Below are 57671 nucleotides of genomic sequence, written 5' to 3' on the forward strand. Positions count from 1 at the left end.
TTCAGCGCCGATGGTACTAGAGGGGAGACCCTCTGGGAGAGTAGGTCGTCGCCGGAGCTCCAATTAAAAAGCCTGGTTTGTAAGCCAGGCTTTTTGTCTTTTGGGGTTGCAAAAAAGATATTGACAAAACTTCAATCACCTGATAAAATATCCTTTAAATTCACCGTAAACCCGGCGGCAGGCTTCTTCTGAGGGAAGCAGCTTCTGTTGTCGGGCATTGTTGTAATTATGAGTGATTGTTAAATAATAAACGATTTTTTTCAATGTACGATAATGGTGTTTGGGTAAACGGAAGCCTTATTATTGGCAGACATAATATGTAATTTTATAGCTATAGCATTATTGGTTAAAATCCGATGACGGAGATACAAGACCTGTTGCAGCCGTCTTCAGAGAACCGGTGGACGGTGTGAACCGGTAGGCGGATAGGTTGTATGCTCGCTCCCGAGGAGAAAGCCTGAAAGGGGTTGCTATATAAGGGTGTGCCTTGTAAAGTAGCCTTCAGTAGGGCTTTACGGGTGGTCCCGTTACAGGCCAGGGTTTGTTAGAACCTGGTGAGGCTTTGTACCGTGAGGTACAAGCAAAGTAGGGTGGTACCACGAAAGAGAACCTTTCGTCCCTTCAGGGCGAAAGGTTTTTTTGTTATACATTATCTGCAAACACGCTAAAATAAAGCCCTTAGATTTTTCGAGAGCATACTATCAAGGGAAGGAGGTATAAAGTTGAAACACATACTCGGGGTATTGGTAGCCAATCAGCCGGGTGTTCTATCAAAGGTGGCAGGGCTTTTCAGCCGCAGGGGATTCAACATCGAAAGTTTAGCGGTAGGCGTAACTGAGGATCCCAGCATCTCGAGAATGACCATAGTGGTGGATGGGGATGAAAAGGTGATTGAGCAGGTAGCAAAGCAGCTCAACAAGTTGATCGATGTCATAAAGGTGGCTGACATAGCAGAAGATTCGGTAACCAGGGAGCTTGCTTTGATAAAGGTGCAGGCAAACTCTGGAACCAGAAACGAAATAATTCAGATAGTCAACGTATTCAGGGCTCAAGTGGTGGATATAAGCAAGGATTCCATGATCATCGAGATAACCGGAGACGAGAAAAAGGTCAATGCCCTACAGGAGATGCTCAAGGATTTCGGTATAAAAGAGATGGTTCGTACTGGCATCATAGCCGTTGACAGGGGGAACAAACTTATCAAAGACGAAAATTTATAGTTTAAAATTAAAATTTACGACGTGAAGGGGGAATTAAGCGATGGCAAAGCTATATTATGATCAGGATGCCAATTTGGAATTGTTAAGCGGTAAAAAGGTAGCTGTAATAGGGTACGGTAGCCAGGGTCATGCCCATGCACTCAACCTTAAGGACAGCGGAGTGGATGTGGTAGTAGGCCTATACAAAGGCAGTAAATCATGGAAGCTGGCTGAAGAGGCAGGGCTTAAGGTCATGGAAGCCGCTGAAGCTGCAAAGCAGGCTGATATAATCATGATTTTGATACCCGATGAGAAGCAGCCAAAGCTGTACAAGGAGAGCATAGAGCCTAACCTTGAAGAGGGCAACATGCTCATGTTTGCCCACGGATTTAATATCCATTTTGGCCAGATCACCCCTCCAGAGTATGTTGATGTAGCCATGGTGGCACCCAAAGGGCCGGGGCACACCGTGCGCAGTCAGTATCAGGAAGGCAAAGGGGTACCTTGTTTAGTGGCGGTCCACCAGGATTATACCGGACGTGCTAAAGATTTAGCTTTGGCTTATGCCAAAGGGATAGGCGGCACACGTGCTGGCGTGCTGGAGACCACCTTTAAGGAAGAGACCGAGACCGACCTGTTTGGAGAACAGGTTGTACTGTGTGGTGGCCTTTCGGAACTCATCAAGGCAGGGTTTGAAACATTAGTGGAAGCAGGATACCAGCCAGAGTGCGCATATTTTGAGTGCTTGCATGAGCTAAAGCTCATAGTGGATCTGATCAATCAGGGTGGGCTGAGCTACATGAGGTATTCCATAAGCGACACAGCCGAGTTTGGGGATTACACAACCGGCAAGAGGATTATAACCGAGGAGACGCGCAAAGAGATGAAGAAGATTTTGGCTGAAATACAGGACGGTACTTTTGCCAAAAAGTGGATACTTGAAAATCAGGCCAACCGTCCACACTTTAACGCCATGCGAAAGAGGGAACAGGAACATCCAATAGAGAAGGTGGGTAAGGAGCTCAGGAAGATGATGCCGTGGATTAAGAATAAATGATAAAGGGGGATGCATGTGCCCAAAAAGGTATATATATTTGACACAACCCTTAGGGATGGAGAACAGTCGCCGGGTGTGAGTTTGAATGTTCAGGAGAAGTTGGAGATAGCTAAGCAGCTTGAACGGCTTGGAGTGGATGCAATAGAAGCGGGATTCCCTGTTGCCTCAAAAGGCGATTTTGAGGCGGTAAAGGCTATAGCGCAAAATGTCAGGAGGCCGGTCATAGTAGCGTTGGCCCGTGCAGTGAAACAAGACATAGACAGGGCATGGGAAGCCATCAAATACGCTGCAAGGCCACGCATTCATACTTTTATTGCCACCTCAGACATTCACATGAAGTATAAGCTGAAAATGGAACCCGAGGAAGTCTTGAAAAGGGCTGTAGAGATGGTGTCCTATGCAAAATCCCTTTGCGAAGATGTCGAGTTTTCACCTGAGGATGGGACCAGGACGCGGCCGGAGTTTCTCTTTAAGGTGCTTGAAGCCGTAATTGATGCCGGTGCTACCGTTATCAACATACCAGATACGGTGGGTTACGCTATGCCAGAGGAGTTTGGTGCGCTCATAAGGAGCATCAGGGAAAACGTTCGAAACATCGATAAAGTCGTATTGAGTGTACACTGCCACAATGACCTGGGGCTGGCAGTGGCCAATTCCCTCGCAGCCATCCGAAATGGTGCCCAGCAGGTGGAGTGTACTATCAATGGATTAGGTGAAAGAGCCGGCAATGCCGCACTTGAGGAAATTGTCATGGCTATTAAAACGAGAAGTGATTACTTTGACCATTATACCGATATAGTGACCGAGCAGATATACCGTACCAGTACTTTAGTAAGCCATTTGACGGGTGTGCATGTTCAGCCAAATAAGGCTATTGTGGGAGCCAATGCTTTTGCACACGAGTCAGGGATTCACCAGCATGGCGTGCTTAGCCACCGTCAAACCTATGAGATTATGACGCCAGAATCAATTGGCTTAAAGCAGAGCCAAATGGTGTTGGGCAAGCACTCGGGACGCCATGCCTTTGAAGAAAGGCTAAAGGAGCTGGGCTTTACCAATCTTACGCCTGATGAGATAAACGCCGCTTTTGAGAAGTTTAAGGACCTGGCAGATAAGAAGAAATACGTGATGGATAAGGATATAGAAGCCCTTGTGAATGAAAAGGTATTAAAGGTGCCCGAGATCTATGAATTGGAGTACTTCCACATATCCAGTGGTAATAATTTAATAGCTACTTCTACTGTAAAAATTAGGCGGGATAATGAAGTTTTTGAGGAGGCGGCGTGTGGAGATGGGCCAGTGGATGCCACATTTAAAGCTATTGATCGAGCTATTGGTATAGAGGTCACGTTAAAGGATTATTACCTTAGAGCGGTGACCAGCGGCAAGGATGCTTTGGGAGAAGTTACTGTTAAGATAGGCAAGAACGGAAAGGTATATATTGGCCGAGGGCTTAGCACCGATATTATAGAAGCTAGCGCTAAAGCATATATAAATGCTATAAACAAGATGATTATGGAACAGAACAACAAAAATGAGCATAACGGCGAGGAAAGAAGTTGCTAAACTGACATTTTACGGTGTATTAACGCTTGCGGACATCAGCCGTTTAATGCAGTATGCAAAGCTGATGGATGAAGCAAGTGAAATATAAAATTATTGTTGCAATAAAGTTCAATTGTTAGTACAATAAAAGTCACAAAAATTTAGGGATAAAGGAGTTGATGGAGAGATGGGAATTATGTAAATGGGAAAAAGAAGATCTTTATCTATGATTCTACTTTGAGAGATGGAGCTCAGGCTGAAGGGATTTCTTTTACTGTAGGTGACAAGCTAAAGATTGTGAAAAAACTGGATGAATTTGGTGTGGATTATATTGAAGCAGGAAATCCTGGCTCTAACCCCAAGGACGTTGAATTTTTTGAAAAAGTTAAAGAACTTAAACTTTCTAATGCCAAGTTGGTGGCGTTTGGCAGTACGCGAAGGGCTGGCATAAAGCCAGAGGAGGATGCAAATCTAGCTGCTCTTTTGCGAAGTGGCACTTCTGTGGTGGCTATTTTCGGTAAAAGCTGGGATTTTCATGTCACCGATGTCATTAGAACCACTCTAGATGAAAATCTGAACATGATATATGACTCCATTGCCTACATGAAGCAAAACGGCAAAGAGGTCGTATTTGACGCCGAGCACTTCTTTGATGGTTATAAAGCCAATCCGGAGTATGCCTTAAAGACTCTTGAGGTGGCTGCACAGGCCGGAGCTGACTGGCTTGTGTTGTGCGATACCAATGGTGGGTCGTTCCCTTCTGAAATCGCAGATATTACGAAAACAGTAATAGAGAGGTTTTCATCAGTGCCCATAGGCATACACTGCCACAATGACGGTGGAATGGCAGTTGCCAATTCAATTATGGCAGTAGAACAGGGCGTTGTTCAGGTACAGGGTACTTTTAATGGTTACGGTGAGAGATGTGGAAATGCCAATCTGTGTACAATTATTCCCAATTTGCAGCTCAAGCGAAATTTTTATTGTGTTCCGCCGCACAGCATAGCTCAGCTTACTAGTGTATCGCGCTATATAAGCGAGCTTGCCAACATGGCGCCCAATGAGCGTGACCCCTATGTAGGTAACTGTGCTTTCGCACATAAGGGTGGCATGCATGTGGATGCCATTCTCAAAAATCCTGCTTCTTTTGAACATGTTCCGCCTGAATCAGTGGGGAATGAGAGGCGTATACTGATGTCCGAAGTTGCAGGGCGCAGTACAATACTGGGCAAAATTCAAAAGGTAGCACCATGGGTTACAAAGACATCGCCTGAAGTACAGCAGATAATAGATGAGCTCAAGCGCCTAGAACATGAAGGTTACCAGTTTGAGGGGGCTGAAAGTTCATTTGAGCTATTGGTGAGGAGAGCGCTGGGTAAGGACCATAAATTCTTTGAAGTAAAAGATTTCCGAGTGCTGTGTGAGGAGCCGTGGCAAGGGGATTACAGCGCTTCGGCCATTATCAAGGTAAAAGTGGATGGGGTTGAAGAGGTAACGGCCGCTGAAGGCGATGGCCCTGTAAATGCTTTGGATAAAGCTCTGCGTAAGGCTTTGGAGGTTTTTTATCCTCAGCTTAAAAAGATGCGCCTCACCGATTACAAGGTTAGAGTGCTTGACACCTCAAAGGCCACTGCGGCCAAGGTAAGGGTTCATATAGAATCTACCGATGGAGAAAGGGTGTGGGGTACTGTAGGAGTATCCACTAACATCATTGAAGCCAGCTGGAATGCTTTGGTTGATTCTATCGAATATTTCCTGTATAATGAGATGGGAATGTAGAAAGGGGCTGGAATACATGGGAATGACCATGACTCAGAAGATACTGGCTGCACATACAGGGCTGGATAAAGTTGAACCAGGGCAGCTTATAATGGCCAACGTGGACTTGGTTCTGGGAAACGATATTACCGCTCCTGTAGCCATTCGCGAGTTTAAACGAATGGGTGCCACGAGGGTTTTTGATAGAAAAAAGGTAGCGTTGGTACCAGACCACTTCACTCCCAACAAGGACATCAAGTCGGCTGAGCAGTGCAAGATTATCCGCGAGTTTGCGCATGAAATGGAAATAGAGAACTATTTTGAAGTGGGCCAGATGGGCGTAGAGCATGCGCTGATACCGGAAAAGGGATTGGTAGTACCGGGGGATGTGGTGATTGGTGCCGATTCGCATACATGCACTTACGGAGCTTTAGGCGCATTTTCTACCGGCGTTGGCAGTACCGATATGGCAGCCGCCATGGCCACCGGCCAGGCATGGTTTAAAGTGCCCCAAGCCATCAAGTTTGTGCTTAAAGGCCGTTTAAACAAGTGGGTGAGCGGGAAAGACGTCATACTTCACATCATAGGCATGATCGGTGTGGATGGTGCCCTTTATCAATCCATGGAGTTTACCGGTGAGGGTGTAGCTAACTTATCGATGGATGACCGCTTTACTATTGCCAATATGGCCATAGAGGCTGGTGCCAAGAACGGCATCTTTGAGGTGGATGACAAGACGCTGGAATATGTAAAGGCGCATTCCACCAAGGAATTTAAAATATACAAGGCCGATGAGGATGCCAAGTATTCAAGGGTGTTTGAGATAGACTTGTCTTCTATCCCGCTTACTGTGGCCTTCCCTCATTTGCCATCCAATGTAAAGACGTTCGATGAGATAGGAGACATACCGATAGACCAAGTTGTGATTGGGTCATGTACAAATGGGCGACTGAGTGACCTCAGGGTGGCGGCTCAAATACTGAAAGGCCACAAGGTACATCCCCGTGTACGTGCAATCATCATCCCTGCAACCCAGAGGATATACCTTGAAGCCATGAGAGAAGGGCTTCTAGAGATCTTCATAGAGGCGGGGGCAGTAGTGAGCACTCCTACCTGCGGTCCTTGTTTGGGTGGACACATGGGCATACTGGCAAGGGGAGAGAGGGCAGTGGCCACCACCAACAGGAATTTCGTGGGACGGATGGGGCATGTGGAGAGCGAGGTTTACCTTGCCAGCCCGGCTGTGGCTGCGGCTTCAGCCATTACAGGGAAGATTTCTTCGCCCGAGGAGGTAGTGAGATGATACGGGGAAAAGCGATTAAATATGGAAACAATGTAGATACCGATGTGATCATTCCTGCACGATATTTAAATACGGCTGACCCAAAGGAGCTGGCAGCACATTGCATGGAAGATTTAGATCCTGAATTCAAGAACAAGGTACAGCCGGGGGACATAATAGTTGCCGGTACTAATTTCGGATGCGGTTCTTCCAGGGAACATGCCCCTATTGCAATAAAGGCTTCAGGTATAAGCTGCATTATAGCCGAGACCTTTGCGCGCATATTTTATCGCAACGCCATAAACATAGGATTGCCCATAATGGAATGCCCTGAGGCTGCTAGGGATATAAAGGATGGTGACCAGGTGGCTGTGGACCTGACAACCGGTGAAATTACCAACTTGAGTACTGGGCGAACCTACAAAGCTGCGCCTTTTCCGCAGTTCATGCAGGAGATCATAAAGGCAGGAGGGCTGGTTGAATACGTCAAGGAAAGGATGGGGGCACAGAGATGAAGATTGCGGTGATACCAGGTGATGGCATCGGGCCTGAAGTGGTCGAGCAGGCAATTGTAGTGCTTGAGGCTGTGGCACAAAAGTTTGGACACCGGTTTGAGTTCCAGGAGGTGCTCATGGGGGGAGCGGCGCTGGATACGGTAGGCGTGCCGCTTCCTGATGAAACGCTGGAGGTATGCTTAAAAAGCGATGCCGTGCTACTGGGGGCGGTGGGTGGCCCCAAATGGGATGACCTACCCGGACATTTAAGGCCGGAGGCAGGGCTTTTGGGTATACGTAAAGGGCTTAACCTGTTTGCAAACTTAAGGCCTGCAAAGGTATTTCCCCAGCTCAAATCGGCTTCTACATTGAAAGAAGAAGTGCTAGGAGAAGGCCTTGATATACTTGTGGTGCGTGAATTGACAGGCGATCTATATTTTGGCGAAAAGGGGAGGGCAAAGGTGCCAGATGGTGAAAAGGCGTGGGATACCGCTGTCTATTCTACGCTTGAGGTTGAGCGGGTGGCCCATGTGGCGTTTAGGATTGCCAGGGGTCGGCGCCGCAAGGTCACCTCGGTAGATAAGGCCAACGTCCTGGAGAGCTCCAGGCTGTGGCGTGAGGTGGTATCGCGGGTGGGACAGCAGTATCCAGATGTGGAGCTGAACCACATGTATGTTGACAATGCCGCTATGCAGCTTATAAGAAACCCCGGCCAGTTTGACGTGATACTCACCACCAACATGTTTGGGGATATCCTGAGTGACGAGGCTGCCATGCTTACAGGGTCCTTGGGGATGCTTCCTTCGGCTAGCCTGGGGGAAGGCAAATTGGGGCTATATGAACCGGTTCACGGTTCTGCACCTGATATTGCCGGCCAGGATAAGGCAAATCCCATAGCCACCATTATGAGCGCTGCTATGATGCTGCGTTATAGCTTTGGTCTGGAGCAGGAGGCTCAGGCTATAGAGGATGCAGTGAGCAGAGTGCTTGAGCAGGGGTACAGGACGGCGGATATTGCCACTCCTGGCACCATTGTTGTGGGCACTCGAGAGATGGGGCGCCTTATTGCACAAAATTTGTAAAAATATGGCTTTGAATTTTTATCAAACTCGCATGTTTTAAAATGGCCGGTCAACTTGTCATATCATGAGAATAAAAATATTACTATAGTCGCTGGTTGGCTGAGAATGACGGCAAAAATGAATGCTTGGGATAAGAGAAATAAATGTTGTGCTGCCATGACGTAGACATGTAGGAATGTATGTATAATGGAGTAGTGTGATAAACTGGCGGAAATATCCCATTCTGTGTAAGAGGCTAATATCTGCTGTAAGGGGGAAAGAGGGGTGTACGCTTCCCCGAGGGTCAGGCGAAGGTATTCGATAAATAAGCGGCGTTTTGTATGTACTATTATCTGTGTGGGTATACTCATTGCTTTGATGATAGGGTTACCATCTTGGATAGAGCGTATACTCTTTGGCTCTTACTACAGGATATCAGATTTTGCTCCTGAGCATTTGGAGATGTACTTTACCATTGGTGAGGAACAAGGTGTACCGTGGTATTATTTAGCCGCTGTAGATAAGGCAGAGGGCGTTGCGATGGGGGACATAACTGCTGAACGAGTGGGACGAATAGCCATACATCTGAGAGGGATAGAGGCTCCCCAACAGCTTGGACAGTTCCTCGAAGCGTACAGGAGTGACAAGGGGTTTTACAGAAAAGTGCGAGAGGAGCTTGGCAAACTGGAACGCATACGCCGGGTTTATGAAGAGAAGGTGTTTCCCATAGCTCAGGGTTATGAGTACGATTATAAGGATGGGTTTGGTGAGGCGCGTACTTATGGAGGGGAGCGTACCCACGAAGGGATTGATATAATGTGCGATAAGGGTGTACCGGTTGTGTCGGTATGCGATGGGGTGGTCGAGAAGAAGGGGTGGCTGGAGCTGGGTGGATGGCGTCTGGGTATACGGGGCAAGGATGGGATATACTATTATTATGCCCACCTGTCCTGCTATCATGAAGACATATGCCAAGGCAGCAGGGTAAAAAAGGGGCAGGTGATAGGCTATGTGGGGGACTCTGGATATGGAGAGGAAGGCACCACGGGAAAATTTGATCCCCATCTTCACTTTGGGATGTATGAAGGGAAGGAAGAGGTGGCGATCAATCCCTATCCTTTTTTGAAGGTATGGGAGAAAAACAAGGTGGCTGTGAAGTAGTGTTTAAAATGCTCGTAAGCGTAATGAAAACAGAATTAAAATTTACAATGGTGGAGGCGATATTATGACAGTTAAAGAGGCCATAAGGGCGCGGAGGACCATCAGAAAGTATAAGCAAGAGAGGATCCCGCTAGAGGTGCTTAAAGAGCTGGTGGATGGAGCCAGGTTGGCGCCGTCTGCTGCAAACAAGCAGCCATTGGAATACCTCATTGTGGAAGACCCGCCTCTTTTGGAGCCGGTATTCAGTACGCTGGGGTGGGCAGGGTACCTCAAACCTCATGGAACGCCCAAGGAAGGGGAAAAGCCCACGGCTTATATTGTGGTGCTGATAAACTGTGAATTAGACAGCGCTTGGGCCAAACACGATGTTGGGGCTGCCGTTGAAAACATACTGCTAGGTGCACAGGAGTATGGCATAGGTTGTTGTTGGATTGGCTCTGTGGACAGGGATAGGCTGCGTGAGATATTACAAATCCCGGAGAAATACATCATCGATTGCGTTGTGGCTTTGGGTTACGCTGCTGAAAAATCGGTGGTAGAAGACGAACAGGGCTCGATAAAGTATTACAAGGATGAAAACGGTGTGCTGCACGTGCCAAAACGACGGCTGGAAGACATAATGCATGTAAACAGGATAAATAGCCGGTAAAGAAAATTTGCAGTCGGTTTTTACGGTGAGGAGGGCATCCTTTAAGTCTGTTTTTTGCGGCCTTACCAAGATCGCCAGGTAAGCTCGCTTCTTTTAAGAGTGGGATACGAGGCGCTTTAAGAAGCCTGGTGTGAGCCATGATCGGGTATAGGGTTGGACCGGCCCGAGCTCAAGCCTCCGGAGAGGGGGGTCACTGCGCGGCTGCTAGGGAACAATCCCTATATTCGTGTAAGTTCCCCCTTGATAAAAGAGGAAGCTTGTCTTCTTTGGAAGCGTGAGGAAGCTACAAAGGCGAAAAAGGAGTGTAGTGCGTTATGATAAGTGACAGGGTAAAGAAAGGCGTAGAAAAAGCGCCGCATAGGTCATTGTTTAAAGCCATGGGCTATATCGATGAAGAGCTAGAGCGGCCTTTGATAGGCGTTGTCAACGCTCACAGTGAGGTGGTGCCAGGGCATCTGCACTTGGATACCATAGCCCAGGCTGTCAAGGATGGGATACGCATGGCCGGTGGTACTCCCATAGAATTTCCGGTTATTGGGATATGCGATGGGATAGCCATGAACCACGTGGGCATGAAGTATTCCCTTGCATCCAGAGAGTTAATAGCCGATAGCATAGAAGCGATGGTGATGGCGCACGGATTCGATGGTCTGGTGCTCATCCCAAACTGTGACAAGATCGTTCCAGGTATGTTGATGGCTTGTGCTCGTCTCAATATTCCCTCCATTGTGATAAGTGGGGGACCTATGCTGGCTGGCAAAATGGCAGGTAAGGTTTTGGATTTAAATTCGGTATTTGAAGGGGTAGGAGCGGTAGCCGCTGGGAAGATGACGCCTGATGAGCTCAAGGAGATAGAGGAATATGCATGTCCGGGTTGCGGTTCATGCTCTGGTATGTTTACGGCAAACTCAATGAACTGCTTGGCAGAGGTTTTGGGAATGGCCTTACCGGGCAACGGTACCATTCCGGCGGTGTACGCTGAAAGAGTGCGTTTGGCCAAAAAGGCGGGTATGAAGATTGTCGAGCTTGTACGGAATAATATACGTCCAAGGGATATTTTGGTGCCTGAGGCTTTTGAAAATGCACTGGCGGTAGACATGGCACTGGGTTGCTCCACAAATTCGGTGCTTCATCTGACTGCTATAGCTTATGAAGCAGGTGTTCACATTAATTTGGATATCGTAAACAAGATAAGCGAACGGACGCCCAACCTTTGCAGGCTGAGCCCGGCGGGGCCATATCATGTTGAAGACCTGTACGCAGCCGGTGGGGTTCAGGCTGTTATGAAAGAGCTCTCTAAAAGAGGACTTTTGCATCTCGAGCTTTTAACCGTTACTGGCAGGACGGTGGGTGAAAACATCGCAGGAGCACAGGTTCTGGATCACGATGTCATAAGGCCGATTGATAATCCCTATAGCCCCACAGGGGGTATAGCGGTATTAAGGGGTAACCTTGCGCCTGAGGGTGCCGTGGTGAAAAGGTCTGCCGTTGCTCCCGAGATGATGGTGCACGAGGGGCCGGCCAGGGTTTTTGATTCGGAAGAGGAGGCTTTTGAGGCCATACTGGGTGGCAGGATCAAGAAGGGGGATGTGGTTGTCATCCGCTATGAGGGGCCAAAGGGTGGTCCTGGCATGAAGGAGATGCTATCGCCTACATCGGCTATTGCGGGCATGGGGCTTGATAAGGACGTGGCTCTTCTCACCGATGGACGTTTTTCAGGTGCGACACGAGGGGCTTCCATAGGACATATATCTCCCGAGGCCATGGAAGGAGGGCCCATTGCAGTGGTGCAGGAGGGCGATATCATAAGCATCAACATTCCCGAAGGCAGGTTGGATATAAAGATAAGCGAGCAGGAGCTGAAAGAGCGGCTGGCCAAATGGAAAGCACCTGAGCCCAAGATAAAACACGGCTACCTGGGAAGATATGCAAGGCTTGTCACGTCGGCCAGCACCGGTGCGGTGTTAAGGTGATAGTATAAAGCTCCATTTCATGCATGTTTTTTAGGCAATCGGCTACATGATAGTGAAAAGCTGGTTGCCTATTTAATTTATTTTGGTGAAATATAGAAGCAATCTTGAATAATTATAAATATATTGTTTGCACTCGGGCTGATTAATTTTGCAAATGAATAATTAAAAATTATAAGTACAGCTGGTTATTTATAAATTTAGTTGTATTATTATACACAATATGTTATTTAAATATCTGGCCAAAATGCCTTAAATACTAATTTAGCCGGCTTTCATGAAATTACCTGTTTAAAAATAGTTGTTATATCAAGCAAAAAATGATATAATAAACAAAGTCATGTATAATTAATTAAGTAAATTTAAGAAGTGAAATAAAAGAGGAGATGTCAGGGAGGAAAGCCGATGGGTAGGTACATTATTCACAGGTTGATTTCTATGGCGCTTACGCTTTTTTTTATAATAACTATTACCTTTTTATTAATGCATGCTATACCAGGCGGTCCATTTACACGGGAAAAACCTCTTCCTGAAGCTATTATTAAAGCCCTTAATGAGAAGTATCATCTTGATGACCCAATATGGAAACAGTATTTGGATTATTGGAAAGATATATTGCGGGGGGATCTGGGACCATCGTTTCAGCTAGCCAACTATACGGTTAATGATCTAATTGCAAGGGGATTTCCGATTACGGCTAAACTAGGCATAGTATCGATTATATTCACAGTGCTCATTGGAGTACCCATGGGAGTTATTTCAGCGCTTCGCCAGGGGAAGTGGGAAGATTATACTACGATGTTTATTGCTACTTTAGGAGTTACTATACCCAGTTTTGTGTTGGCTACTATACTTATATACCTCTTTGGAGTGGTATTTAAGATTTTTCCGGTAAGTAGTGGCAGCTTGACAAAGCCCATTCAATATGTGTTGCCTGTCATTGCCCTTTCGGGCTATTCGCTGTCTTTTATCGCTAGATTGATGAGGTCCAGCATGTTGGATGTTATAAGGCAGGACTATATAAGGACAGCACGGGCTAAAGGTTTGAGCGAACTGAAAGTGATATACAAACACGCTTTGAAAAATGCGATAATTCCAGTTATTACTTATTTAGGGCCGTTGGCGGCAGGGCTTTTGACGGGAAGCTTTGTTATAGAAAGGCTGTTTTCTATACCTGGTATGGGAGAGTATTTTGTAAAGAGCGTTGGAAACCGTGACTACACCATGATTATGGGGTCTACTATATTTTATAGCGTTATATTAGTGGTTATGAATTTCATTGTAGACATTATCTATGTCATAATTGATCCTAGAATTAAGTTGACAAGCACGAAGGAGGGATAATATAAGCATGCAGGCGCTGATAGATCCGTCGTTATTTAAGCCCATTGAAGTGGAAACAGATATTGTCGACGAAATAGTGCGGCCCAGCCTCACGTACTGGCAGGATGCCTGGCGACGTTTTAAAAAGAATAAACCGGCGATGATTGGATTGATAACCATTGCAATAATAATATTATCCGCGATTTTTATTCCTATATTTTGGCCTTATGGTTATGCTGACCAAATACGCGGCCACGAAAGTCAGGCTCCTTCTTGGCAGCATCCGTTTGGGACTGATAGCTTAGGTAGAGACTTGTTTATTCGTGTGATGTATGGCGCGCGGATATCCCTCAGTATAGGTTTGGTTGCCAGCCTTATAAATCTTACGATAGGGGTATTGTATGGGGGCATATCAGGATACATTGGGGGCCGTGTGGATAATGTCATGATGCGAATAGTCGATATATTGTACAGTGTGCCTTTGTTGTTGTATGTTATATTGTTTCAAGTTGTACTGGAAAAGCCGATTGAACAGGCTTTTGAAACGACGTTTTTGAGAATATTTAAGGGCGTAGGCTCTGACCTCATACTTATATATATTGTGTTGGGACTGGTTTACTGGGTGGATATGGCCCGAATAGTGCGTGGTCAGGTTTTAAGCCTCAAGAATCAGGAATTTGTTTTGGCTGCCAAAGCCCAAGGTGCCAGCGCTTGGCGCATCATACGTAAACACCTCATTCCCAACGCTATTGGTCCTATTATTGTCACTGTGACTCTTGCTATACCTTCAGCGATTTTTACTGAAGCCTTTTTAAGTTTTATTGGAATAGGCGTAAGTGCGCCTATGGCTAGTTTGGGTACTCTTGCAAGTGATGCTTATAGAGGCTTCAGAAGCTATCCATACTTGCTCTTTTTCCCTGCGGCTTTTATATGCCTCACAATGATAGCTTTTAACTTAATAGGGGATGGATTGAGAGACGCGCTTGATCCCCACATGAGAAAGTAGGTGATGATGTGGAAAAGGTCCTAGAAGTTAGAGATTTGCATACTTCATTTTTTACTCATGTTGGCGAAGTAAAGGCTGTCAGGGGTGTAAATATTGATATATATAAAGGAGAAGCTATAGGGATAGTGGGAGAATCTGGTTGTGGTAAAAGCGTTACCTCCCTCTCTGTAATGCGCCTCGTTCCTTTCCCAGGAAAAATAATTAAGGGAGAAATATATTTTAACGGTGAGGACCTGCTCAAGAAAAGCGAAAAAGAAATGCAAAAGATTCGAGGGAATAGAATTTCTATGGTGTTTCAGGACCCTATGACTTCGTTAAACCCTGTATACACCATAGGGGATCAGCTGATAGAACCGCTCAGGGTTCACAAAAAAATGAGCTTTAAGGCTGCACGTGAGCAGGCGATTGAACTTCTTAAGGCAGTAGGTATACCTGACCCTGAGAGGCGGCTTAACCAGTATCCTCACGAGTTTAGCGGCGGCATGCGCCAGAGGGTAATGATTGCAATGGCTTTGAGCTGTCAGCCAGAGCTCATGATTGCGGATGAACCTACCACGGCTTTGGACGTTACCATACAGGCTCAGATACTCGAGCTTTTAAAACGGCTCAAGGCGGATTACAATATGTCGATAATGCTCATAACCCATGACCTGGGGATTGTGGCTGACCTTTGTAGTAGGATAATAGTGATGTATGCTGGCATTATCGTAGAAGAGGGTACTACAAGAGAGATATTTTATAGCCCAAAACATCCTTACACATGGGGGCTTTTGAGGTCTGTTCCTCGGATTAACATGCTGTCCAAACAGCGATTGGTTCCAATTGAGGGTCAACCCCCTGATTTATTGAAACCGCCGAAGGGATGTCCGTTTATGCCTCGATGCCGTTATGCGATGGAGGTATGTAAAGAATATAGCCCTAAGCTGTATTCGGTTTCGGAGACGCATAAAGCAGCGTGCTGGTTGCTCGACCCCCGAGCTCCTACTGTCGTCAGATGGGATAAGGAAGAGGTGAGCTTTAAGTGAGCAGTTTTAAAGAGGTATTGATTGAAGTAAGAGATCTGAAGAAATATTTTCCCGTCAGAGGATCGCTCATAGGAGGCAAAAAACAGGTTCTTAAGGCGGTGGATGGGGTTACTTTTAGCATATACAAGGGTGAGACTCTAGGCTTGGTAGGGGAAAGTGGATGCGGTAAGACGACAGTTGGCCGTACGATACTCAAGCTTTATTCTCCTACCGATGGGCGCATTATATTCAATGGCAATGATATAACTGATTTGAACGATAGGCAGATGCGCCCGTATAGGAAGAAAATGCAGATTATATTTCAAGACCCCTATGCTTCTCTTAATCCCAGGATGACGGTAGGCGATATAATAGCTGAATCCATTGATATTCACAACATTGCCAAGGGAGAAGAGAGAAAAGCCATTATATACGACCTTTTAAGTAAAGTTGGCTTAAGCAAAGAACACGCCAACCGTTATCCACATGAGTTTAGCGGAGGACAGAGACAAAGGATAGGTATAGCCAGGGCGTTGGCAGTCAATCCTGAATTTATAGTGTGTGATGAGCCCATATCCGCTTTAGATGTTTCCATACAGGCTCAAATAGTAAACCTGCTGGAGGATTTACAGGATGAATTAGGCCTCACATACCTGTTTATCGCCCACGATTTGTCCATGGTGAAGCATATTTCTGATCGCGTAGGGGTAATGTATCTTGGAAAGCTGGTCGAGCTAGCTCCTAGTGATGAATTGTACGATAGGCCGCTTCATCCCTATACGCGGGCTCTGCTTTCGGCTATACCTGTACCTGACCCTGATGCTGCACAACAGCGTAAGCGCATAATTTTGGAAGGAGACGTTCCCACGCCCATTAATCCTCCCTCTGGCTGTCGTTTTAGGACACGATGCCCCATTGCACGCAAAATGTGTGCAGAGGAAGAGCCTGTAATGAAAGATTACGGGGGAGGACATATGGTGGCCTGCCATTTTGTAGAATAAAGATACAAAAAAGGAAAGGTTTAAAAGCCCTTGTGGCTTTATATATAAAAAAGGAGGTAAGAGTATGATAAAGAGATTAAGTGTATTATTGATGTGTGTGTTCTTAGTTTCTGCACTATTTACGGCTTGTTCATCGAGTGATTCTGACAGCAAGCCTATTGTCTACAACATGGGAGCCAATCCCAAGACTCTAGATCCTCAGCTCAATAATGCAGTTGAGGCAGGGAGTGTAATTGTGCATTGCTTTGAAGGGCTGACGCGCAAAGACCAGAATGGGCAGATTCAGCCGGGTATTGCAAAAGAATGGAAAATGAATGAAGATGGGACAAAATTCACGTTTTATCTGCGCGATGCTAAGTGGTCAGATGGTCAACCTGTGACGGCTCATGACTTTGTGTATGCCTGGAGGAGGGCTGTTGATCCAAATACGGGGGCTGAATACGCTTATCAGCTTTGGTATGTAAAGAATGGCCAGGCTATTACTGAAGGGAAAATGAGCCCTGAAGAGCTGGGGGTGAAAGCTGTTGATGATAAGACGCTGGAGGTTGAACTTGAAGCCCCATGCTCTTATTTCCTCCAATTGACTGCATTTCCTACTTTATTCCCTGTAAGGAAGGACATCATTGAAAAATACGGCGAGGGTTGGGCTAATAACCCAGACACCTACATTACAAATGGTCCCATGGTTCTTGCAGAGTATTCGCTCAACGATAAGATTGTTTTAAAAAAGAGCGATACTTATTGGAACAAAGATGCTATAAAGGCTAAAGAGCTTGTATTTACGATGATAGACGACCCGGCTTCTGAGCTTTCGGCTTTTGAAGCAGGGGAGATTGATTTTGCTGACGCCGTTCCAGCTGAGGAAATTCCTCGGTTGAAAGAGGAAGGGAAGGTTACCATTAAACCATCTCTAGGAACTTACTTCTTCTGCCTCAACGTGGAGAAGCCTCCTCTAAATGATGTCAGAGTGAGAAAGGCCTTAGCGCTTGCCATTGATAGGCAGTACATTATCGATAATGCAGCCAAGAATTTTGCGCTTCCTGCCTATGCATGGGTGCCGCCAGGAATGCCTGATGCCAAAGAAGGCTCTGATTTTAGAAAAGTTGGAGGAAATTATATAAGCGAGGATTATCAGAAGAATGTTGAAGAGGCGCGCAAGCTTTTGGCCGAGGCAGGATATCCCAATGGTCAAGGGTTCCCTGAGTTGACGTTATTGTACAATTCGGAAGGTGGTCATAAGGCCATTGCTGAGGCTGTGCAAGAGATGTGGAAGAAAAATCTGGGTATAAATATAAAACTGGATAGCCAAGAGTGGGCGGTATTCCAGGAGACCCGTACACAGGGCAATTATGAGATTGCACGCCATGGATGGTTGGGTGACTATGTTGATCCAATGACCATGCTTGATATGTGGCATAGCAAGAGCGGTCAAAATGATGCTCGATGGAAGAACAGCGAATACGATCGCCTCATTGAATTGGCCAAGAGGTCAGGGGATCAGAAGGAAAGAATGGAAGCCATGCATAAGGCTGAGGAGATTTTGATGAAAGAAATGCCGATAATTCCTGTGTACTATTATACGGATGTATACTTAATAAATCCCAAAATAAAGGGGTTCTACTATGACCCGTTAGGGTTCAAGGTATTCCTGTATGCGACTAAAGAATAACTGGAAAAAACAAGAAAAGAGGGCCGGGAGGTCGGCTCTCTTTTTTTATCTCACTGTTAAAATAATGTTTACCTGTCCAAAGCCGATGCTGCATCTTCATCTAAGATTACCGTTACATTTGGATGGAGCTGAAGTACTGAAGCTGGTACATCAGCAGTGACAGGCCCATGAAGCGCCTTACTTACAATCTCTGCTTTGCTTTTTCCAGAGGCCAAAAGCAGGATCTTTTGCGCCTGCATAATGGTCTTTATGCCCATTGAAATGGCTTTACGTGGCACTTCGTCTGGCGAGTTGAAGAACCTGGAGTTTGCTTGGATGGTGCGCTGTGCCAGCTCCACAACGTGCGTAACAGAGTGGAATGGGGTACCTGGTTCGTTAAAGCCGATGTGGCCGTTATGGCCAATGCCCAATACCTGCAAGTCGATACCGCCTGCTTGAGCAATCTTCTTTTCGTAGGCTTTGCATTCTTCTTCCAGGGAAGGAGCCGTGCCGTTGGGCAGATGCACGTTTTCCCTCTTTATGTTTATGTGATTGAAGAAGTTTTCGTCCATAAATCTGTGGTAGCTGCAGGGATGGCCCTTGTCAAGCCCCACATATTCATCGAGGTTAAAGGTCACCACGTTGGAAAAGTCAACTCTGCCTTCTTTGTTCATTTTGATTAGATTTTTATACATCCCCATGGGTGTGCTTCCGGTTGCCAGGCCAAGAACAGTATGAGGATTGCTATTTATTTGTTGAGCCACAATTTCAGCTGCTATTTGGCTCATCTCATCATAACTTTTGCATATTATAATCTTCATCATTTGCGCCCCCTTTTTAAATTTGGTAAAAGTCATGCTTTGAGAGAATTTAACAGAAAAATTTTGAAAGCAAACATGATAAAAATAGTTTTAAGGTACTTTTTATATTTTACCATGTTTTGCTTAGTAGCGTATATGTTTTTAAAATAATTGTAAAGATTTTTCCAATATTATAACCAAGAAGGAAAGTTTTCTGATAATTGGTTGAAAATACATAACCGACATTTTTGTGTTATAATAAGATTAGCGGTAAACATTCGATAAAAAGCAGTTGATTATCTGGTGTGGCGGAGGAGATGGCACTGGAACTTTTTCGGCAGATTAAAGTTGATACAAAGTGTAAACCCTGAAAATTTAAGGAGGGTTTTTATGATTTTAAACCACTTTATCGAGTCATATAGGGATGAAATTATACGTTGCACGCAAGAGCTGGTAGCTATACCCAGTGTAGAAGGGGGGCCACGACCTGGCAAGCCGTTTGGCGAGGATGTTTATAGAGCGCTTGACTATGTGTTGACCCTCGGCAGAAATCTGGGGTTTAATACCAAAAACGTAGATGGCTATGCCGGCCATATTGAATTTGGTCAAGGCGAAAAAATGCTGGGGATATTGACGCATCTGGATGTGGTGCCTGCAGGGAGTGGTTGGAGCTACCCCCCGTTTGGCGGAGAGGTCCATAACGGTAGGATCTACGGCAGGGGAGCCATTGACGACAAAGGACCTACTATTGCAGTGCTTTATGCCATGAAAGCCGTTATGGAGTCTGGGTTACCTGTGAATAAGAAGGTAAGGCTAATATTGGGTACCGATGAAGAGAGCGGATGGGAGGACCTTAAGTATTATTTTAAACGAGAGTCTGTACCCGATTTTGGGATGAGTCCTGACGGCCGCTATCCTATTATCAATGCAGAAAAAGGGATTTTACATATAGAGCTGCGAAAAAAGTTTTCTCCTGGGCAAAAATCTTCTATAGGAATTAAAAAGTTATACGGTGGGCAGAGACCAAATATGGTTCCCGACGAATGTACCTGTATTTTTGAAGCGAATATTGACAAGGAAGAGTTGAGCAAAGACATTGCGAATATGAAGAGTAAATTGGGATATACAGTGAAGATAGAAATATGCGATAATGGAGATTTGATTGTTAAATCTATTGGCCAGGTTGCCCATGCGAGCATGCCTGAAAAAGGGAAAAATGCTATAGGACAGATGTTGCTTTGTCTATTGGCTTTAGGGGTGGGAGATAGCGAAATGGAAAGGTTTATTGCTTTTCTTGCGGAAGCCATTGGGATGGAATTTGACGGCTATTCTATGGGCTTGGCATTGGAGGATCATCTTTCGGGAAAGCTCACCCTCAATTTAGGCATAATAGAGGTAAATAATCAGCGTGGTCGGGTGGTTATCGATATACGTTATCCTGTAAGTTTTGAAAAACAGGACATATTATCACGCATATGCAAGGTGGCTGATGAATATGGCATCGAAGTAGAGGTTTTAGACCATCAAGGCCCTCTTTATGTGCCCGAAGAAAACTTTTTAGTACAGACTTTGAAAAAGGTATATGCTGAGCAAACAGGACAACCAGCTTATACAGTGGCTATAGGGGGCGGTACCTATGCTAGGGCCATCAAAAATGCTGTTGCCTTTGGAGCGGTATTCCCTGGAAAGCCAGAGATGGCACACCAGAAAGATGAGTATATAGAAATCGAGGACCTGATGCTGAACGCTAAAGTCTACGCCCATGCCATTGCTGAGCTTGTTAAAGAAAAAGATTGACCGTTTGTGCAAAAACCTCAATGGCATGCATAAACTATGACATTTTTGGTCATTTAAAGAGGATTCCCTCCAGATTAAGTAAAACTTTTTTTATCTCAATCCCTCCGCTAAAGCCCCCCAGTTTGCCGCTGGCTGCAACTACCCTATGGCAGGGTATTATTATGGGAACTGGATTAGCACCGCATGCACGTCCCACAGCGCGGGGGGCTTTAGGGTGGCCTATCTTTTCTGCAATTTCTTTATAGCTCTGTACTTGGCCGTACGGTATTGACTGTAACGCTTTCCACACCTTCATCTGAAACGGAGTCCCCTCTATATCGACAGGAACGCCAAAATGTTTTCTCTGACCTCGAAAATACTGTTTAAGTTCAATGACTGCAGGATGAGATAAATCGATTAGGTACGGTATATTTTCTTGAGCCAATTTTTTTACAATGGTATCAAGAGAAGAAAAATGTATTTCTCTTACTCCTCTAGCAGAAGCTATGATAGTGATAGGATATATAAACTCCTCAATCTGAGCTATTATGTAGGTCTCGAAATTTCTCATAGAGTTTTCCACCTTTTTGTTCTACTACTCTCTTCTCTTAACCAAGCCTTAGAATCAATTACACCCAACTTGTTTCTTTTTTCAACCCCTGGTTTGCATACTTTTATATAAATCTGCCCAATACAGCAGCAATTGTCATGGTTAAACCAGTCAGCTGATAAACCTGTACCATCCTCAGGTTGGCTTCCGTTAATTTGGGGATATCATTATAATGTTGCTGCGCAACCCTAACAGCTCTTACCGCCAACGGAACGCTGATTAAGCCGAGCAGCCAAAAAGGATTTTTCAGTACAATAGCTAATAAGATAAACCACAAATAGGCAATCAGAAACAAAATTGCGAATACCTTGACGCTTTTTTCTTTGCCCAGCCTAACCACCCAGTTTCTTTTATTACCTTGGAGGTCGGCTTCATAATCAGGGAATTGATTTATCCACAGTACATTGGCTATTAGAATCCCTATGGGTAGTGATACCCATAAAGCTGATAAATCCATTTTGCCTGTTTGCAAGCAATATATACCTAGGACTATGAGCGGTCCAAAAGTCAACCCCACCGTTACTTCTCCTAGCCCTCGATAGGCCAGCTTGAAAGGAGGAAGGCTGTACAATATGGAAAGCAAGATGCCAGCAATGCCTATCCACAATACACCTATTTCCTTAAAAAATATGATGTAAAGGCCTATCCCACAGGCGATCAGAAAAGTAACGAGGGCAATCATGACGACTTCAGACGGCGTAAGCTTCTCGTCCACAATAGTCTTTTTCCCGCCACTGAAGGGGGTTCTTTTGTCGGGGGTTACGAACCGATCAACCCCCGACAAATAATCCACCCATTCGTTTACCGCGTTTTTACCGATTTCTATACAATAAACGGCTGTGAGAGCCACGATAAACCAGTAGATGTCAAACTTCCCCGTACTGCCAAAGGCAAATGCCGCACCTACAACCATCGGCACTGTTGAAGCTATCCATATTTTTGGGTCAGCCAATTGCCAAAAACCCTGCCATACACGCTTTACATCCACGTTCATGGTTAACTCCTCCCTATCTCGGCAGATAATGCTCAAGTTCTTGCTATTTAAAAACCTTTTTAACTCATCAAACTATATTATACTTTCAATCAATGACCTCATCAATGGGTGCTCCTGGCGGAACCATGGGATATACCATTTCATCTGGATGTATAATGCACTCTATCAATACAGGCTGTTGCATTTCAAGCGCTTGCTTGAGCGTATCTTCTACTTCTTCGTTGGAAGTTATCCTGAATCCTTTGATTCCATAAGCGTCGGCCAGCTTTACAAAATCCACATCAGGGCCTAAAGTGGTGTATGAGAATCTACCATTGTAGAACAGCCTTTGCCATTGGCGTACCATACCTAGGGCTTGATTGTTTAGGACCAGTTGTATTATGGGCAACTTGTATCTTGAAACTGTAGCCAATTCAGTCGAATTCATTTTAAAGCTTCCATCGCCTGCAACGTTTATAACCCTTCGATCAGGCCTTCCGATGCATGCTCCTATAGCTGCGCCCAGGCCATAGCCCATTGTGCCCAAACCACCGGAAGAGATAAAGGTTCGCGGTTCGTCAAACTTGTAAAACTGGGCGGTCCACATCTGATTCTGTCCTACTTCAGTTGTGATTATGGCTTTTCCCGCAGTAAGGGCATAAAGCTTTTCTATAATAAATTGGGGGGATAATTTCCCTTTGGGAGTATAATGTTTTAAGGTATATGCCCTCTTCCAATCTTCTATCTGCTTATTCCAGCTGTTAGGCTGTTTTTCGTCCACCAGCTCGATCAATCTCTGAAGTATCTTTTTTACATCCCCACAGATAGGTATATGCACATCAATATTCTTCCCCAGCTCTGCAGGGTCAATGTCTATATGGATGATTTTGGCACGAGTGGCAAACTTATCGGCTTTGCTTACGACACGGTCGCTAAACCGGGCACCTACAGCTATCAGCAAATCACAGTTGGAGACTGCGTAGTTAGAAACCCTCGTTCCGTGCATTCCCACCATACCCATGAAATATGGGTGTGTACCTGGGAAAGCGCCCAAACCCATGAGCGAGCAAGTCACAGGTGCTTTTATCTTTTCTGCGAAAGTCACCAGCTCATGGTTTGCACCCGAGATGTTTACGCCTCCCCCTGCATATATCACTGGCCTTTCGCATTTGTTTATAGCTTCTGCAGCTTTTTGAATGTTTTTTTCGATTTGCTCATTACGATAAAACTGAGGATGAAATATATCTTCGTTTACATAGCTTGTATCCACTTGAACTGGTTGATAATCTATTACGGCATTTTGTATATCCCTTGGGATATCGACCAAAACAGGGCCTGGACGGCCACTTCGTGCTATCTTGAAAGCCTGCCTTATGATATCTGGCAGACGTTGGGCATCTTTGACGATATAGTTATGCTTGGTAATAGGCGCGGTTATGCCCGTGATATCTACTTCTTGGAATGAGTCTTTGCCAAGCAGCGAAGAAGCTACCTGACCGGTAAATACAACTAGAGGTACTGAGTCCATATAAGCGGTTGCAATCCCGGTTACCGTGTTGGTGGCTCCTGGCCCTGATGTGGCAAACACTACGCCAACTTTCCCAGTAGCTCTGGCGTATCCATCTGCAGCGTGGGTAGCTCCTTGTTCGTGAGCGGTTAAAATATGGGTAATGTCTTTTGCATCATAAAGTGCATCGTATACTGGAAGGATTGCTCCTCCAGGGAAGCCAAAAACGATATTTACACCCTGCTCTCTTAAACACTCTATGACCACTTGTGCACCTTTCAATTTCACTCTTTCATCGCCCCCTTTTTCTAAAAATGAGTATTAAAAAACCCTTCATCCCCTTCTTAAAATGGGACGAAAGGTTCTCTTCCGTGGTACCACCCATGTTCGCTGTTGCCTCGCGGCAACAGCCTCGCCAGGATACGGCCCAATATAAAACTTGGGATTATATCCTTGCACTGTAACGGGAGCTCCCGTCAAGGCTTACTGGACGTTTCAGCCTTGCAGCTCCAGGACGACTTCGACACTTCCCCGGGCACCGGTTTACACCAACCACCGGCTCTCTTGAGCCCGACTGGAAATTCTACTCTTCCCTTCATAGCCTTTAAATGCATATTTATGTATAATTGGGTATATTCTAATATAAATTAGCGAGAAAAGCAAGAGGTTTTTTTTGTAAAATATATTAACAATTATTTCCATATCTATTAAAAATTTGTCTCTTAGAAGGAGTTTGTTATAATTTGTAGAATACATCTTTTATTAAAATATTTTAAAGAAGGGTGTGTAAAACGTGAGTAAGCTAAGCCAGTGTTTAAAAATAATTGCGCTGCTTCAGACCCGGCAGATGATGTCAACAAAAGAAATAGCTGAAATCCTTGACATAACTCCGCGAAATGTAAAGGCGTATATCGAGTATTTAAAAAAAGCTGGAATTCCCGTTCAGGGGATGCCGGGAAGGGCGGGGGGTTATTATCTAGGGAATGAATACTATTTTGAGGTGCCTAAGCTTGATGAAGGGGAATACTCTGCTTTGATATTGGCAGAAAAGCTTTTGAATTCCAAAAGCGGATTTCCGCTTGCAAATGAGTTACAGACAGCAGTGGCCAAAATACGCTGTGCTTTAGGTGATATGGTAGTTAATGTTTTCCCCATTCCTACAGATGAATTAATGCTTTCTTTGGGAAAGGTCGATTTGAAGGATAACTTAAATAAGATATTGAGTACCGTTTATATGGCCATAAAGCAGCGCAAGCGCATACGGATTCTCTACTATACTGCATCCAGGGATGAAAGAAAGAGGCGAGAGGTGGACCCTTACGCTGTAGTTTATCGCGAGGGTTCGTGGTATTTGATCGGATATTGCCATTTGAGAGAACAGGTGCGCACCTTCAAGCTGGTTAGGATAGAAGAAATCGAAATACTGGATACGACTTTTGTTTATCCGAGCGATTTTTCGATAAAGGAGTATATGTCAAACATCTTTAGCGTAATTGAGGGTGAAGAATACGATGTTGAGATACGGTTTTTCCACCCTGCCAGCATATGGATAAAGGAGAAGAAATGGCTCCCCAATCAGCAGATTGAGGCGCTTGAGGATGGATCTGTAATTTTTAAAGCCAGGGTAAAAGGGCTTATCGATATAAAGAGGTGGGTGCTGAGCTTCGGGAAGCTGGCGGTGGTGCAAAAGCCTGAAGAACTGGTAGAAAGTATAAGAGAAGAGATAGAAGGCATGAAGGATTTATATGTGGGGTCGTGTTGTGAGGAGGAACAACCTTGTGAGGAGGAACGACCTTGTGAGACTGAAGAAGGCAACTAAAGCAACTGCCTTCTTATCACCTGATGTTTTGAGGCAAATGAGAAGGCATCTTACATTCATTCTAAGCCGTATTCTTCGGGTCTCCATTTTGTCAAATCTACTTCCTTCTTTATTTCATACCAAAATTCCTCTTCATTATCGGGTATGGTTTCAAGTTGGGCGTTTATGATGTCCAGCCATTTTTGCTCCCGTGGGGGTACCATTACTTCGCCATTTTTGACGCCTCTTTTTATTATATCCACTGCAAGAATTGCTGCCTTCTTGGTTGCTAGGAAGGCGTCTTTCTCTTTTACCAGTTCTTTGCTGATCTTAAGTACAATGTCTGGTCTTAAAATGTATGCCTGCGGATCAAATTTGTCATCGGATTTGGCCAACCAATCGCGCATCTTTAAAGCGTAATTGTGCCCTTCGGCTGATGCCTGGTTCATCAAGCGGCAGTCATAAATCAGTTGCTCTGTATAAACGACAGGGGCAGGAGCGCTCAAAAGCTTGATGTTCTGTACCGATTCGTTGCTCCAGCAATCGCAAACGCATGCTGCTATATTGCCCAGCGCACTTAGGTGGGCACATGCTGCTGTTTTGCCCTCCATTGATATAGGAACGCCGGCTATGGCCTTGATATAAGGCCCTTCGTAACCGCAATCTTTATTTGGCCCTATTGCTCCCATCTCATAAGCAGCTAATGTCCTAGGTACACTTGCTACTCTGTCCACTGCTGCAAATACTTTTGGAATCATGCCCTGCTCTGCCAGTACCATGGCGGTATTGGCAAAACCGCAAGCCGTGTCTCCACCTGGTATAGAACCGGTTGTCTCGGCTATTTGCACTATATGTGCCCATAGGAACCGCATATCCCTTATACCCAAAACCCCAAGAGCAAAGATGGCTTTTCTCATATCGCAATTGATCAGAGCTTCGTCGTGGAGTTCCTTGCCGCCTGTGGATTCTATGGATAGGATATCGGCTCCTTCTTCAGCACACCTTTGAAAAGTAGTAAGCATGCTTTCCAGGAACTGGCCCTGCCTCATAAATGAGGGACGTACCATTTCTCTGATGTCGTTGGGAGTACATCTCAGTACGCTTTTAAGACCGTATTTTGCTTCAAATTCTCTCATGTGCTCTAGTAAAATTCTGGTGATTTCAATTCCCCATTTTGGTTCTTTTGTTGTCTCTGGAAGCAACTCAACTTCAACGATGATTCCAGGGGCATGAAGGTCTTTTGCGCGCTTTAAAATGCCCACGATCATTTCTTTGTATTGTTTATATACTTCTGAGATAGTAGCAGGTTCAATTTTCATGGGTGGGAGAGTCATGTTGATTTCAGGATAAACAGTGCCTCCGCCTATTATCATGCCGTTTTTTGTTTTTACCGGCTTTGGGGCAATTCCGTATACAAAGTCATCGATGGACGCAATAGCCGTTTGTTTAAATAATTTACGCGGTTTTAAATCCATAGGGTTCCTCCTCTCTTCTTAATGAGTCTGTATTTTTGATTATAGGAAACTATATGATTTATTACAATATCTATAGGATTAATAAGCAAAAAACCCTTAAAATTCTCAAAAATGAACAAAAAGGCATGTGTAACACCCTTATTGAGGGGTTATGAGCTGCTGGTTGATGAATGTATAGTAAAATCTTGCGATAGTTTTGAGGTGCCGTCTTTTTAAAGGTTTTGAAATGCCTTTTGAAACGCAATATATGCAAAAAAGCCGGAGCATTTGTTCCGGCTTTTAAAATTCAGGGTTCAGTGAATATCCAAACATGTGGTTGATAAGAGCTTCTCCTAACTTTTTGCTGTCTTTTGCATCGGCTTCGCTTATGGGTATGTCCCCTGGCATAAGGTTAGAAAACCCTACCATGCCTCGACCACGTTCAAATATACGTTCTTCTATATAGGTGTTTTGGAAATACCCAGGCACGCCCTTGACCGTATATGTTACCTTCATTCTGCCCGTTGCCGGGTCATATTCTTTTATTTTGGCTGTTACCTTGTATTCCTTTCCGTTTACCCTAGTGCTGTGGCTCCATGTTGCTCCCTGTTTGAATGGGGTTTTCAATATCACCAGGTTGTGCAGCTTGGAGTTTACCTCGGGCGGATCAAACCGGGTACTCGACATCACTTTTTCGGTCACTGTGCCTTTTACGTAGTCAATATAGTATCTCACTGTAAATTTGTCATTTATTCCTGACCCGTCTTGGTACTTTCCCTGGAATTCATATATGGCGTTATCTGATGTGCTGGATATCTTCTTTAATACTCCCACATGTCCGTATTCGGCAAGGCCAAAGTACCGTAGTTGGGTGTTGAGTTTGGGTAGATAAGCGTCTATTTCCAGCTTATTTCTGTAGCCCGTACCGGGATAGTAGATATAGTATCCTATGGTGAAATTACCGTTGGGGTCCATATAGAGTTTTTCGTAGGATAGAACCCCCACTCCCTCTTTTATCTCGCGCTTTTCATAGTATTCGCTCTGCGTATCTTTATATACCACAGTGTATATTTTCTGACCGTTTTCTTCTTTTACATCGGTAATTGTGGTTTTTAGTGTAACTGGTGTCCCGTCTTCTTTAGTGGTTTCCTGAATCCAGCTATTTCCTTTTTGTAGCGGCGTTCTTATAAGTTCCAGGTCTTTGAACGAGGTATCCATCATGGCTCGCCCTGTCTTGTTTTGGATAAGCACGCCTGGCTTTACTGTATAGGTTACAGAAAACGACAGGTCTTGATTTGACTCCCCTCCTGACATGTCATCTACTTCTCCCTTTACGTGGTAGATTATGACATCATCTTGCTTTGAAATATCTTGAAGCACCATCCTATGGCCGTATTCGGCAAAGCCGTTGTATGACCATTGATAATCTGGACGTGCTGGTAAAAGCTGGGTGATTTCTTCTATACCCAACATTTCTTTGTTGCCGGCCGTTTGGTCGGGTTCATCTTCTTGTCCTTGGCCGTTATTTTGGCTTTCTTCTTGAGGCGTTTCATTTGAAGGGGATGGGGTAACACCTTCAAAGGGGTTTTGTTGTTGTGTGCCAGGGGGTTTAGTTTTGTTACTCGTACCACATGCTGTTAACACTATGGCTAATATTACAATGGCGGGAATAATATACAATCTGAGTATTTTCAATAGGATTCACCTCTATTCAGTATCAAATTTTTCTAATATTAGTATATCACTCAATTGTTACATTTTATTTTCCAGAAATGAAAAATAGCATTATATCTTTGTGTTTAAGTGTTTAATATTTAAAGATGCGCTTAACAATTTTGAAGATTTTAAACAAAAGTGAAGAAAAGGAAAATACCTTTTAAAATTTGACGAAATTGTTATGCCGATGTAAAGATTTGTGTGCTATTCAGCCTGCGTTATGTTCTGTATGAACAGAAATATGCCGAGCATTATTATAACGTCTCCTATGCTTATAAATTGCTCTCTAGGCCAAGGCAAATAAATTATGTCGGCTAAAAACCATAAAGGAGTTTTGTCTGCCATCAATGTGTAACTGGGAAGATTGCCGTTTTGGATCATCTGTACGTATTTGTTCAGCGAGGGTACTTGGAGAGTATGTTGGGATACCGGCATGGCTCCGCCGTTTGAAAGTATCACTAAAAAGTTAAGCGCTATTCCAATTCCTATGGTTTTCAAATGTTTGTATGAGCTGTTAATGAGTATAAAGGCAAATAATAATGTGTATTCAACTATGAATATTATAAATGCCATCCAATGAGGCGTGTTAAGTAAGTGATAGGGCCAAAAATCCAAAAACAACGATATTATGACCAGGTATGGCATGCGAAAATGGATGTCTTTTAGCCTCTTCAGTTGTCCTCCTCTTAAAAGAGAGATAATGAGGCTCAGTGCTATGACAATAAACGCTAACATAGTTAACATCTCATCCTTTCTCTTGAACTACGCTTATTAGAGCATCTACCACTACTGGGTGAAATTGGGTCCCTTTGTTTTGTCTGATGATCTCTAAAGCCTCCTGTGGAGTAAAGGCTTTTCTATATGGCCTGTCCGAGGTGAGGGCGTCATAGGCGTCGGCTGCCGCAATTATATAAGCCTCGATGGGTATTTCTTCGCCCTTACTTCCTTGAGGATAGCCGTTTCCGTCATACCGCTCATGGTGGTTCTTTATGAGATTCTTTACGTCATCTAAAAAATCTACATCTTCCAGTATTTTTACCCCTATGTCGGGGTGTTGTTTGATTTTTTCCCATTCTTCCAGGGAAAGCGAGTGGGGTTTACGCAGTATGGAATCCTCTATGCCTATTTTTCCTATATCATGTAATAGAGCTGCTACCTTAATGGCCTCTATCTTGGAAGGGGGAAGTTTAAGCTTTCTGGCAATCTTTTCAGCATACATCTCCACGCGTTTGGAATGCCCTTCTGTGTATTTGTCCTTTGCTTCAATTGCCGCTGTAAGGGTCTGTATTATTTGGTAATATCTCTTTTGCGACTCAAGGTAAAGCTGGAAAGAGTAGCGTGCAAGTAGCAGGGGGCCAAACAGCAGTATCACATATATATGGCCGTTGGGGATTTGGTAGAGGAGGTATATGAAATACCCGAAAGGGGCCAGGGCGTAAAAATTGGGTATGGCCCACAGGATATTTTTTTTCCACAGTTTAAAAAATGGCTGTTGGGTCAGAAATTTCATGAGAAGCATGAGTATAGAGGAATTAAACAGCAAGAACAAGGTTATGTATGTAATCAAGCACAGCATATACAAGTAGAGGTTGCCGCTTGCTTGCAGCCTGTTGTGCATGGCTTGGTATGCGCTGCCTGATATGTATGCGCTTATGGCAAGATTTGACATATTAAACAACGTTTTATAAAATGGTCTATTAAATACGTGTTCATAAACACCTTTTCTAGGGTGATAAAATTGAAACAATACACTATTTGCTGCAACTACAACGGCGAAATATGTCCCCTGGTACAGATGTGCTGCAAGTATAATTGCAAAGACTACACTTAACACACCGTTCTGCATAAATAGGACTAGAAAGGATTGACTCATTCCTGCTAGCAAAATCCAGAGTACAAGTTCGTATGTCTGTATTTTAGGCATGTTATATATCGAGATTGATATTATGAATACCCCCACAATGGATACGATGCTCAGGAAAAGGATGGCTTTCTTATTCATGGTTGTTTTGCTACCTCCGCTTTTGGTTTTGTATTTAAATGGCCAAACCCCAGCTTTTTTAGTTTAAATTACCACCAGAAAAATCCTGCGCCGCCTGCCAGAATGAGGGAAATCAGGGCGATTAAGACCCCCAGGACCTTTTTCATGGCTTTACACCCTCCTGTTTAGAGTTCTCTGCCCTTCGCTAATGAGGCAGGCCTTTTTCCGCTCCGCTTGTTATTGTATAAATTGGGCAAAAACCGGGGTTTGGCCTTTTTGGCTTGAGCGTTGGTGTGTCCGTTGCTTCGATAATATTAAATTTTTACTCTCAGGCGAGTTTGCCCAACTTTCTATTAAGGGCGTCCAGTACCGCCTTTACAACGGCCTTGTTTTCATCATGTTCTATGGGGGCTGAGCCTACAAGGAAGCCCTCTGTGTGGTCGGAAACTTGTGATATGGCTACAATACATACGGGTTTTCCTGATATAGCGGTTTTCTGTATGTCCATCACGCTGAACATGCATTCGCCGCCTAAAAACTGTTGTATGGCGTTTATTGTAGCCTCAGCCAAGGCTCGAAAGCGCCCCTGAGTGAAGTTTAGCCCGCAAGCGGTACCCTCAAATGCCTTGTCATCTTTGGCTAGGACCACCCGTGCCTCAACCCGTGAGTCTTCCATGTTTATGGAAACGCTTTTTATTGCAAGGCGAGGGTTTACACGGCATATCCTGCTCCCATCCTGTATCTGCGCTATGCTTATCACCTTGTGGTCAAGGGGGATGCCGTATTTGGCCATGAGCGCAGACTGTACGTCTCGAGATATCTGTTTAGGGTTGCGCTCTGTGCTTGCTAATATGTGAAGTTCAATTATGTCGCCTTCTTGGTTCAATACTATTTTTGAGGAGATAATTCCCGGGATTTTGTTTAAGAAGGTTTCATATTCTTGAATCTTTGTATGGTCTAATGACATAAACCCTGATATCCCCCTCTTACTTATCCGTATATTTACAATGAACCATTTTCTACTATTAAAACATATTTCGCCGTATTTTTGTAAAATCCTCTTTAGATTTTAAAAAGTTTACTCTAAGATTATGCTATTTTTTTATAAAAAGCGGCGAAAAATTTTGAAGAAGGGCTTTTACAACAAATCCAGGCGAATATTTGTTAAAAAAATAGCAAATTGAATATTGTAAAATTGTTCTTGCAATGTTATAATAAACTTTGTCAAAAATAAAACAATGTTTGAGAAATATATGGATTTCAGGTGGTGATTCGATTGCCAAAGGTATTGAGAGCCGATAACATGAACAAGTGCCTTGGTTGCTTTACGTGCATGCTTACGTGCGCTGCTGTGAATCATAACAACCACAATCTTGCAAAAAGCTCCATAAAGGTCAAGACCAGGGGAGGGCTGCAGAGCAAGTTTGCCGCAACGATTTGTGTTGCATGCAAGGAACCTGCTTGTGCTGAGGCCTGTCCCACAAATGCCCTTGTCAGGCGCCCCGGTGGGGGAGTGAATTTGATTCCGGAAAGGTGTATTGCCTGTGAGAAGTGCGTTTCTGCGTGCATAGTTGGGTCAATTCACATGGACTATGACAGAAAAATACCAATAGTGTGCAAACACTGCGGGGCGTGTGTGAGGATGTGCCCGCACAACTGTTTGAGCATGGAAGAGGTGACGGAGTAAATGCTGGGGAAGGACTTTATAAGGGTACTCTATATAGACCTTGAGAGCAGGAAGGCGGATATTAAAGAGAGGAAGGACTTGTATAAATGCTTGGGTGGTACCGGTGTGGCAGCAAAGCTTCTTGAGGAAAATATGAAGAAGAACTTGCCGCCGCTACACGAGCAGCAGCCGCTTATAATCTCCATTGGCCCGCTTTCCACTATATTCCCTGTTGTAACCAAGGCGGTTGCAACCTTTATATCGCCTCACACGGGTGAGTACGGTGAAAGCCATGCCGGCGGAAGGTTGGCCATGGCTATGCGCAATGCTGGGTATGACGCCATTGTTATAACGGGCAGGGCTGGCAAGCCCACTTATTTGTCAATAACTGATAGAAGTATAGAGTTTAAAGATGCCAGAGCCATGTGGGGGCTTGATGTAGAAGATGTAGGAAGGCTGGTCAGGGAGAGGGAACCAGGACCGGGCAAGAGGAGCATCATCAGGATAGGCAGGGCGGGTGAAAACCTTGTCACATATTCGTGTGTCAATGTGGATACCTACAGGCACTTTGGAAGGCTAGGTATAGGTGCGGTATTCGGCAGCAAGAACCTGAAAGCCATGATAATCATGGGAGAGAGGGACCTGCCCATTTCCAATTTAAAGGAGTATTTTAGGACTTATCAGGAGATATACAAGAAGGCGACTCAGACCGATGCCATGGCTAAATACCATGAGCTCGGAACGCCCGTAAACATAAAGGTGCTAAATGCTATAAGTTCTCTACCCACTAAGAATCTTTTGCAGTCCACCTTTGAACATGCGGATGATATATCGGGTGAAACATTTGCTGAGAAAAACCTTATAAGAAAGGTCTCATGCACCGGTTGCCCAATCGGGTGTATTCATATAGGACAGTTTAGGAGAGAGTTTGATAAGGGATATGAGTATGAGTCAATAGCGGTGTCGTATGACCATGAGCTAATATATGCGCTGGGCAGCCTGCTTGGGATAAAGACCAGCGATGAAGTGCTGGAAATAATAGAAGAGGTAGAGCAGGCTGGCCTTGATGCCATGACCACGGGAGTTGTTTTGGCATGGGCTACTGAGGCCCTGCAAAAGGGGCTTATAACTAAACAAGACACCTTAGCAGACCTTGAATTTGGAAATACTAAGGAGTACATCAAGGCCATAGATTATATTGCAGACAGGGTAAACGAGTTTTATTACACCATTGGGAATGGTTTAAAGGAAGCGGTTAAAAAATACGGAGGTCAGGAGTTTGCTCTGCTTTACGGCGGAAATGAAATGGCGGGTTACCATACCGGGTATGCTTTTGCGTTAGGCCAGACTGTGGGTTCTAGGCATTCGCACCTTGACAATGCGGGGTATTCATACGACCAGAGCGCAAAAGAACTTAAAGATGAGGAGATAGTAGATTATGTGATAAAGGAGGAGAAAGAGAGGAACATCCTGACGTCGTTGTGCATCTGCCTGTTCGCGCGAAAGGTGTATGACAGGGTTACTATACTGAAAGCGCTTCATTCCATAGGCATTGACTGGAGCGATGATGACCTGACAAGGCTAGGGAATGATATATTCTTTACCAAGCTCAAGATCAAGAAAGAGCTTGGGTTTTCCCTTGAAAATTACAGGTTCCCCAAGAGGGTGTTTGAAACGCCTACTTTATGGGGTAAGATGGATGAGGAGAGGCTCAATAGGCTTTTGAAGATGTATATAGACAGGGTGGAGAAGGAATATGAGGATTGGAATAGAGGTCAATGACTTTTTTGGAAACTACGGCAGCAGAACCGGGAAGTTTGAAATGGATGTGAAACCGGGTTTTAGTGTGCAGAATTTGCTTGAAATATTGAATATACCATTGGATAAGGTTGGTTTTGTAATTGTAAATCAAAAAAGGGTTGATTGTGATTACGTCTTTTCCGAAGGTGATAGTGTGCATGTTTTGCCTTTTGCGACTGGAGGTTAATGCTTAAAAGTGGAGAAGAGGTATATAAAAAACATTGGTACGCTTAGTTTGAAAGGTCAAGGAAGGGTATTCCAAACGACGGCTGCCGTGGTAGGGGCTGGAGGAATCGGGGGATTTATTATAGAAGGGTTGGCGCGCCTTGGGGTGAAAGAGATAATAGCCATAGATAAGGATGTGTTTGATGAGACGAACTTGAACAGGCAGGTTTTATCGACTGTGAGCAATCTGGGCAGTCCCAAAGTCATTGAGGCTGAAAAGAGGGTGAAGGAAATAAATCCAAGGGTGCATTTCCAGCCCATCAGCCAAAGGGCCTGCCTGGAGAATCTCCCGGATTTTTTGGGCCGGGCAGATTATATATTTGATGCTACCGATAATATCGAGATAAGGAAAGGGCTCTCCAAGTTTGTGCAGCAAACCGATAAGGTCTTGATCCACGGTGGGTGTGCAGGGTGGTATGTGCAGGTGGCTGTAATAACAAAATATACGCCATCTATAGAAAGGCTCTTTGGAGGTGTCAGTGGGCAGGGGGCTGAGAAGGTGCTTGGGAACCCCGTGTTTGCGCCTATGCTGACGGCAGCCCTTGAGCTTTCAGAATTTTGTAAGCTTGTATCAGGTAAGGGGAAGCCCCTTGTGGGCAGGTGCCTGGTTGTCAATCTTTTGACAAATGAATGCAGGGTTTTTGAATTTTAATGTCTTTCCGAGCCATTGCAGCCTAAGAAGGGAAACATCTATACTGTAGTTTTCCCTTTATGGTGCTTTGGCCGATAGGGTGCAGTCTACGGGAAACCGCTGCGCCTCCCGCTTTGGAAAGGAAAGACAGGGTAGAAGGGATGCTCTTTTGCCTTTTTAAAGCGGGGAGCATCCTTTTTTACTATTACCGAATTAAATATAAAATGAGGCAAAGGTAGGCAATATCAAAGCAAAAAGGGCCATTCAGCAGCCCAAAAGGAGGCATTTTCAAGTGAAAAGACATGCGGTATGGCTTTTGTTGTTGGCTTTACTGTTTGTTACGGGCTGCCAGAGCTCAAAGGTTGCGGTTACTCTGAAGATTGCTACCACCACCAGCATATACGACAGCGGTTTTTTGGATTTTGTGTTTCCATCCTTTGAGGACGATTATGGCATTAAGCTCAATTTTATTTCTGTCGGCAGTGGGCAGGCCGTTAAGATGTTTATGAATAAAGATGTTGACGGGATAATCATCCACGAAAAGTCCTTTTTGGATGAGCTGTTGGATGAAGGATATATAAATGGGTATATCCCTTTGGTCTATAACCGTTTTATTCTTGTTGGTCCTAAGGAGGCAGAGAATTTGTTTAAAAATGTTGGTTCCGTTCAGGAGGCCTTTTTGATAATCAAAAACATAGGTCTGCCGTTTGTGTCACGTGCTGACAATTCGGCCACTCATATAAGGGAGCTTGAGATATGGGATTTGGCAGGGGTTTCTCCCGATTTTGATGGTTATATAAAATCGGGACAGGGCATGGGCATGAGCTTGAACCTTGCAAACGAAAAGCGAGCCTTTATTCTTACCGATGAGGCTACTTTCTATAAGATGAGGGATAAACTGGGGAACCTGGATGTAATTTATCAAAATTCCGACGAAGAGGTTTTGATGAATGTTTACTACTTTGCTCTTTCTGCTGCGAGAAAGGAAGGGCCAGTTTTTGAGGAATTTTTTAAAGGCAGCAAGTTTAAGGCGCTGGTTGAAGAGTTTAATCAGAAGTACTTTAAAAATCCACTCTATCAGTTGTGCAAATGATTAATCTGTAAAAGTGCTGGGGTATGGGCAATGGTGGGCAATATTGTCTTGTCAACGCTCATTGTGTGTGTTCCGTCAACCTTGATTTCGATGCTGATTGCTGTGCCTGCAGGGTATATTCTCAAAGTTAAGAGGTTTAGAGGGCGAAGGCTTATAATCAGAGGGGTATATACCCTGTCGGGGTTGCCGCCGGTTTTGGCAGGACTTCTGGTGTACCTGACGCTTTCGAGCAAAGGGCCGCTGGGCTTTTTGAACATCCTGTTCACCAAGTGGGCTATGGTCATTGGTCAGGTGGTTTTGATAGTGCCTATTGTAATACTGTATACCTTGTCGGGGCTTAAAAATATCCTGATGGTGTTGGATAACCTTGATTACCTGGGTATAAAAGGCAATAAGAGATACTTTGTTGTGCTGAGGGAATATTTCCGAGAACTCGTATACGCGGGGGTATTGGGGCTTTCCCGAGCAATCTCCGAGGTGGGGGCGGTGCTCATAGTAGGTGGCAACATTGAGGGCCAAACCAGGATACTGACAACGGCCATAATCCATGAGGTTTCAAAAGGTGAGTTTTCAAGGGCGCTTCTATTGGGGCTGATCTTGCTGGCTATTTCTTTTGGGTTCAATACAGCTTTGCAGGTATTGCAGGGTGATATAGTTGATTGAGGTGAAAAACGTCGAGAAATATATAGGGGATAAGCTGTTGTTTTACTGTGAGAGTTTAAAGTTTGAAAAAAAGGGCTTATACATCATAAAGGGGCCAAACGGCTGCGGCAAGACCACATTTTTGAAGATGCTGTTCGGCAAGGACAGGGATTTTAAAGGCGTGATAAAAAACACATTTGACAAAAGGGTTATGCTTCCACAGCAGCCGTATTTCTTTAAAGGGAGCGTGCTTTACAACATATCCCTGGGGGCAAGAGATAGCGTCCTTGCTAAGGCCTGCCGCGTAATGGATGAGTTTTCAATTGACCCTGGTGCCAGCATTTTTTCCCTCTCGCTGGGGCAGAGGCAGCTGGTGGCATTTTTAAGGGCGTTTTATGCTGATGCTGATGTTTTATTTCTGGATGAGCCCGATACGTACCTGGATGGCAGGGTAAGAAACTTTGTGTTTGAGCTTATATGGCAGGACTCAAACAACAGATGTATAATAGCGGTAACCCATGATTCCACAATAGCTGTTCCAGCCATCACTATACGCTTTGAAGATTGCCATATTATTTAAAGGAAAAAATTGTACGCAAAGTGGGTGATGAACACATGAAGGTTTTTAAGACCGAATCTGAGGTGTTTGATATCTTGCAGCAGGAATTTTCGGATTTTATACCCGGGACCGAAAGGGTAATGCTTCATGAAGCTGTTGATCGAATCTGTGCAGACGACATTAGAGCGGATATAGATGTGCCGCATTTTGACAAGTCAACGGTGGATGGGTACGCCGTTAGATGCCAAAGGACATTTACGGCTAACGATGAGAATCCAGCAGTTTTTGAACTTATCGGAGAGGTCAAAACGGGGGAGATGCCGGATTTTAAAGTACAAGAGGGCCAGGCGGCAAGGGTTTTTACGGGCGGTGCCATCCCTGAAGGCGCTGATGCCGTGGTTATGCTGGAAAATACCATTGAGCAAGAGGGCAGGGTCTTTGTTTTTAAGCCGGCAAGGCCAAATGAGAACATATTGAAAAAGGGAGAGGATATAAGGAAGGGCTGCACAATTATAAGGAAATACCAAAGGCTTGGTGCGCCTCAAATAGGCGTTTTGGCAGCGGTGGGGCAGAAGGAAGTGGAGGTCTTCCTAAAACTCAAAGTAGGGGTTATCTCAACCGGCGATGAGATAATGACGCAGGATGAGCCCCTTCAGGAAGCAAAAATTTACGATATAAACTCATATACGCTGTACAGTGCGTTGAAACAGGAGTATGCTGTTCCGAAATCGTACGGGATTGTAAGGGATGACTATGAGGCTTTGATAAGTCTCCTTTCAAAGGCTGTCTTGGAGAACGACGTTGTGCTGATCTCAGGTGGAAGTTCGGTTGGAATGTATGACACCACGCTGAAGGCTATTCAGAGCTTGGAGGGGGCAAGGGTCCTAGTTGACGGGATATCCATAAAGCCCGGCAAGCCCACCATCATAGCGAAGGTGGGGAATAAAGCTGTGTTTGGGCTTCCGGGGCATCCGGTGTCGTGCCTGTTTATATTCAAATTCTTCGTAAAAAAGCTTTTTGATATGATGCTCAAGCAGCAGGATGCAGACCGCAAGGTTTTAGCTAAGCTAAAGTCGGGTTTTGTTTCTTCAAGCGGTAGGACGGAGTTCGTGTTTGTGAAGCTGGTTTACTCCGAGGAGGTTTTAGCAGAGCCTTTGTATGGAAAGTCGGGTTCGATAAGCCTTCTTAACAATGCTTCGGGATATGTTAGGCTTGAGGCAACCAGGACGGGTTTGAAGCCGGGTGATGTGGTGGAGGTGGTGTTGCTGTGAAGGATTATCATTTCTCTGCTGTGTTACCCGATGTAGCCAGAAAGAGCATAGAAGAAATATTAAAGGAGCATTTGGCTTTGGAAAGTGAAGTGGTTTCTATATACAGCGCAGGTGGACGTTTTGTTTCGCGGGATTACTTTTCTGTAAACACCTGCCCACCTGTTGATGTAGCTGCCATGGATGGATATGCCATTAATGCACAACAAACTTATGATGTCACCGATGTACAGCCCAAGGTGATCAAGGACTTCAAAGTTGTTCAAACCGGGCACAGCATAGAAAATTATGACGCTGTTGTACCTTTTGAAGAGGCTCAAAAGGAGGATGAAGGCATAAAAATTTTCAAAAGCTATTATCCGCGCCAGAATGTCCGCTCAAAAGGTGAGGATGTGCAAAAAGGCCAGATGATAGTGAAAAAGGGGGAACTGCTTGGCGAGTTTGAGCAGGTATATTTGAAAGCGGGAGGGTACAGGGAGGTTGAGGTATATAAAATGCCGAGGGTGGCCTTTTTGCCCACCGGCGACGAGCTTGTGGACCTCATTGAAAACCAAGACCAGCTTGTAGAGTTTAACTCGGTGATCTTCAGCAATTTGCTGAAGAGATATGGATTTGATGTAGGCGTTTTTGAGCCTGTACCCAATGACGTTGCTCAGCTTGTAAGCAAAATAGAAAGTCTCTTAGAAGAATATGACATGGTGTTTATAAACGGCGGCTCTTCAAAGGGGGATATGGATTTAACTGCAGAGGTTATTTCCAGGCTGGGAGAGGTTGTTGTGCACGGCGTGGCGATAAAGCCCGGTAAACCCACCATTATAGGCAGAGTGGGTACAAAGCTGGTAATGGGCCTGCCGGGATATCCTGTTTCTATGTTCTTTGCGGTAAGGGAGCTGTTTTTAGAGGCGTTTTTCAATGCTTATGGCTTAGACTCCAAGCAGAAAAAGGCTTGGGCGCTGCTCGAGAGAAGGGTTTTCTCAGATATGGGGTCTGAGGAGTACATCAGGGTGAGCATAGAAAACCAGCAGGGTAGGAATCTGGCTAGGGTGCTTAAAAGGGGTGCAAGCGTGGTTTCAAGTTTAAAGAGGGCAGACGGATATATAGTAATCCCCGTTAATGCAGATCTGTTGGAAGAAGGGAACCTTGTCGAGGTTAAATTGATTTAAAAAAGGTGAGAGGGATGCGAGACGGATTTTCAAGGGAAATTGAATATTTGAGGCTTTCAGTGACTGAGAGGTGCAATTTTTTCTGCAGATATTGTAGGACAAAGGATGCGTGTGCTTTTGAAGCTCAGGCCGGCGAGCTTACAACCCAGGACTTTTTTAAGATAATCTCGGCTTTTAAAACCCTGGGCATAAAGAAGCTCAGGCTTACCGGCGGTGAACCTTTTTTGAGAGATGATATTTTTGAGATAGTGGACTTTGCTTATGGTTTGGGGATAAAGAACATAAACGTCACTACCAACGGTTTTTTAAATGATGATTGTATACGGAAAATCATCGAAAGCAAGCTGGAAGGCATTAATGTTTCTCTTGATACGCTGGACAGGGAAAAGTACCGGCGGTTGACCGGAGTGGATGGATTGGATGTGGTGATAAACGCCATTAAGGCGTTGTCGAAGTATAAAAAGGTAAAGCTCAATACGGTTTTATTGAAAACGGTGAACTCCGATGAGGTGGAGAATTTAATTTTGTTTGCCAAAGGCAACGATGTCATTGTAAGGTTTATTGAGCTTATGCCCATTGGAGTGGCCAACCGCATATTTAATAAGGAGTTTGTGAGCACGCGCAACGTCTTGAAAAAGTTTAAAGGCTTTCAAAAGGTTGATGACTGTGAAAAATCTGTTGCAGAATACTATTACATTGAGGACTTTGAGGCTGTTGTGGGTTTTATAAAAGCGATGTCGGAACACTTTTGCAGCCGATGCAATAAGGTGAGGGTCTCATCAAGAGGCGTCCTGTACAACTGCCTTTTTGATGAAAATGGATTTGACCTTAAAGAATATCTTACCTCAGAGGACGTTTTGGTTGAGAAGATAAATCAGTTTGTCATGCAAAAGAAATTTGCAAGGAGTGCAGCCACAAGCACAATGATGTTTAAGATAGGAGGTTGAAAGGCGATGGATTTTTCCCATTTAAACGGTGAAGGTTTGCCTCAGATGGTGGATGTTTCGCAAAAAGATGTAACCTACAGGGTTGCAAAGGCGAGCGGCAGGATATACGTAGGGGAAAGAGTTATGGCCGCAATACGGAATTCTGATATACCAAAAGGGGATATATTTGCTACAGCAAAGCTTGCCGGCATAATGGCTGCCAAAAAGACTTCGGAGCTTATTCCTCTTTGTCACAACGTATTTTTATCACATGTGGATATCTCGTATTCTGTAGACCAGGAGCATGGGTATATAGAAGCGGTATCCGAGGTGAAATGTGCTGCTCACACCGGGGTTGAAATGGAGGCCCTTACCGCGGTTTTGATATTCTTGGAAACGATTTATGACATGTGCAAGGCAATAGAGAAAAACATGGTAATAACTGACGTAAAGGTGATAGAGAAGAAGGGCGGAAAGTCGGGCGACTGGTCGCTTGAGGGTACGTTTTCGAAAAGCGATAAAGGACTGGGCAGGGTTGTTTCAATTAACATAAGCAAGCAGAAAGGTACTATCAAACAGCCTATAAGCGAGGCGGTGTTGATAGAGGATTTCGGGATAGAAGGGGATGCTCATGCAGGACCAGGGCACAGGCAGGTTAGCCTGCTTGACGTTGAGAGCATAAGGAAAATGGAGCAGTATGGACTAAAAGGCCTTTGTTTTGGGAAGTTTGCTGAAAACATTACAACCGAGGGGCTTGATTTGGGCAAAATTGAGATTGGTACAAGGCTTAAAATTGGGGGCCAAGCAGTGCTTGAGATAAGCCAAATAGGGAAAAAATGCCACGGTGAGGGTTGCGAGATAGCCCGGACTGTGGGGGTTTGTATAATGCCTCGAGAAGGCCTGTTCGCCAGGGTGCTTAGGGGCGGAAAAATAAAGGTGGGCGACTGTATTGAGGTTATGGATTGAGCTAGGTTTGGAGTATAAATATTTTTGGTGAATGGGAGCTTTTTGGCTCCTTGCTGGCTCTGTTTATTGCGTTTCTTTGACCTGGTACATTGCTAGTGTTACCTTTTTCTTCAAGATGAAAATGATTTGCTAAAATTGCTAAACTGGTTAGCAGTTCATGTGAATTACAAGCAACACCCTATGAATTGCCGTCGCGGCCGCATTCCTTTTCATTTTCGAGGAGAACATTTAGTCCGTGCTCTAGTATGGGAAGGACTGCCTGGATGCACTCTACCGCGGCTTTTGGTGAGCCTGGAAGGTTGATTATAAGGCTGTTTTTATAGATGCCCGAAATGCCGCGGGAGAGGTAGCTTCTTTTTGTGATTTTGCCGGTTTCGTACCTTATAAGTTCTGAGATGCCCGGCGTTTGTTTTTCAATCAGCTCAAGGGTTGCCTCAGGAGTTACATCCCTCTGGTAAAATCCCGTACCGCCGGTTGTCAAAATGAGGTTGGCTCCTATCCTTGTCGCTTCGATTAAGGCCTCTTTTATCTGCTGTTTTTCATCAGGTACTATCTTATAATATACATTTGAAAAACCTTGAGCTTGAAGTACCTCGATGAGCTGTTTGCCGCTTAGGTCCTCACGCAGTCCTTGTGAGCATTTGTCTGAACATGTTATTACTGCAAAGGTGAAACTCATATTTTTACCTCCTTAAAGTGTAAGGCCTCCAGGCAACCCTGGAAGCCTTTTCCTCTGGCGGAGAGAGAGGGATTCGAACCCTCGGTACCCCTTTTTGGGGGTACACACGATTTCCAGTCGTGCGCCTTCGACCACTCAGCCATCTCTCCACGTCAAATATATTTTAGCACTGTAATAGTATACCTCGTAACTCCTAAAAAATCAAGAGGTTTAAATCATGTTTATATTTGGAGTTAAATGGTGTTCAGCAAAATTGGCAAGAATTTTTATGTTGCAAACGCTATGGGATGAGAGTATAATTAAATATGCCAAAGGGAACACTACTTTTACCTTGATTTAGAATTGCCGTGCTAGACGGGGAGTTAGCGGTGCCCTGTAGCCCGCAATCCGCTATAGCGGGGTCGAATTCCTGCTGGAGGTTGGCGCTTGTAGGGTCTGGGGCCAAATAAGTTACGAAGATGACTGGGTCCTGTGCAACGAAACTCTACGAACCCTGTCAGGTCCGGAAGGAAGCAGCAGTAAGTAGATGTTTTCGTGTGCCGCAGGGTAGCCTGGTCGGAGTAAACTGTTTGGTTCCCGCCTGTAGGCGTTGAATCGAAGGCAGGTGCACGGCATTACCATAACAACAAGCCGCGAGTCCCTTGCGGCTTGTTTATTTTTTTTGGCTACATTTTATAGCTGTTTGTGTTATAATAGATTAGGCTGGGTTTTGATATTTTTGTTGAAGTGTACTACCTAAAAGGTCTTCTTTTAATATTGTGAATTTTTGTTGACACAATCTAAAATTTTAGTGGCCTAAATCTTTTAATGAGTGTTATTTAGCTTATATTCTATAACAGGGAGCAGGTGAGCGTTTTGAGGTATACGGCTCTGTATCGTCAGTGGCGGCCTGAAACCTTTGACGAAGTGGTGGGACAGGATGCTACCATACGGATACTGAAGAATCAGATAAAGAGCAACCGTATTGCACACGCCTATCTGTTTTGTGGTTCTCGGGGAACGGGCAAGACGAGCACAGCCAAGGTTTTTGCGAAGGCTGTTAACTGTTTAAATCCAATAGATGGGAATCCATGTCTTAAATGTGAAACGTGCTTAAAACTATCAACAGATAGCAACATGGATATAATCGAGATAGACGCTGCTTCAAATAATGGAGTGGATGAGATAAGGGAATTGCGGGACAAGGTTAAGTACCCTCCTGTGGTTGGGCGTTACAAGGTATATATCATAGATGAGGTTCATATGCTCTCAACCGGGGCTTTTAATGCTTTGCTTAAAACGCTGGAGGAGCCACCGGCGCATATAATATTCATCTTGGCTACCACAGAGCCGCACCGAATGCCGGCCACTATTCTATCAAGATGCCAGAGGTTTAACTTTAAGAGGATTTCCAACAAATCGATTGTAAGCAGGTTGGCGGAAATAGCCAAACGAACAGGGGTACAGGTTGAAAGCGAGGCTTTGTATACTATTGCCCGTTGGGCTGAAGGAAGCATGAGGGATGCGTTGAGCCTTTTGGACCAGTGTATAGGCTTTTGTGGCGATGTTGTTACCAATGAGGATGTGCTGGCAGTGGTGGGGACGGCAGACCAAGGGTTTGTCTTTGCTGTAGCCGAGAACATAATAGAAGGAAATGTATCTGAGCTGTTTTATCAGGTTGAACAGCTTATAAATGATGGGCGCGATGTGAGCGTATTTTTGAAGGACTTGATAAACCATATGAGGAATTTGTTGGTCATAAAGGTATGTAATGATGGAGCACAACTACTTGATGCGGGCGAAGATACCTTTAAAGCCTACAGGGAACAGGCACAAAAGGCCAGCCAGGAGAGGTTAACAAGGGCTATAGATATTTTGTGTAGTGCGGAGTCAGAAATGAGATGGAGCTCTCAGCCTAGAGTTTCGCTAGAGATGGCCCTGGTGAAGATTTGCAGGCCGGAGCAAGAGGTAACGTTGGATGCTTTGCTGGACAGGGTGGCAAAGCTGGAACAGCAGATTGCAGGTGGTGTAGAATTTAAACAGACATCATTGCATTCTAAAAAGGGTGCACTAACTGCAGATAAATCTCAAGCGGCTGAGGAGAAGAAAGTAGTGGAAAAGAAAGAAATTGATAAGGGCGATGATGGGGATGAAAGCGCGACAGCGCATATTTGGGAAAAGGCACTGGAAATCATTAAAAAGGAGCGTATAGCGTTATACGGGTTTTTAAAGGATTGTAGATTTGTACTGGATGGCAAAGACAAGGCGCTTTTGAGTTTTTCTGCGGACCAACAATTTTTTATGGAGTCTATAAACAGAGAAGAAAATAGGAGTTTTATTGAGAAGGTTATTGAAATGGTGATAGGTAGACAGGTCAAGGTTCGATGCGTCTTGGCTGATCAAAAGGTCTCTGATGAAGTGGGAAAAAAGTCTCGGAATGATGACATAATAGAGAAAGCCATAGATATATTTGGTGAGGATTTTGTGGAAATAGTTGATGATTGATGGGAAAGCCAATATAATAGAGAAAAGAGTTTGCATTGATGTGAGTGGAAAAGGAGGAATAAAGTTATGGCAAAAGGCGGGTTCCCGGGTGGTTTCCCTGGAATGGGCAATATGAATCAGCTCATGAAGCAGGCAAAAAAACTGCAGGAGCAGATGGTCAAGCTTCAAGAGGAGTTGGAACAAAAGACGGTTGAAGCTTCCGCCGGTGGTGGTGTGGTTACCGTTGTGGCCAATGGGAAGAAGGAGGTTGTTGACATCAAGATTGCACCTGAGGCTGTGGACCCCGATGATGTTGAAATGCTGCAAGACCTCATATTAGCGGCTGTGAATGAGGCTTTGAGGCGTGCGGAAGAGATGGTGCAGGAAGAGATGAGCAAGCTAACGGGAGGTTTGTCTATACCTGGCCTGTTCTAGCATGAATTTGACTGTAATGTTTGAGCTGATAAACTGACATTAGTGTACTGCCGACAATTAAATATAATAATTGGGTTATTAAAGATCTATGCGGTATGGTTTACAGGAGAAGAAAAAGAATAATTCGAGCGAGGTAGTGGTATGGATTACTATGTCGAACCCATTGCGCGGCTGATAAGTGAGCTGTCTAAGCTTCCAGGCATAGGAAATAAGACTGCTCAGCGATTGGCGTTTTATATAATAAACATGCCTGACGAGCAGGTAAACCAGCTTGCCAGCGCTATTGCTGAGGTGAAAAGCAAGATCAGGTATTGCTCTATATGTCAGAATATCACTGATGTCAATCCTTGCAGGATATGTTCCAATCCTCAGAGGAATTCTTCAGTAATTTGTGTAGTAGAAGACCCACGGGATGTCATAGCTATGGAAAAGACGCGAGATTTTCAGGGACTATATCACGTACTTCACGGTGTTATATCTCCAATGAACGGAATAGGTCCCGACGATATAAGGATAAAGGAGCTTATTGCGCGGGTGAGTGGAGATACAGTGAAGGAGGTTATACTGGCTACCAATCCCGATGTGGAAGGAGAGGCAACGGCTGTGTATATATCGAAATTGCTTAAACCAATGGGTATAAGGGTTACCCGTATCGCTCATGGCTTGCCTGTGGGTGGGGATTTAGAGTATGCCGATGAGGTTACCTTGTCAAAAGCGCTAGAGGGTCGGCGAGAGATGTAAGGAGGGTTTTGGGATTTTGTGCATTTCAAAAAAACTCGTGTTACTTAAAAGAAAGACGTGTCAGGAGAAAGGGTTAAGTGGAAAAAGAAGGGAAAAGATTCGGTAAAAGAAATTGTAAAAGGAGCCCGAAAAGCCTTAAAAATGAAGGGTTGAAAGGGATAAGTGACGCAGCTACTTATCCCTTTTTCCTTGTTCCTTGAACCTGTTGCACCACAACATTTTTTTAATTTTGCCACGACAATTTTTTATTTTTTTGAGCACATTTTAGGGACAAAAGTGACAAATATTTTAGATGAGGTAAAAGAAGGGAATATGCCAGAGATTGACAAGGGTTTAAGGATCAAGGGTTAGAAGGTATCAAGTGACACGAGTTTTTTTGAAAAATGATAAGAGTTTGTTTGAAGAGGACATAGTTAGGATCAAGGTTTTTGGGAAAAAGGATCAAGAAAATTTGATTTTGGAGTAGGGGATAAGGGATAAGTTGTGTTAAAATTAAAATAAAGTTGTGTAATGCTTAGGCTGAAAAAATAGGGGTGCTAACGATGAAAAACCTTATAGTATGGTATAATAATTTTCGATATAGGGTATATTTGGTATTAAAAAGCTTTGAGCCTAGTCCTTTACTATTTACTAGAATGTGTTAGTACAAAGGTTATAAAAATAAAAAATAGTAGTTTGACATTGAAGTAACAGGAACTCGTACAGAGTTATAAGGTGATGATATGTATCATTATGATGAGATTGAAAAGATAAAAAACCAGATTATAAATAAGTACAATCCAGATGATATTATTCTTTTTGGTTCATGCGCGAAAGGGTTGGCCAAGCGGGATAGTGACATAGATATTTGTGTAATCTTGGATACACCTGATAAGAGGCAAACATTAAGAGAGATGCTTGTTGATATAGAATATGACGTTGATTTGGATATAGTCATATATACTCCTTTCGAGTGGTCAAGATATAAGGATGATAAGACAAGCTTTGCAAATATTATAAGAAGGACTGGGGTGAGTTTACTTGGTTGATTCTATGAAATATAAGGAATGGTTTGAAATGGCGAAAAAGGATATAAGAAGTACCGAAATTTTGTATGAGCATGATGGTGATAATGGCATAATATGTTTTCATTGTCAACAAGCTATAGAGAAATATCTAAAGGGTTTTCTTATATATGCTGCGGGAGAGCTTTTGGAAGGGCATAATTTGGTTAGGCTTTGCAAAAAGGCTATGGCTTATAATAAGGATTTAGGTGAATTTATTAAGGACATGGCTTTTGTGAATACATAATTATATTGAAACCAGATATCCTGCAGAGGATCCTCTTTTGGTGAGCAAGGAAGATGCAAAAGAATGCATAAGAATAGCTGTAAAAGTTATGAAAAAAATAGATGAAGCTATGAAGATAAAGTGAATTTTGCTTGCAAAATAGATAAAACATGAACACTTTCGAAAAGTAAATGGGAATAATTACAAGGAAATAGGGAGGCTTTAAATTCGATAATGTTTAAGGAGGTGGAAATAAACGGGTAACTTTACTTGACCAAGATGAAACTAAGCGAAGTAGCGACTAAAATTTTAAGGGTATTACGAATGGCGTCATCCAAGAATGTCCTATCCATTGAAGAAGCAAAGACTTTTACATGGTAGGGGATAGGTGTGGATACAATTTGCGCGTTTTAAAGAGGAAAAATGGCTTGATTTTAACGTTTTTGGGACTTTAACTGACAAAGCCAAGAATATAAAGTGGTGGTAGATAAAGGTTAAGCGGGAAAGGGGTAGCAATAAGAAGAGTTGAGCAGCGTATGTAATAATGAAAAATTTTGGGGGAGGCGAAAGATGTGAGACCGGTTGTGATAAAAGAGAGATGTCCTGCGCAGGCAAATATTTGCAAAGCTATAATTGCATGCCCTAATAATGCAGTAATTTATGTTGAGGATGATAAAGAGCCTTTGGGGGGCAGAATAGAAATAGATTATGCTAAATGTTCAGGTTGTGGGACCTGTGTAAAGGAATGCTGTGGAATGGCGGTAAAAATGGAATAATATTATTTGAATCTATAAATGAGCAGATTTTCTGGTAATTAATTACCATACTTGATTTATTGGAGTGTGTCATCCCATCATTTTGTATTCTGGAAAACTTTATATCTCTCAGAAATACCAAATGGAAATTTACTGGAAGCATTTTTGCTCATTTATAATTTGAATAAAAAGTTCAATGATAAAACGTTTTTAACAGTGCTTTAAACGATTCTGTAATGTGACGAGGGAGGTATTAAGCCATGAGCGATGATGTTGGTATTTTGTGGGAGGAGTTAAGCCCCAAGCTGAAAACCTTTATTTTAAAAAAAGTAGGAAACAGACAGGATGCGGAAGATATCCTCCAGGATGTGTTTTTGAAAATATGCTCAAACATTGACCAGATAAAGGATAGTGGTAGAATATATGCATGGATATATCAAATAACAAGAAATACAATTGCCGATTATTATAGGGCCAAAAGAGATACGATTGAAATCTCGGACTTATCCGAAACGGATATAACTGATAGTGATGAAGGTGAAATGATTAATGAATTGGTGTTATGCCTTAAAAGTATACTCGAGAGCCTTCCGGGTAAATATAAGCAGGCTGTTAAGCTGACAGAATTAGGTGGTTTGACACAAAAAGAACTGGCTAGGAAACTCGGAATGTCCATATCAGGAGCTAAGTCGAGAGTTCAACGCGGGAAAGCCATGCTGAAGAAGAAGTTTCTTGAGTGCTGTAAGTTTCAATTTGATGTGTATGGCAACATTATTGAATATCAGCATAAAGAGGACAATTGTAAGTACTGCTAGAACTTTTTAATCATTTGCGTCCTTTTTGAGAAACCTCCGTCTATAAAATTGAATTAAATTTTATAGAGGGAGGTTTTTATTATGAGGTGTTGTGAAACTCGGTTAAATAGCAATTGTTGCAATATAACTTGCGGATGTGGGGAACAAAATGATAACGTAAAAAAGAAAAAAATTGTAATCGATTTTATGTACTTGGATCTAAACGTATGTGAAAGGTGTAAAGGGACCGAGGGGAGCCTTGAAGAAGCTGTTTCCGATGTTGCGAAAGTGCTTGAATTGACAGGAGCCGAAGTTGTTGTAAACAAAATTCACATCGATAGTGAAGAAAAGGCTATACAATACAGATTTAAGAGTTCGCCTACCATCCGAATTAACGGGAAAGATGTACAGTTGGAAGTTAGAGAGTCCCTTTGCGAATCATGCGGTGATTTATGTGGCGATGAGGTTGACTGCCGTGTATGGGTATATAATGGCAAGGAATATACTGTTCCACCTAAGGCTATGATAATCGACGCAATACTGAAAGAGGTATATGGTGGTAATAGCTCATCGGATATCGATAGGAACAAAGAAGAAGCGTATGAGCTTCCGGAAAATCTCAAAAGATTTTTTAAAGCAATGCGGGAAAAGGGCAAAAGATAAATCGCCCTTTCCTTTTTTATACCTTTTATTCTATTTTTGCTATCCTATGCTAAAGCTCCTTTTTCGAACTAAATAAAACACCTCATATTGGGGGAAATATCCACAAATTAGTAATCAAATATTTTTGATATTGACATAAAAAATATTTGATATATAATATGGAACTAAGGGGTGAATACATCGATGATGAATAAGTTATTAAACCAGCAGGCCAATCAATTTAAAGCTCTTTCCGATGAATTCCGATTAAGAATTCTCTTGTATTTATATTTAAACGGAGAGAAATGCGTATGTGATATTTGCAAGTTTTTTAATATGGGTCAATCGAATATTTCGTATCACTTAAAATTGCTTTCCGATGCAAATTTAATCAACAAAAAGCGGGTGGCAGTCTGGAACTATTATTCCTTAAACACCGAGAGTAACCTTTATCCTTATCTGTGTGAAATATTCAGAAATATAAGTCAGGAGGAATTGATAGAAAATGTTGCCAACGGTTAATTTGCTGGATACGGGAAAAGTATTTCTTACCATAATGGGGGAGCTTATACTTCTTTTTATCGGCATAAGTTTTCTGGTGGCCCTTATTCAAAGATATATATCGAAGGAGAAAATAAAAAGGATTCTTTCGGCACCTAGAAAGGGTTTAAATAGCATTCTTGGTGCAGTACTTGGCGCTGTGACACCCTTTTGTTCATGTTCAACAATACCCATTTTGGTAGGATTATTTAAAAGCGGAGCGCCGTTTTGTGGTGCAATATCTTTCCTTATGTCTTCACCCATACTAAATCCTGCGATTATAGCATTATTTCTTACATTTTTCGGCCTTAAGGTAACGGTTGTTTATATGGTATTTACCTTTATATTTGCTGTAATCATAGGCATTTTCCTTGATAAGCTTGGCATGGAAAAGGAAGTTAAAAGAGTGACAATTAAAGGGGAAATGCAGGAAGAAATTACTTATGATAAACTTGAGGGATCGTTTTTGGAAAAGAACAAAATGGTGATTAAGTCTGCATTGACTGATGCTATAGGATTGTTTAAACAGGTGTTTCCGTATCTATTGATTGGAGCTGGCATTGGAGCGTTCATCTACGGATTTGTTCCAGAAAGTCTGATAATCAAAGTGGCGGGGAAATCAAATTTGTATTCAGTACCCATTGCTGCAATTATCGGTATTCCAATGTATATCCGAACTGAAACGATGATACCCATTGCTCAGGTGTTGGTTTCAAAGGGTATGAGTTACGGCACGGTAATGGCGCTGATTATAGGTGGAGCGGGGGCAAGCATTCCAGAGCTGTTGCTTTTAAGTTCAATTTGTAAGAAGAAAATGGTGATTGCTTTTGTGGTATCTATCTTCGTGGTGGCCACTGTTACAGGATATGTATTTAATATAATCATATAAGTAGATCTAGATGGAGACAAAATTCCTTTAGAAGGTTTTGTGTCATATAATGTAATGAATTTCAGTCACGATGAATTGGAGGTGATTGAAATGTCTGAAAAAAAGGAGTCAATTTTTTCAAAGCTGTTTAAACCATCTAAATCTTGTTGTTGTTGTTGTTGTTCTGTGGAGATTGTAGATGAAGATAGAGATAAAGACGAAGCTGCGCAGGATAAAGAGGAAAAAGAAAAAGAGTCGAAATGAAATTTTTTACTAAGAAGAAGGGCTGTCCCAAGAAGATTTTTTAAATGGGGGCCCTATTTTTTATTGACAAATACGATTTTCTAATAAAATATACACATATACAAATATATGCAAAAAACAAAATTATGGGAGGGATTTTTATGAAATAAAGACAAAATGAATTTTTTGTTACTTGAATTTAGACAATATCGTTATGAAACGCATTATTGAAACTATAGTTAGAGATAAAGAAAGGCATCCTGGGGTAGTGTTATTTGTGGTTGGAGCGGCTTTGGTGGCTATTTCAGTGATTTTAAAGAGGATAAAAATATAAGAAGAAGATATAATTGGATTTTTATGATAATTTTGCGATAAATACACGCTTGGCAATCGAAAAGATTTAAAACGAAGATTGACAAATAAAAATTAATCGCATAGTATATGCTTATAAGCGAATATAATCATAAAGGTGGTAAGAGAATGAGCCTAATAAAGGTAATAAAAGCATTGTCTGACGAAACACGGCTGCGAATTTTAAACTTATTAAGGTACGGCGAGTTATGTGTATGCGAAATTGAGACAATTCTAGGCATTACTCAATCTAATGTCTCGCGACACCTTAATAGGTTGATGTATGCCAATATAGTTGACTTTTACAAGAAGGCACAGTATGTCTATTATAGGATTAATGAGGATACATTAAAGAAGTACAGTTTTATTAGAGATATATTAGAAAATGAGCTGATTAAGGAGGAATTATATAAAGCGGATTTGGAAAGATTGAGACAGTATAGGGAAAGCAAGCTTTCCTGTGATGACTTAAGGCGGAATAAGGTTTATTTTGAGAAGGAGAGTCAAAATTTATTTGTCGAGGAAGATAAGGGCTTATAATTGGAATGGATTTTTAATGTTGAAGAATATATGATTATATACACATATAATCATATTAAAGAAGTTTGGCGAAGAGAAGTGCAAAAAAATATTTGAAATTTGAGGAGGCGCTGGTATATGGAAAACAGCAATATCAAAGCAAATACCAAAGGATTGGGATTTTTTGAAAAGTACCTCACCATATGGGTCATATTGTGTATTATAGCAGGCATACTTATTGGGAAGTATATACCATCCATACCCGAAACGCTAAATAAGTTCGAGTACTATAATGTTTCCATACCGGTGGCAATATTGATATGGCTCATGATTTATCCCATGATGCTCAAGATAGATTTTGGCAGCGTGGTCAATGCAACCAAGAAGCCCAAAGGGCTTATAGTGACCTGCGTAACAAACTGGCTTATTAAGCCGTTTACCATGTATTTGATAGCGGCCTTCTTTTTAAAAGTCGTATTTAAGGCATTTATACCTGAGAACCTTGCTACAGAATATCTGGCAGGAGCCGTGTTGCTTGGAGCAGCGCCTTGTACGGCGATGGTGTTTGTCTGGAGTTATTTAACCAAAGGCGATGCTGCATATACTTTGGTACAGGTGGCCGTTAACGACCTTATAATCCTGTTTGCTTTCACTCCCATTGTAGCGTTTTTATTGGGTGTAAGCAACGTTATGGTGCCCTATGGTACCTTGATACTGTCTACCGTACTTTTTGTGGTTATTCCTTTAACAGCAGGATACTTGACAAGAAAGTATGTTATTAAAAATAAGGGAATCGAATATTTTGAAAATCAGTTTTTGAAAAAGTTTGACAATACCACTATAGTAGGGTTGCTTCTCACTTTGATCATTATTTTCTCCTTCCAGGGTGAAATAATCATAAACAATCCAGTGCACATATTGCTTATAGCAGTACCGTTGACCATACAGACCTTCTTCATATTCGGTATTGCATATGGGTGGGCAAAGGCGTGGAAGTTACCCCATAACATCGCAGCACCAGCAGCAATGATTGGCGCCAGCAACTTTTTCGAGTTAGCTGTCGCAGTTGCAATTTCACTTTTTGGCCTTCAGTCGGGTGCGGCACTGGCCACGGTGGTGGGGGTACTGACGGAAGTTCCCATTATGTTAACCCTCGTTAAGATAGCCAACAGCACAAGACATTGGTTCATAGAATAAAAAAAGGATTTCAAGGTATAAAGTAACACGATTTTATTAAATATGGTAAAGTTTTGTTAGAGGACAATTGTTTGTGAATTTTAAAATAGAAGCTCATTCTCTTTTTAACGTCAATACGACTACTTCTGGACGGTTGAAAAGTCTTTGGGGGGCAATGCTGTTGCCCAGCCCCCGACTGACAACCATAACGCTGTTTTCCTTCTCGTATTTACCTGCCGTGTATGTGGGAAACAGTCCTTGTTCGGGGGCGATTAATCTCCCTATAAAGGGGAGTCTCACCTGCCCTCCATGGGCATGCCCTGATAAAACCACGTCAAACCCATAGCTCAGGTTTTTCGCTTTTGATTATGGGTACAAGGTATTTCTGTTCCCTGCCAAATTCTTTGCTGTGAAGGTCGGATATATGGATTATTTTATATCCATCAAACCCATCGGGCAGTTTACTAGATTCAACATTAATGCGCGTAATAGTTATTAAATTGTTTTCACAATATAGAAATACAAACATGCTGATTATGACAGCAGCCAAAGTTACTACCTTTTTGGCATTTTTATTTGCCTTCCATCGTAGAGAAGTGCAAAAGAAAGTATTTAAATTTCTTAGCTTCAAATGTATCACCCCTGATTCAAGGTTATCTGCCAGAAGTATCAGCTAATATTATATTCTAATATAGAGAATATTGCTATAAGAGATTATTGGTTCCTCGGTATAATCAGGTAGGGTTTGTATTTACGGCAAGTCAAGTAATAATATATGTAAATTTATGGAGATGTATTAAAATTATGTTTGATTTAAGTGCTAGCCATAAAATCTGATAGTATGGTATAATAGTTTTTGGTAGGGTATATTTGGTATTTAAAAGAAAGACTAATGTTGACTTCTTTGTTTTAATAAATACAATGCACTAGCAAAAACATCATAAAATAGCAGTTCAACATTGTATTAACGGGAACTCATATGGGGTTAGAAGGTTGATAAAAGGATGATAAGGCAAGCCTTGTAAACATTATAAGAGAAGGACTGGGGTGAGGTTACTATGAATCAAAAGGGTTTCACACAATTATACTGGGGATTTCTATTTATAATGTTGGATTTTAGGATACAAGGCGTTGATATTCTACCGGATATTGTGGGATATATATTTTTTGCTTCGGGTTTCAGGGCTCTCGCTTCAAATAGTGAGTATTTCAATAAAGCTTCCGGGCTAAATATCCCAATGATTATACTGTCCATTTTTTCAATATATGAAAAACCTGTTCAGGGCTCAGGAATAAACATTAATTTTGGTGCTTCAGGTATACTAGGTATATTAATAGGTGTTGTTTCGTTGATACTGGAATTATCTATTGTATACTACTTATTTATGGGGATCAAGGAAATGAGCAACAATGTCTACCAGGATATATATGAAGAGGCTGATAGACGGTGGAGTCAGTACTTGATGCTACAGATCGCAGTTTTGCTTGGATTTATTGTAGCCTTTATTCCTGTGGTAAATTTTGTGTATATTATAGGTGTGTTTGTAGCCTCCATTATTTTAATGTTTATTATTTTGGGTTTTTTGAAGAGATGTGGAGAAAAGTTATAAAATCTGTAGCCACAAACAGTGTGGTGGGGGATATATAGAGTGTGAAAGTACCCGATACATTATAAGATATCATAAAGTCGTATGATGAAAAGAGGAATGTGGATTATCAGCTAGCTGTAATATACCAAGTGGGGGTATCGATATTCGGAGGGTGACCAATGGGATAGCACTGTAATCTGCCCGACACCAGACTTGCATATTAACTGTGCTGCTCAATGAAAGTTTGTATATCGTTGAAAAGTTCGCCTGCAATGGGGCTGTGGCATATAAAATGATTGGCTCTCTGATAAAACTTTATAATTTTGTTTGGTGAATTGGTATTATGATAGATATACAAAGCACTTTTGGGTAGCACTACATCATCTTCCATTGCCTGAGCCACAAATAAAGGATAGCATAAATCCTTAAATTTGAATTTTGTATTGTTTAAGAGTTTCAGAAATTCTATTAAAGCTGAGAAAGGGATTTTGATGGAGGATAGGATACAGGACCTTAGATAATCAAATTTCCCTGCCTTTAGGTCATCCACTAAATTTTTGACCATACTGCTGAAATTTACAGGGTATATAGGGGTGTTTACGGTAATGACGCCTTTAATGTTGTGGGAATGGGGTAAATTTGCGGCAATCAGTCCACCCATTGAAAAACCTACTATAAATATATCTTGACAAAATCTGCTTAATTGCTCAAACGCTCTTTCCCCCGATTCGATCCACTCACGATATGAAACACCCTGTAAGTCACTTTTGTTGCCGGTGTGTCCTTTTAACTGCGCTGAAAAGGTGGTGATTCCCCTTGCTTGCATGTATTTGGCCAAAGGAGCAACTTCGGCCGGTCTTCCTCCCAGGCCGTGTATTAATAAACAACCAATTTTATTTTTCATATTACGGTTCTCTCCTTGAATTTAAGTATGATAAATATATTATTCGCTGGTGTGTCAACTAGATATGTATGATTTTAGCCGTGAGGAATAAATTTTCTGGGTCATATAACATGGTTTTTATCTGTATGTTGTGTTAAATTTTTACTGCAAAGGTCATAATAACTTTAAACAGCATCACAAAATTGGGCAGTCTAGATAATACCTGCGAGGTTTTAGCTTACACCATCTAATAAGTAAAGCTTTAATATATGGAAGTCTGCATATGAAAGGCGTCAATAAAGTCGGAGTGAAGCTCCAAAGCTGAACCCCGAAATATAAAGCTGGCTTTTTGAGAATATCCTAAAAGAAGGGGGAGACATGGCTGTATGAAAAGGCTTATTACAACTCTTGGAGAGAGAAATTCTGAAGAGATGGGATTTATACTTTCCCATGAGCATGTGTTTGTTGACCTGCGAACATGGGATACTCCCGGATACGCTGAGGCAGACGTTGACCATGTTGTAAGGCAGGTTGCACCCGCGTTGGTTAAAGCAAAGGGATCGGGAATAACGGCTATTGTGGAATGTTCAACCGTAGGGGTTGGCAGACGGGCTGATATTGTCAAAGCCGTATCCGAGGCAGCATCATTCCCTATACTGGTTCCCACGGGGGTATACAGAGAACCGTGGATCCCACGTTGGGTACATGATGCCGAGGAACAAGAGCTGAAAGAATGGATGGAAGGTGAACTTAACGGGGACATTGAAGGAAGCGGTGTCCGGGCCGGTTGGATCAAGCTGAGCGCGGGTGATGAGGGACTAACAGAATGCGAAAAAAAGGTTTTGAGGGCAGCGGCAAAAGCAGGAGTTGCCACAAACGCGGTTATAGGCAGCCATACCATAAAAGGCAGTGTGGTGAAAGAGCAGCTGGATATAATTGAAAAAGCGGGATATGAGGCAAACCGTTTCATCTGGATCCATGCACAGGCCGAGACAGATTTTGAAATTCATCTTGAGGTGGCAAGAAGAGGGGCATGGATTAGCTATGACGGCATTGGTGTCGGAAATGAGGAGCTATATATTAATCTTATAAGAAGGATGCTTGATGCAGGTTACGGGAAGAGAATACTGTTAAGTCAGGACAGAGTTGGGTATATGTGTGGCCAGCCTGAGGGGAATTATCCCCAGCCTTATACATATATTTGTGACCAATTTCTGCCCAAACTGCATCTTGCAGGAATTGATAAAAATACCATTAATGAGATTATGACGGTGAATCCGTTTAATGCATTTGCAAGATAGGCATGTTTTTTGATGGCATTGAAAAATTAAAATGCTTATGCAGTATTTATGCTAATTTTACGAAAAAAACCGTAAATAAATCTTTTTCGTTTATCCCTTGTTTGAAACCATATTTTATTTCCTTTATAAGTGCTAATATGATCCTGAAATATATTACTTATATTATGGAGATTTTGGCTTTTGTTTGTTATAATGAAATCAATCAGGTATGAAGGAGGTTTTAAGCACGATGGAGTATCATGTAGCAAAAAACGGCTCAGATCAAGGCAAAGGAACTTTGCAAGACCCATTTTTAACCATAAATAAAGCTGCTTCTGTTGCCATGCCTGGTGACACCGTTATAGTTCATGAAGGAGTATATCGAGAATGGGTCAAGCCTAAGTATAAAGGGTTGAGCGACAAAAGGAGAATCACCTACAAAGCAGCAGAAGGTGAAAGAGTAGTTATCAAGGGCTCTGAGCGGATTCAAACCTGGCAGCATGTGGAAGGGAATATATGGAAGTGCGTGCTGCCCAATTCCTTTTTTGGTGACTTCAACCCCTATAAGGAAGAGATATTTGGAGACTGGCTTATTACAGTGGAGGAAAAGAAGCATTTGGGCGAGGTATACCTAAATGGCATGTCCTTTTATGAGGTCAGCAGTTATGAGCAATTGCTCAATCCACAGGTCAGGACAGAGGTGCTGGATCATTGGACTAAAAAAGTTGTTCC

Annotated in this window: 58 protein-coding genes, 1 tRNA gene, 1 other RNA gene, 1 pseudogene, 1 riboswitch and 2 other annotated features (1 of these 64 running past the window's edge); of the genes and pseudogenes, 48 read left to right on the forward strand and 13 right to left on the reverse strand. The window is 43.1% G+C overall.

Annotation, left to right across the window (positions count from 1 at the left end):
* From JOD02_RS07810 to JOD02_RS07885, 16 genes are all read left to right on the forward strand, one after another.
* A partial coding sequence (locus JOD02_RS07810; protein WP_204488516.1) for a hypothetical protein occupies positions 1–192 on the forward strand: 192 nt, incomplete at its 5' end.
* Between the two features lie 155 nt (positions 193–347).
* Positions 348–624 (forward strand) — a binding site (T-box leader).
* A gap of 98 nt (positions 625–722) precedes the next feature.
* A complete protein-coding gene (gene ilvN / locus JOD02_RS07815; RefSeq protein ID WP_204488518.1) occupies positions 723–1220 on the forward strand; it encodes an acetolactate synthase small subunit in 498 nt (165 codons plus the stop codon).
* A gap of 40 nt (positions 1221–1260) precedes the next feature.
* Positions 1261–2256: a ketol-acid reductoisomerase gene (gene ilvC, locus JOD02_RS07820; protein WP_204488520.1), complete on the forward strand. Its 996-nt coding sequence runs from the start codon at positions 1261–1263 to the stop codon at positions 2254–2256.
* Between the two features lie 15 nt (positions 2257–2271).
* Complete coding sequence (locus JOD02_RS07825) at positions 2272–3822, forward strand: 2-isopropylmalate synthase (RefSeq protein WP_204488522.1); 1551 nt, start codon at positions 2272–2274, stop codon at positions 3820–3822.
* 195 nt (positions 3823–4017) lie between these two features.
* Positions 4018–5580 carry a citramalate synthase gene (gene cimA / locus JOD02_RS07830; protein WP_204488932.1) on the forward strand — a complete coding sequence of 521 codons (1563 nt, stop codon included), beginning with the start codon at positions 4018–4020 and terminating at the stop codon, positions 5578–5580.
* 16 nt (positions 5581–5596) lie between these two features.
* A complete protein-coding gene (gene leuC, locus JOD02_RS07835; RefSeq protein WP_204488523.1) occupies positions 5597–6862 on the forward strand; it encodes a 3-isopropylmalate dehydratase large subunit in 1266 nt (421 codons plus the stop codon).
* A complete protein-coding gene (gene leuD, locus JOD02_RS07840; RefSeq protein WP_204488524.1) occupies positions 6859–7356 on the forward strand; it encodes a 3-isopropylmalate dehydratase small subunit in 498 nt (165 codons plus the stop codon). Before leuC ends, leuD begins: the two co-directional genes overlap by 4 nt.
* Positions 7353–8417, forward strand: a complete 1065-nt coding sequence (gene leuB / locus JOD02_RS07845) for a 3-isopropylmalate dehydrogenase (RefSeq protein WP_204488525.1) — start codon at positions 7353–7355, stop codon at positions 8415–8417. The genes leuD and leuB overlap by 4 nt, the downstream gene beginning before the upstream one ends.
* 264 nt (positions 8418–8681) lie before the next feature.
* Complete coding sequence (locus JOD02_RS07850) at positions 8682–9557, forward strand: M23 family metallopeptidase (RefSeq protein WP_341534563.1); 876 nt, start codon at positions 8682–8684, stop codon at positions 9555–9557.
* Between the two features lie 64 nt (positions 9558–9621).
* A complete protein-coding gene (locus JOD02_RS07855) occupies positions 9622–10206 on the forward strand; it encodes a nitroreductase family protein (protein WP_204488526.1) in 585 nt (194 codons plus the stop codon).
* Positions 10207–10520: 314 nt separating this feature from the next.
* Positions 10521–12179 carry a dihydroxy-acid dehydratase gene (gene ilvD, locus JOD02_RS07860; protein ID WP_204488527.1) on the forward strand — a complete coding sequence of 553 codons (1659 nt, stop codon included), beginning with the start codon at positions 10521–10523 and terminating at the stop codon, positions 12177–12179.
* 402 nt (positions 12180–12581) lie between these two features.
* Positions 12582–13520, forward strand: coding sequence for an ABC transporter permease (locus JOD02_RS07865; protein WP_204488528.1), 939 nt, complete (start codon positions 12582–12584; stop codon positions 13518–13520).
* A 7-nt stretch (positions 13521–13527) separates the two neighbouring features.
* On the forward strand, positions 13528–14505 hold the full coding sequence (locus JOD02_RS07870) for an ABC transporter permease (RefSeq protein WP_204488530.1): 978 nt from the start codon (positions 13528–13530) through the stop codon (positions 14503–14505).
* 8 nt (positions 14506–14513) lie between these two features.
* On the forward strand, positions 14514–15530 hold the full coding sequence (locus tag JOD02_RS07875) for an oligopeptide/dipeptide ABC transporter ATP-binding protein (RefSeq protein WP_204488532.1): 1017 nt from the start codon (positions 14514–14516) through the stop codon (positions 15528–15530).
* The gene (locus JOD02_RS07880; RefSeq protein WP_204488533.1) at positions 15527–16510 is read left to right on the forward strand and encodes a dipeptide ABC transporter ATP-binding protein; all 984 of its coding nucleotides are present in this window, start codon (positions 15527–15529) and stop codon (positions 16508–16510) included. The genes JOD02_RS07875 and JOD02_RS07880 overlap by 4 nt, the downstream gene beginning before the upstream one ends.
* Before the next feature lie 64 nt (positions 16511–16574).
* A complete protein-coding gene (locus JOD02_RS07885) occupies positions 16575–18179 on the forward strand; it encodes a peptide ABC transporter substrate-binding protein (RefSeq protein ID WP_204488534.1) in 1605 nt (534 codons plus the stop codon).
* A gap of 68 nt (positions 18180–18247) precedes the next feature.
* On the opposite strand, the gene nagB is transcribed toward JOD02_RS07885, so the two are convergent.
* Positions 18248–18979, reverse strand: coding sequence for a glucosamine-6-phosphate deaminase (gene nagB, locus JOD02_RS07890; protein ID WP_204488535.1), 732 nt, complete (start codon positions 18977–18979; stop codon positions 18248–18250).
* 369 nt (positions 18980–19348) lie between these two features.
* Here nagB and pepV point away from each other — a divergent pair, with 369 nt between their 5' ends.
* Positions 19349–20755 carry a dipeptidase PepV gene (pepV, locus tag JOD02_RS07895; RefSeq protein WP_204488536.1) on the forward strand — a complete coding sequence of 469 codons (1407 nt, stop codon included), beginning with the start codon at positions 19349–19351 and terminating at the stop codon, positions 20753–20755.
* 49 nt (positions 20756–20804) lie between these two features.
* On the opposite strand, the gene JOD02_RS07900 is transcribed toward pepV, so the two are convergent.
* The 3 genes from JOD02_RS07900 to ilvB form a co-directional block, all read right to left on the reverse strand.
* Positions 20805–21305 carry a methylated-DNA--[protein]-cysteine S-methyltransferase gene (locus tag JOD02_RS07900; RefSeq protein WP_204488537.1) on the reverse strand — a complete coding sequence of 167 codons (501 nt, stop codon included), beginning with the start codon at positions 21303–21305 and terminating at the stop codon, positions 20805–20807.
* Positions 21306–21408: 103 nt separating this feature from the next.
* Complete coding sequence (locus JOD02_RS07905) at positions 21409–22338, reverse strand: prenyltransferase (protein WP_204488538.1); 930 nt, start codon at positions 22336–22338, stop codon at positions 21409–21411.
* Positions 22339–22423: 85 nt separating this feature from the next.
* Positions 22424–24112, reverse strand: a complete 1689-nt coding sequence (gene ilvB / locus JOD02_RS07910; RefSeq protein WP_204488540.1) for a biosynthetic-type acetolactate synthase large subunit — start codon at positions 24110–24112, stop codon at positions 22424–22426.
* Between the two features lie 59 nt (positions 24113–24171).
* Positions 24172–24432: a binding site (T-box leader), on the reverse strand.
* Between the two features lie 185 nt (positions 24433–24617).
* On the opposite strand from ilvB, the gene JOD02_RS07915 reads away from it, so the two are divergent.
* On the forward strand, positions 24618–25643 hold the full coding sequence (locus tag JOD02_RS07915; protein WP_204488542.1) for a WYL domain-containing protein: 1026 nt from the start codon (positions 24618–24620) through the stop codon (positions 25641–25643).
* 56 nt (positions 25644–25699) lie between these two features.
* On the opposite strand, the gene JOD02_RS07920 is transcribed toward JOD02_RS07915, so the two are convergent.
* The 5 genes from JOD02_RS07920 to JOD02_RS07940 form a co-directional block, all read right to left on the reverse strand.
* Complete coding sequence (locus tag JOD02_RS07920) at positions 25700–27097, reverse strand: methyltransferase MtaB domain-containing protein (RefSeq protein ID WP_204488544.1); 1398 nt, start codon at positions 27095–27097, stop codon at positions 25700–25702.
* Between the two features lie 279 nt (positions 27098–27376).
* On the reverse strand, positions 27377–28771 hold the full coding sequence (locus tag JOD02_RS07925; protein ID WP_204488546.1) for a hypothetical protein: 1395 nt from the start codon (positions 28769–28771) through the stop codon (positions 27377–27379).
* Between the two features lie 225 nt (positions 28772–28996).
* Positions 28997–29527 carry a DUF5317 domain-containing protein gene (locus JOD02_RS07930; protein ID WP_204488548.1) on the reverse strand — a complete coding sequence of 177 codons (531 nt, stop codon included), beginning with the start codon at positions 29525–29527 and terminating at the stop codon, positions 28997–28999.
* A 10-nt stretch (positions 29528–29537) separates the two neighbouring features.
* Positions 29538–30794 carry an HD-GYP domain-containing protein gene (locus tag JOD02_RS07935; protein WP_204488550.1) on the reverse strand — a complete coding sequence of 419 codons (1257 nt, stop codon included), beginning with the start codon at positions 30792–30794 and terminating at the stop codon, positions 29538–29540.
* A gap of 307 nt (positions 30795–31101) precedes the next feature.
* Complete coding sequence (locus JOD02_RS07940; RefSeq protein ID WP_204488552.1) at positions 31102–31740, reverse strand: hypothetical protein; 639 nt, start codon at positions 31738–31740, stop codon at positions 31102–31104.
* Positions 31741–32049: 309 nt separating this feature from the next.
* On the opposite strand from JOD02_RS07940, the gene JOD02_RS07945 reads away from it, so the two are divergent.
* The 11 genes from JOD02_RS07945 (at position 32050) to JOD02_RS07995 (ending at position 41712) form a co-directional block, all read left to right on the forward strand.
* Positions 32050–32460 (forward strand): 4Fe-4S dicluster domain-containing protein, encoded by a 411-nt coding sequence (locus tag JOD02_RS07945; RefSeq protein WP_243426416.1) that lies wholly within the window; start codon positions 32050–32052, stop codon positions 32458–32460.
* Positions 32461–34221 (forward strand): aldehyde ferredoxin oxidoreductase N-terminal domain-containing protein, encoded by a 1761-nt coding sequence (locus JOD02_RS07950; RefSeq protein ID WP_204488554.1) that lies wholly within the window; start codon positions 32461–32463, stop codon positions 34219–34221.
* On the forward strand, positions 34196–34426 hold the full coding sequence (locus JOD02_RS07955; protein ID WP_204488556.1) for a MoaD/ThiS family protein: 231 nt from the start codon (positions 34196–34198) through the stop codon (positions 34424–34426). The genes JOD02_RS07950 and JOD02_RS07955 overlap by 26 nt, the downstream gene beginning before the upstream one ends.
* A 9-nt stretch (positions 34427–34435) precedes the next feature.
* Positions 34436–35116 carry a ThiF family adenylyltransferase gene (locus JOD02_RS07960; protein WP_204488558.1) on the forward strand — a complete coding sequence of 227 codons (681 nt, stop codon included), beginning with the start codon at positions 34436–34438 and terminating at the stop codon, positions 35114–35116.
* Positions 35110–35256, forward strand: a riboswitch (molybdenum cofactor riboswitch). It overlaps the preceding gene by 7 nt.
* 131 nt (positions 35257–35387) lie before the next feature.
* Positions 35388–36188: a substrate-binding domain-containing protein gene (locus tag JOD02_RS07965; protein WP_204488560.1), complete on the forward strand. Its 801-nt coding sequence runs from the start codon at positions 35388–35390 to the stop codon at positions 36186–36188.
* Between the two features lie 30 nt (positions 36189–36218).
* A complete protein-coding gene (locus JOD02_RS07970; protein WP_204488562.1) occupies positions 36219–36851 on the forward strand; it encodes an ABC transporter permease in 633 nt (210 codons plus the stop codon).
* Between the two features lies 1 nt (position 36852).
* A complete protein-coding gene (locus tag JOD02_RS07975) occupies positions 36853–37410 on the forward strand; it encodes an ATP-binding cassette domain-containing protein (RefSeq protein ID WP_341534571.1) in 558 nt (185 codons plus the stop codon).
* A gap of 35 nt (positions 37411–37445) precedes the next feature.
* Entirely contained in the window at positions 37446–38660 is a 1215-nt protein-coding gene (locus JOD02_RS07980) for a molybdopterin molybdotransferase MoeA (RefSeq protein WP_204488565.1), read from the forward strand.
* Positions 38657–39820: a molybdenum cofactor synthesis domain-containing protein gene (locus JOD02_RS07985; protein WP_204488567.1), complete on the forward strand. Its 1164-nt coding sequence runs from the start codon at positions 38657–38659 to the stop codon at positions 39818–39820. Before JOD02_RS07980 ends, JOD02_RS07985 begins: the two co-directional genes overlap by 4 nt.
* 14 nt (positions 39821–39834) lie before the next feature.
* Entirely contained in the window at positions 39835–40767 is a 933-nt protein-coding gene (gene moaA / locus JOD02_RS07990) for a GTP 3',8-cyclase MoaA (RefSeq protein WP_204488569.1), read from the forward strand.
* Positions 40768–40773: 6 nt separating this feature from the next.
* Entirely contained in the window at positions 40774–41712 is a 939-nt protein-coding gene (locus JOD02_RS07995) for a cyclic pyranopterin monophosphate synthase MoaC/MOSC-domain-containing protein (protein ID WP_204488571.1), read from the forward strand.
* Positions 41713–41890: 178 nt separating this feature from the next.
* On the opposite strand, the gene JOD02_RS08000 is transcribed toward JOD02_RS07995, so the two are convergent.
* On the reverse strand, positions 41891–42391 hold the full coding sequence (locus JOD02_RS08000; RefSeq protein ID WP_204488573.1) for a MogA/MoaB family molybdenum cofactor biosynthesis protein: 501 nt from the start codon (positions 42389–42391) through the stop codon (positions 41891–41893).
* 55 nt (positions 42392–42446) lie between these two features.
* Positions 42447–42540, reverse strand: a tRNA-Ser gene (locus JOD02_RS08005).
* 196 nt (positions 42541–42736) lie between these two features.
* On the opposite strand from JOD02_RS08005, the gene ffs reads away from it, so the two are divergent.
* From ffs to arsB, 16 genes are all read left to right on the forward strand, one after another.
* Positions 42737–43003, forward strand: an RNA gene (gene ffs / locus JOD02_RS08010) — signal recognition particle sRNA large type.
* A gap of 243 nt (positions 43004–43246) precedes the next feature.
* Positions 43247–44875: a DNA polymerase III subunit gamma/tau gene (dnaX, locus tag JOD02_RS08015; RefSeq protein ID WP_204488575.1), complete on the forward strand. Its 1629-nt coding sequence runs from the start codon at positions 43247–43249 to the stop codon at positions 44873–44875.
* A 66-nt stretch (positions 44876–44941) separates the two neighbouring features.
* Positions 44942–45289, forward strand: coding sequence for a YbaB/EbfC family nucleoid-associated protein (locus JOD02_RS08020; RefSeq protein ID WP_204488576.1), 348 nt, complete (start codon positions 44942–44944; stop codon positions 45287–45289).
* Positions 45290–45430: 141 nt separating this feature from the next.
* The gene (recR, locus tag JOD02_RS08025; protein ID WP_204488578.1) at positions 45431–46030 is read left to right on the forward strand and encodes a recombination mediator RecR; all 600 of its coding nucleotides are present in this window, start codon (positions 45431–45433) and stop codon (positions 46028–46030) included.
* A gap of 77 nt (positions 46031–46107) precedes the next feature.
* The gene (locus tag JOD02_RS11675; protein WP_279380680.1) at positions 46108–46230 is read left to right on the forward strand and encodes a hypothetical protein; all 123 of its coding nucleotides are present in this window, start codon (positions 46108–46110) and stop codon (positions 46228–46230) included.
* A gap of 522 nt (positions 46231–46752) precedes the next feature.
* Positions 46753–47058 (forward strand): nucleotidyltransferase domain-containing protein, encoded by a 306-nt coding sequence (locus tag JOD02_RS08030; RefSeq protein WP_204488580.1) that lies wholly within the window; start codon positions 46753–46755, stop codon positions 47056–47058.
* Positions 47059–47062: 4 nt separating this feature from the next.
* Positions 47063–47320, forward strand: a complete 258-nt coding sequence (locus JOD02_RS11680; protein ID WP_279380681.1) for a HEPN domain-containing protein — start codon at positions 47063–47065, stop codon at positions 47318–47320.
* 40 nt (positions 47321–47360) lie between these two features.
* Entirely contained in the window at positions 47361–47444 is an 84-nt protein-coding gene (locus JOD02_RS11685; protein ID WP_341534572.1) for a hypothetical protein, read from the forward strand.
* A 427-nt stretch (positions 47445–47871) separates the two neighbouring features.
* Positions 47872–48075 carry a hypothetical protein gene (locus JOD02_RS08040; RefSeq protein ID WP_204488582.1) on the forward strand — a complete coding sequence of 68 codons (204 nt, stop codon included), beginning with the start codon at positions 47872–47874 and terminating at the stop codon, positions 48073–48075.
* Positions 48076–48314: 239 nt separating this feature from the next.
* Positions 48315–48869 (forward strand): RNA polymerase sigma factor SigZ, encoded by a 555-nt coding sequence (sigZ, locus tag JOD02_RS08045; RefSeq protein WP_204488583.1) that lies wholly within the window; start codon positions 48315–48317, stop codon positions 48867–48869.
* Between the two features lie 81 nt (positions 48870–48950).
* Positions 48951–49511: a DUF2703 domain-containing protein gene (locus JOD02_RS08050; protein WP_204488585.1), complete on the forward strand. Its 561-nt coding sequence runs from the start codon at positions 48951–48953 to the stop codon at positions 49509–49511.
* A gap of 186 nt (positions 49512–49697) precedes the next feature.
* On the forward strand, positions 49698–50012 hold the full coding sequence (locus JOD02_RS08055) for an ArsR/SmtB family transcription factor (RefSeq protein ID WP_204488939.1): 315 nt from the start codon (positions 49698–49700) through the stop codon (positions 50010–50012).
* Complete coding sequence (locus tag JOD02_RS08060; protein ID WP_204488587.1) at positions 49996–50919, forward strand: permease; 924 nt, start codon at positions 49996–49998, stop codon at positions 50917–50919. Before JOD02_RS08055 ends, JOD02_RS08060 begins: the two co-directional genes overlap by 17 nt.
* 90 nt (positions 50920–51009) lie before the next feature.
* Positions 51010–51162, forward strand: coding sequence for a hypothetical protein (locus tag JOD02_RS08065; protein ID WP_204488588.1), 153 nt, complete (start codon positions 51010–51012; stop codon positions 51160–51162).
* A gap of 459 nt (positions 51163–51621) precedes the next feature.
* A complete protein-coding gene (locus JOD02_RS08070; RefSeq protein ID WP_204488590.1) occupies positions 51622–52032 on the forward strand; it encodes an ArsR/SmtB family transcription factor in 411 nt (136 codons plus the stop codon).
* 117 nt (positions 52033–52149) lie between these two features.
* Positions 52150–53208: an ACR3 family arsenite efflux transporter gene (gene arsB, locus JOD02_RS08075; RefSeq protein WP_204488592.1), complete on the forward strand. Its 1059-nt coding sequence runs from the start codon at positions 52150–52152 to the stop codon at positions 53206–53208.
* Between the two features lie 93 nt (positions 53209–53301).
* Here arsB and JOD02_RS11925 read toward each other — a convergent pair.
* A pseudogene (locus JOD02_RS11925) lies at positions 53302–53716 on the reverse strand (hypothetical protein).
* A 529-nt stretch (positions 53717–54245) separates the two neighbouring features.
* Here JOD02_RS11925 and JOD02_RS08085 point away from each other — a divergent pair.
* The gene (locus tag JOD02_RS08085; protein ID WP_204488594.1) at positions 54246–54797 is read left to right on the forward strand and encodes a hypothetical protein; all 552 of its coding nucleotides are present in this window, start codon (positions 54246–54248) and stop codon (positions 54795–54797) included.
* 199 nt (positions 54798–54996) lie between these two features.
* Here the strand turns inward: JOD02_RS08085 and JOD02_RS08090 are convergent, their stop codons facing one another.
* Positions 54997–55680 carry an alpha/beta hydrolase gene (locus JOD02_RS08090; RefSeq protein WP_204488596.1) on the reverse strand — a complete coding sequence of 228 codons (684 nt, stop codon included), beginning with the start codon at positions 55678–55680 and terminating at the stop codon, positions 54997–54999.
* Positions 55681–56045: 365 nt separating this feature from the next.
* Here JOD02_RS08090 and JOD02_RS08095 point away from each other — a divergent pair, with 365 nt between their 5' ends.
* Together JOD02_RS08095 and JOD02_RS08100 are read left to right on the forward strand one after the other, a co-directional pair.
* Positions 56046–56960: a phosphotriesterase family protein gene (locus JOD02_RS08095; RefSeq protein ID WP_204488598.1), complete on the forward strand. Its 915-nt coding sequence runs from the start codon at positions 56046–56048 to the stop codon at positions 56958–56960.
* A 229-nt stretch (positions 56961–57189) separates the two neighbouring features.
* On the forward strand, positions 57190–57671 hold the 5' portion of the coding sequence (locus JOD02_RS08100; RefSeq protein WP_204488600.1) for a right-handed parallel beta-helix repeat-containing protein. It continues 1435 nt past the right edge of the window; 482 of the gene's 1917 nt are visible here — the first part of the coding sequence; its start codon is at positions 57190–57192; its stop codon lies beyond the right edge, outside the window.

The organism is Caldicoprobacter guelmensis (assembly GCF_016908415.1).
In the GTDB taxonomy this organism is placed as follows: domain Bacteria; phylum Bacillota; class Clostridia; order Caldicoprobacterales; family Caldicoprobacteraceae; genus Caldicoprobacter; species Caldicoprobacter guelmensis.

Excerpts from the sequence above, each read along its gene's own strand:
- ilvC (WP_204488520.1), top strand. The coding sequence starts at position 1,261 with ATGGCAAAGCTATATTATGATCAGGATGCCAATTTGGAATTGTTAAGC.
- leuC (WP_204488523.1), top strand. The coding sequence starts at position 5,597 with ATGGGAATGACCATGACTCAGAAGATACTGGCTGCACATACAGGGCTG.
- leuD (WP_204488524.1), top strand. The coding sequence starts at position 6,859 with ATGATACGGGGAAAAGCGATTAAATATGGAAACAATGTAGATACCGAT.
- leuB (WP_204488525.1), top strand. The coding sequence starts at position 7,353 with ATGAAGATTGCGGTGATACCAGGTGATGGCATCGGGCCTGAAGTGGTC.
- JOD02_RS07855 (WP_204488526.1), top strand. The coding sequence starts at position 9,622 with ATGACAGTTAAAGAGGCCATAAGGGCGCGGAGGACCATCAGAAAGTAT.
- ilvD (WP_204488527.1), top strand. The coding sequence starts at position 10,521 with ATGATAAGTGACAGGGTAAAGAAAGGCGTAGAAAAAGCGCCGCATAGG.
- JOD02_RS07865 (WP_204488528.1), top strand. The coding sequence starts at position 12,582 with ATGGGTAGGTACATTATTCACAGGTTGATTTCTATGGCGCTTACGCTT.
- JOD02_RS07870 (WP_204488530.1), top strand. The coding sequence starts at position 13,528 with ATGCAGGCGCTGATAGATCCGTCGTTATTTAAGCCCATTGAAGTGGAA.
- JOD02_RS07885 (WP_204488534.1), top strand. The coding sequence starts at position 16,575 with ATGATAAAGAGATTAAGTGTATTATTGATGTGTGTGTTCTTAGTTTCT.
- nagB (WP_204488535.1), bottom strand. The coding sequence starts at position 18,979 with ATGAAGATTATAATATGCAAAAGTTATGATGAGATGAGCCAAATAGCA.
- pepV (WP_204488536.1), top strand. The coding sequence starts at position 19,349 with ATGATTTTAAACCACTTTATCGAGTCATATAGGGATGAAATTATACGT.
- JOD02_RS07900 (WP_204488537.1), bottom strand. The coding sequence starts at position 21,305 with ATGAGAAATTTCGAGACCTACATAATAGCTCAGATTGAGGAGTTTATA.
- JOD02_RS07905 (WP_204488538.1), bottom strand. The coding sequence starts at position 22,338 with ATGAACGTGGATGTAAAGCGTGTATGGCAGGGTTTTTGGCAATTGGCT.
- JOD02_RS07920 (WP_204488544.1), bottom strand. The coding sequence starts at position 27,097 with ATGGATTTAAAACCGCGTAAATTATTTAAACAAACGGCTATTGCGTCC.
- JOD02_RS07930 (WP_204488548.1), bottom strand. The coding sequence starts at position 29,527 with ATGTTAGCGTTTATTGTCATAGCACTGAGCCTCATTATCTCTCTTTTA.
- JOD02_RS07935 (WP_204488550.1), bottom strand. The coding sequence starts at position 30,794 with ATGAATAAGAAAGCCATCCTTTTCCTGAGCATCGTATCCATTGTGGGG.
- JOD02_RS07940 (WP_204488552.1), bottom strand. The coding sequence starts at position 31,740 with ATGTCATTAGACCATACAAAGATTCAAGAATATGAAACCTTCTTAAAC.
- JOD02_RS07950 (WP_204488554.1), top strand. The coding sequence starts at position 32,461 with ATGCTGGGGAAGGACTTTATAAGGGTACTCTATATAGACCTTGAGAGC.
- JOD02_RS07955 (WP_204488556.1), top strand. The coding sequence starts at position 34,196 with ATGAGGATTGGAATAGAGGTCAATGACTTTTTTGGAAACTACGGCAGC.
- JOD02_RS07970 (WP_204488562.1), top strand. The coding sequence starts at position 36,219 with ATGGTGGGCAATATTGTCTTGTCAACGCTCATTGTGTGTGTTCCGTCA.
- JOD02_RS07980 (WP_204488565.1), top strand. The coding sequence starts at position 37,446 with ATGAAGGTTTTTAAGACCGAATCTGAGGTGTTTGATATCTTGCAGCAG.
- moaA (WP_204488569.1), top strand. The coding sequence starts at position 39,835 with ATGCGAGACGGATTTTCAAGGGAAATTGAATATTTGAGGCTTTCAGTG.
- JOD02_RS07995 (WP_204488571.1), top strand. The coding sequence starts at position 40,774 with ATGGATTTTTCCCATTTAAACGGTGAAGGTTTGCCTCAGATGGTGGAT.
- JOD02_RS08000 (WP_204488573.1), bottom strand. The coding sequence starts at position 42,391 with ATGAGTTTCACCTTTGCAGTAATAACATGTTCAGACAAATGCTCACAA.
- JOD02_RS08020 (WP_204488576.1), top strand. The coding sequence starts at position 44,942 with ATGGCAAAAGGCGGGTTCCCGGGTGGTTTCCCTGGAATGGGCAATATG.
- recR (WP_204488578.1), top strand. The coding sequence starts at position 45,431 with ATGGATTACTATGTCGAACCCATTGCGCGGCTGATAAGTGAGCTGTCT.
- JOD02_RS08030 (WP_204488580.1), top strand. The coding sequence starts at position 46,753 with ATGTATCATTATGATGAGATTGAAAAGATAAAAAACCAGATTATAAAT.
- JOD02_RS11680 (WP_279380681.1), top strand. The coding sequence starts at position 47,063 with ATGAAATATAAGGAATGGTTTGAAATGGCGAAAAAGGATATAAGAAGT.
- sigZ (WP_204488583.1), top strand. The coding sequence starts at position 48,315 with ATGAGCGATGATGTTGGTATTTTGTGGGAGGAGTTAAGCCCCAAGCTG.
- JOD02_RS08050 (WP_204488585.1), top strand. The coding sequence starts at position 48,951 with ATGAGGTGTTGTGAAACTCGGTTAAATAGCAATTGTTGCAATATAACT.
- JOD02_RS08055 (WP_204488939.1), top strand. The coding sequence starts at position 49,698 with ATGAATAAGTTATTAAACCAGCAGGCCAATCAATTTAAAGCTCTTTCC.
- JOD02_RS08060 (WP_204488587.1), top strand. The coding sequence starts at position 49,996 with ATGTTGCCAACGGTTAATTTGCTGGATACGGGAAAAGTATTTCTTACC.
- JOD02_RS08065 (WP_204488588.1), top strand. The coding sequence starts at position 51,010 with ATGTCTGAAAAAAAGGAGTCAATTTTTTCAAAGCTGTTTAAACCATCT.
- JOD02_RS08070 (WP_204488590.1), top strand. The coding sequence starts at position 51,622 with ATGAGCCTAATAAAGGTAATAAAAGCATTGTCTGACGAAACACGGCTG.
- arsB (WP_204488592.1), top strand. The coding sequence starts at position 52,150 with ATGGAAAACAGCAATATCAAAGCAAATACCAAAGGATTGGGATTTTTT.
- JOD02_RS08085 (WP_204488594.1), top strand. The coding sequence starts at position 54,246 with ATGAATCAAAAGGGTTTCACACAATTATACTGGGGATTTCTATTTATA.
- JOD02_RS08090 (WP_204488596.1), bottom strand. The coding sequence starts at position 55,680 with ATGAAAAATAAAATTGGTTGTTTATTAATACACGGCCTGGGAGGAAGA.
- JOD02_RS08095 (WP_204488598.1), top strand. The coding sequence starts at position 56,046 with ATGAAAAGGCTTATTACAACTCTTGGAGAGAGAAATTCTGAAGAGATG.